Source organism: Corynebacterium sp. HMSC065H09 (assembly GCF_001812845.1).
Lineage (GTDB): Bacteria > Actinomycetota > Actinomycetes > Mycobacteriales > Mycobacteriaceae > Corynebacterium > Corynebacterium jeikeium_D.
In genome coordinates this window covers 1-57,671 of record NZ_KV810577.1, presented here as the reverse complement: position 1 = coordinate 57,671, position 57,671 = coordinate 1, and the positions used below count along the sequence as shown (strand labels likewise).

The window sequence follows — 57,671 nt, the reverse complement described above, 5'->3', positions numbered from 1 at the left end:
CGGTTCCTTGGTCTCAGCAACGGAGTGCAGGTTGCCGTAGCGGTAGTCCTCCTCGCGGGAGTTCACACTTGCAGTCTCACGTGGAGCCTCTTCGCGCAGCTCGTAGCGGTGGCGCTCCGCACGACGCGAGTCGGCATAGGAGTCATCAAAACGCTCCTCGTCACGGCGGTCAAACTCGTCGTAGTGCTCGTCGTAAGCCGCGTCATCAGTCGGGGTAAGACCGAAGAAATTTGAAACCCCACGGAAGAAATCAGCCATCTTCTGCTACGTCCTTCTTAGTGTGCGAATTTAAGTCTGTGCTACCCACAACCTACCGGCTGGGTCAGCAATATCGCATAGACACGCGCAAATTTGGCGCGCCAAAATTACAACTTTGAAACTTAGCCCTGCTCGGGCAGGATTACGATGCCCGCCTGACGGCCAGTCTTCCCCTCCCGCCGGTAGGAAAAGTACTGCTCATTTTCAATAGTGCAGCTGGGCTCGACATTGACATGCCGTACACCGAGGTCATAGAGCTGACGCATCAGGCCGGCGCGCACGTCGACACCGGCAGTCCCCTGCTTCGTTCGCGTCTTCGCTCCGGGTAAATGCTTATCGACGTCATCGGCCATCGACTCAGGCACCTCGTAATTGTGGCCAGAAGCTGCCGCACCGAGAAGCGCATGGATATTCTCGGGCGTGGCACCGAGCTCAATCATCTTCTCGACAGATTTACGAACGATTCCGTTGCGGGCGCCGGTCCGCCCTGCGTGTACCGCAGCGGCGACACCCGCATGATCGTCGGAAAGCAAGACGGGAACGCAATCGGCAACGAGTACTACCAGCGCGAGACCCGGCGTGGTCGTGACGATGGCGTCGGTAGCCGGGACAGGCTCAGTTTGTGGTTCGTTGACGACGGTGACCGTGTTGGTGTGAAGCTGCTCCATATAGACGAAGCGGGCACGGTCGATTCCCAGAGAATCGGCCAAGCGCTGGCGGTTGCGTTCGACTGCGGACGGGTCATCGCCGACATGATCTCCAAGATTGAAGGAATCATATGGTGGCAGCGAAAACCCGCCGCGCCGATTCGTCAGAATTTTTCGGCTGCGGCGGGATTCAGTCATGATTTCTTAGAAGCCCCACTCCGGCAGGTCGCTGGAAGCCTGGTAACCGCCACGACGGTCGTCGCGGTCATCGCGATCCTCGTAACGGTGAGCACCACGGTAGTTGCGGTTTTCCTGCGTACGCGGTGTCGGGTTGTCGGTGAACAGACCACCGCTGTTCGGGTTGGTGCGCGGGACAAAGCGGTCGCGATCCTCACGCTCGCGCGGCTGTGCGACCGGGCGCTCTTCCTCCGCACGCGGGGCCGGAGCGCCGAGGTTGTCACCGCCCGGCAGTGCGCTGCCCTGTCGCGGTGCCTGCTCAGCGGCCGGACGCGCCTCGGCATCCTGTGCAGCCGGACGTGCAGCGGCACCTGCGGCTGGCTTGTCCAGCGGGTTGCCGTTACCCTGCTCAAAACCGGTAGCAATCACAGTGACGCGAACTTCGTCACCGAGGTTGTCGTCGATGATGGTACCGAAGATGATGTTGGCATCCGGATCAGCCTTTTCTTCCACGATGGACGCGGCGGCGTTGACCTCCATCAAGCCGAGGTCGGAGCCACCGGCGACGGAAATAAGCACACCCTGTGCACCATCCATGGTGGACTCCAGCAGCGGGGAGTTAATGGCCTGAGTAGCGGCGTTCATCACACGGTCGTCGCCGCGCGCGGAGCCAACGCCCATCAGAGCCGAGCCAGCCTCAGCCATTACCGAGCGGACGTCGGCGAAGTCGACGTTAATCATGCCCGGAATGGTAATCAGGTCAGTAATACCCTGGACACCGTTGTAAAGAATCTCGTCGGCGAAGCGGAACGCGTCCATCATGGACAGATCCTGCTCACCAATCTGCAGCAGACGCTGGTTCGGAATGGTGATAAGGGTGTCACAGACCTCCTTGAGGGTTTCAATGCCCTCGGCGGCCTGGCGTGCACGGCGCTTGCCCTCGAAGTCGAACGGCTTGGTTACCACGCCGACGGTCAGGGCACCGGACTTCTTGGCGATGCTCGCGACAACCGGAGCTGCACCGGTACCGGTTCCACCTCCCTCACCTGCGGTAACGAAGACCATGTCGGCGCCCTTGAGGGTCTCTTCAATCTCGTCCTTGTGGTCTTCCGCGGAAGTGCGGCCAACCTCGGGGTTAGCGCCAGCTCCCAGACCACGAGTTGCCTCACGCCCAATGTCGAGCTTGACATCAGCGTCGGAGAACATCAGGGCCTGCGAGTCGGTGTTGACTGCGATAAATTCGACACCCTTCAGCCCCTCCTCGATCATGCGGTTGACAGCATTGACGCCACCGCCGCCGACACCGACGACTTTGATAACGGCGAGGTAGTTATTCGGGGAGGTCATTGCGCGTTTCTCGCCCTTTCCTATAGGTCCTAAATAATTTCATCTAGCCACGTTGCACATGGGCCGCACGACAGCATTGGCACCGCCGGGCAGTACAGCTCTCCATGACACCGCACGGAAGAAGTGCATCATGGCCGAAAAGCTGTTGACCCCATTGTGGTCGAAAACTGCAAATAATTCAGCGACCTTTTAGCGCGTGTCGCTACCTTAAACCTGCACTTGAGGGATAGTGTTTAGCCACAGAAATCACTCCAGACACCACCATTCTCTACTCTCCCTTAGCAGCGGGTAGTCGGGGGTTGGAGACATTCCAAATCTTCTCGCCACGGTTCAGCACAATCTCCGTCGCGCGTGCCTTTTCTGCCGCATTATCCGAGGACCCGAAGTACACCTCGTATCCATCGGTCAGAAATAGCTTGATCTCTGCCTCGGAAGGAGCGCTAATCCGCTCCACACGGTGTGCAACGGGCTCTGGCAACGCCTTGACGACGTTCAAAACCGCCTTGATAACGCGCGGTTCGGGGTCAACTTTGCCGTCTGTTGGCTCATCCACACGAGGTGCATCAACAACCTCGATGACACCCGCCGGCGGGGCTGCCGTGACGAACTCCTGACCATTTGCGGAAAACAGATGCTCTCCGTCAGTGGCACGGACAAACACCACCGGGGTGAATTCCCGTACCGAAATAGTCACGCCCTGCGGCCACGAACGACTGACAGTCACGCTATCGACCCACGGCTGCCCCGCCACGGAGCGCGCTGAGGCATCCGTGTCCAAGCGAATGAGCTTTTGATTCTCGGAGATACCACTGGCCTCGACAATCGCGTCTTTATCCCCGTGGACGACGCCTTCAACATCGATGTTTTTCACAACCAGCCACGGCGAAAACCACACCACCGCTGCAACGATGGCGATAATCGCGACCAGGCCACCGCCGATGAGCCAGCCGCGTCGCGGGGCGCGCGCTGAACGCCGACGCCGCGACGCTGTTGTGCCCCGGTCTGCACCGTCGGTCTGCTGAGATTGCTTTCGGCTGGTTTTCACAGTGCTACGACTCCACCTGTTCGTCGTTGTCTCCGCTGAGCTCGCGCACGATTTCGTCGGCAAGCATCGTCACAGAGCCAGCGCCGATGGTCAGAATGACATCGTGCGGTTCGGCGATTTCGCGAACGCGAGCCGGGACGCTGGTGAAATGCGGCTCATACGTCACAGGGATGGTCATTTTGTTGGCAATGAGCGCGCCGTCGACGCCCGGCAGTGGCTCCTCGCGGGCGCCGAAGACATCGAGCAATACGGCCTTGTCCGCCAGAGACAGGGCGGCAGCGAACTCGTCGGCAAAGTTGCGAGTACGCGAGTACAAGTGAGGCTGGAACACAGCGATGACCTTGCCACGACCGGCCTCGGTGACCAACTCCCGAGCTGCGCCCAGAACTGCGGAGACCTCGGTCGGGTGATGCGCGTAGTCGTCGTAGATACGAGCGCCAACAAATGGCCCCTCGCCGATACTGCCGTGGTAGTCAAAGCGGCGACGGACACCGGTGAATTCACCGAGACCGCGCGCCATACGCCCCAAATCTGCCCCGACGCAGTCGCCACCGACCATTGCAGCCAGCGCGTTGAGCGCCATGTGACGGCCGGGCTGATGCAGTTCAAACCTCACCGATGTCGAGCCAACAGTGGCCTCCACGCGGGCGCCACCACCGACGGGAGTCCAGCCGTGCAAAACGGCACCGACCGGCAGCGTCGGGTGTTTAGCCAAGGCTTCTTCCCCACCATAAGCCAGCACGTTAATGCCGCGCTCCACCGCGCGCTCGCCCAATGCGGCCGCATGCGGATCCTCAGCACAGATGACCAGATGACCGCCATCCTTAATGCGCTCTGCAAAAGCGTCAAAGACGGCGTAGTAGGTCTCGTCGTCACCGAAAAAGTCAAGGTGATCGGGCTCGATGTTGGTAATTACGGCCACTTCCGGCTGGTAGGTCAACAGCGAGGCATCCGACTCATCGGCCTCAGCAACAAAAACGTCACCACTGCCCTGGTGAGCATTGACGCCGGCCTTGCTCATCAGACCGCCAACGGCAAAAGACGGATCCAAACCAGCTGCCTGCAAAGCGGCGACGGTCATCGATGTAGTCGAGGTTTTGCCGTGAGTACCGGCGATCAGGAGAGCCTTGGAATCCTGCATCAACAGCGCTAACACATCGGAGCGCTTGAGCACCGGAATGTCCAGCTCATGTGCACCGGCCAGCTCCGGATTCGTCTTCGGGATAGCAGCGAAGGAAATGACCACTGCGTCCGGCAGCTCTCCCTCGCCAGCAAGCTCAAGATTCGTACGGTCATGGCCAATGGCGATGGTGGCTCCCATCGCACGCAGTCCCACCACCGCGCGGGACTCCTTGACATCGGAACCGGTAACACGAATGCCACGAGCCAACAGGATGCGAGCGATACCGGACATACCGGCACCGCCAATGCCAATCATGTGGACACTTGCGGGCAGCTCTCCCGTTACCGGCTGAAAGTCATCGAAATTAACGTTCATGTTTATGCTCGCTTTACTTCTTAGGGTTCACAGCCGCAGAAAGCACCCGACGGGCAATGTTCTCCGCAGCGTTACCATGTCCAATGTTGGCCAGGGCGCGGCGCCCGTCGGCAAGCTTTTCTGGGGACGTGACCAGCGGAATCACGATATCCGAAACTGATGCCGCAGTCAGCGACTCGTCGGCGATGAGAATACCGCCACCAGCATCGATGACATCGGTGGCGTTGAGCGCCTGTTCCCCATTTCCGTGTGGCAGCGGTACATACACCGCAGGCAAGCCGACAGCTGAGACTTCAGCCACCGTCATCGCACCGGAACGGCACAAAATCAGGTCAGCGGCGGAGTACGCCAAATCCATCCGGTCGATGTACGGCACAGCGACATAGGGGGCGTCCTCGCGGATGGACTCGACCTCGACGTGATTCTTCTTGCCGTAGGCATGCAGTACAGATACACCGGCGTTGGCGAGCTCTGCGGCTGCACCGGTAACAGCTTCGTTGATGGAACGTGCCCCCTGCGAACCACCGGTGACAAAGAGCACCGGTCCCTCCTGCGGTAAACCGAAGAACTCGCGGGCTTCGGCACGCTTGGCGTCGCGGTCCAACGCCGCGAGACTGGCACGCACGGGATTGCCAACGACCTCGGCCTTCAGACCAGAGCCAGTCACGGCGGCCAAGCCGACGCCCCCGAGTGCGACACCGAGCTTATTGGCCAGGCCCGCACGGGCGTTGGCCTCGTGAACCAGGAACGGAATCTTCTTCCCCGCACGGCACGCCATGTAGGCCGGTGCCGATACGTAGCCACCAAAGCCGATGACCGCATCAGCGTCAATGCGCTTGAAAACCTTGCGGGTCTCACGCACCGCACGAGCGACGTTGAGAGGCAGCTTGAACAAATCCGCAGTCGGCTTGCGCGGCACCGGCACTGGCGGAATCAGCTCCAGGTCATAGCCTCGCGCCGGTACGAGGGTCGACTCCAACCCCCGATTCGTACCGAGTGCAATGACGCGGGCATCCGGCTGCAGTTTCAAAATCGCATCCGCTACTGCCAGTGCAGGTTCGATATGGCCAGCCGTACCACCGCCGGCCACCACAATGGTCGGAGCAGAGCCATCTTCCTTGAGAAACTGCTCAGACTCCGAAGCGCCTTTCGCCCCAGCGGCTGCGCCCAGATTCTTGTCTGCCATGGTGTTATCGATTCCTCCTCCGCGGTGCTGAACCGCCGTTCCTATTGTTTCGGCCCGGGCGCTGGCGCGAACGCGACTGTCCGCCACGGCCTTCGCCCCGAATCCTACTGCCCCGGCCTGAGCTTGACGACGACCAGGAGCCCTGTGACCGTCCAGCCCGCGGCGACCTCGCTGTAAATCCCCGCGTCCGTCCGTTGTCACTGCGAGGGGAATAATCCACTTCGCGGCCACGAACGCTGCCCGAGTTTCCGGAGCTGCCGGAGGTTCGGGAGCCACGCTGCGGGGCGGCACCTCGACCACTGCGGCTGCCTCCACTACGGCCGGGCCGATTGGGTCGGTCAGCTCGGCCACTGTAGGTTTCCCGCACCTGCGCCCCCTCGCCGCGTGGAGTACGCGCTCCACTGGTCACCACGGGAGGACCGAAGCGTTGCGGATCGCGATGGGCACGCACCTTCGGCGCGTGGCGACGCGATTCGTCATACGGGATTGGCTCCGGTATACCCAGGAACCTGTCCAGCCCCGGACGTCCCGAAGTCTGCATTGCAGAGACTGCTTCCGATTCGTGGCGGGCACATGTGGCCAGCAGCCCCATCGAGAACAACGTCACCATCGCCGATGTACCACCGGCGGAAATCAGCGGCAGCTGCAGACCAGTCACTGGCAACGCACCGACGACGTAGCCGATGTTGATAAAAGCCTGCACCACGGTTGCAGCAGTAATCGTGCCCGCGAGCAAACGGAGAAACGGATCGTTCTGGCGACCGGCGATACGAAGTCCCACCCAGCCGAGCGCTGCGTAGAGCAAAATAACCATCAGCGCGCCGAGGAAACCAGTCTCCTCACCGATAATGGCGAAAATGAAGTCATTCTTCGCCTCCGGTAGGTATCCCCACTTCGCGCTCGACTGACCAAGACCGACACCGGTGAGAGATCCGTCGGCAAGCGAAAGAAAGCCTTGGTAGGACTGATAGGCATCTCCCTGCACATCGTTGAAGCTACCGAGCAGCGAGTCCAAGTAGACCCTGATTCGCGCCGAACGGAAACCCGCGGTGACGGTAAAAATCACCAGGGCGAAAGCCGCAGCGGCAAGCAGCCCGGTGATGAATACTCGCGGCAGGCCAGCAAACCACGCCAACGCCACCACGACGAACGCCATGGAAGCAACCATGCCGAGGTCACGCTGCAGCATCACCAGTGCCAATACCACGAAGCTGACCGCACCGAACAGCCCGAACAAATCGGTATAGGACACAGCAGTGCGGACCTTTTCAGCCAGCAGCTTCGAACCCCACAGTGCCAGCGCGATCTTCGCGATTTCTGATGGCTGCATGGTGATACCACCAATACTCAGCCACGAACGCGCACCGGTTTCCTCCAGGCCGATGCCGATACCAGGGATAATCACCAAAACCAGCAGCACAAAGGACAAAATCAGCGCTGCTGTCGATAGCGAGCGAATCAATTCCACCCGCATTCGCAGCACAATCCACATGGAGATAAGACCCGCCACCACCATGACCAGCTGACGGATGAACACCGACCACACGCTGCCCGAGTCGTTACCCGCGCTGGCCATGGATGCCGACAGCACCATCACCAGTCCGATTGACGTCAGCAGCGCGACGATAATCATCAGCAGGTGGTAGTCGAACAGCGGACGCGACTTCCAGTCGTTAAAACGCTCCACCCACGCCGGCCGCTCTCGAGCACTAGAGCTAGACGACGAGGGCCGCTGTGAACTGGTAGCCTTCGTCCCCTTTTGTGCCGTCGCGGCACTAGCGCTTAAATTACGAGCCTTGCGGGAGTTATCCATCAGTTGACGTCACCTTCTGCGCCCATTGCGCGAACAAGTCGCCACGTTCAGCCATTCCGGAGTACATGTCCAAGCTGGCGGCAGCTGGTGCCAACAGCACCACATCCCCAGGGTTGGCATATTCACTAGCTGCCATACAGACCTTTGCCATGGCATCGACCTTGTCAGTGTCATCAATGACAACGACCGGCACAGCAGGTGCGATGCGGGAGAGCGCATCGCTGACTAGTTGCCTATCGACGCCCAGAACCACGGCGGCCTGCAGGCGATGAGCATGCTTCGCCACTAGCGGCGAGATTTCCGCGCCCTTGAGCTGACCACCGACGATCCAAACGACACGCTCATGACCGGACAGTGCAGCGTCGGCAGCGTGGGGGTTGGTGGCCTTGGAGTCATCAATCCACACGACATCATTTGCCTTATGGACAATCTGACCGCGGTGTGCGCGAACTTCGAAAGTCTCCAATTCCGCTGCAATTTGCTCCGGTGAGGTACCGATACTGCGCGCCATCGCAGTGGCGGCCACCGCGTCGAGAACACCTGCCCGGCCGGGAGGAGAAATTCCCGCTACCGGTGCGATGACAATGCCCGGACCAGAGTCGTCAGCTGCGGCATCGCCGCCGCCAAAAGCACGGTCGACAATCATGCCGTCGCGAACTCCGACCTGGTGTGCCTCCGGGGGACCATCGGTAAAGCCCACGACGGAGTTGCCGAGCTCGTCGTTTTTCAGCATCTTTTCCACGTGCTCGACGACATCTGCGTCATCCGCACCGTAGATTGCGACAGTACCGCGCAGCGCACGGGTCTTGTCCAGACCGTAGTTTTCGTAAGAACCGTGCCAGTCGATGTGGTCTTCCGCCAGGTTCAGCAGTACTCCCGCATCTGGGCGAATGTTTGGAGCCCAGTGCAGCTGGAAGCTGGACAGCTCTGCGGCCAACACCTCGATACGAGGCTCAGCAGTCAGTGCGTCGTACAGGGCCACACCAATGTTGCCCACAGCTGCGCCCTGCTCCCCGAGCATGGCGGCCAGCATGGAGGTGGTTGTGGTCTTGCCGTTAGTGCCGGTGACTACCAGCCAGGTCCGTTTCGGACCCCACAGCTGGGCACAGTCGCCGGCGAAAGCCAGCGCCACATCACCGAATACCGGGACACCGGCCTCAGCGGCGGCGTCGAACAGCGGACTGGTCGGACGCCACCCCGGGGAGGTCACGATCGCAACCGCGTCGGCAAGCTCGTCGCGAGCGTCTGCGGTTGTGACGTGCCGAACCGAAAAGTCGGCGGCAACCAGTGCGCCGAGCGCGGAGTCGTCCACGACGACAACTTCCGGACAGCCGATGTCCTTGAGCATCGCAATGGCACCGCGACCGGAAACTCCGGCTCCTGCCACCAGAACTCGACCAGAGCGCACCGTAGCGACTAAGTCGAGATTTCGGATATCGGTGAGGTTGGTCGGGTCTGGTGAGTTAATCATTGAAATACGCCTACCTGAGAGAGCCAGTCACTGTAGAAGATGGCTGCGCCAATCATGTTGAAAATGCCTGCGAGTAGCCAGAAGCGAACGACAACAGTTGTCTCCGCCCAACCTCCGTTTTCGAAGTGGTGATGGAGAGGAGCCATGCGGAATACGCGCTTGCCAGTCGTCTGGAAAACCGCGATCTGGATTGCCACGGAAGCAACTTCCATCACGAAGATGAAGCCAATGATAACCATCAGCAGCTCAGTCTTGGTGACAAATGACAGACCCGCTACCAAACCGCCAAGAGCCAGCGAACCGGTATCTCCCATGAAGATCTTTGCCGGCGCTGCATTCCACCACAGGAAGCCCAAACAGGCGCCCAGACCCGCGACGGAAATAACGGCGATATCCAGCGGATCGCGGACGTTGTAGCAACCGCTGCCCAGCGAAGCCTCGCAAGAGTTACGGAACTGCCAGAAGGAAATCAGCGTGTAGGTGGCCAGTAGCAGCGCGGTGGCGCCAGCGGCCAGGCCGTCAAGGCCATCAGTGAGATTGACGGCATTCGTCCATGCGGCAATGACGATGAAGACAAATACCAGGAAGACAATCATGCCGAACCACACAGGCCCCGGTGCCAGATTCAGGAACGGAATATCTCGAATCAGCGACAAGCTCGTCGAACCGGGAGTCAAGCCAGACGCATCCGGGAACTGCAGCAGCAGCACGCCGAAAATCAGTGCTGCCGCCAGCTGCCCAACCAGCTTCGCTGTCTTGTTCAGCCCCAGGTTGCGTCCTTTGTAGAGTTTGATGAAGTCATCGGCAAAACCCAATGCGCCCATCGCCAGAACAAGGAACATCACCAACAGACCGGAGGCGGACGGCCCCACGCCAGTCTGGATATACGTAACGAGGTGTGAGAGGAAATAGCCAGCGACGATTGCGGCGATGATGGCGATGCCGCCCATAGTCGGAGTTCCCCGCTTGCGCAGGTGGCTCTTCGGCCCTTCTTCACGAATCTCCTGGCCAAGACCTTCAGCAGAGAATTTGCGAATAAGCACTGGTGTTAAAAAGACACTCACCAGGAATGCAATCGCACCACTGAGAATAAGTTGAATCACTTACTTTTCCTCTCCGCTTTCACCTTCGGGCGTAGTCCCAACCTTGGCAGCCAGCGAGTCCGCGACCCGCCACATACCGTCCGCATAGGAGGCCTTGACTAACACCACATCGTCCGGACGCACCTCGGCCGCCACCAAATCCGCGGCAGTGGATGTATCCGGCACCCTAGAAGTATTTAACCCCAACTCTTCCGCTTTGTCGGCCAGGGCATGCACATTAGAACTCTCTCCGACTGCAATTAGTCGATCGATGCCGCGGCCCACAAGGTACTCGCCAAGCGACGAGTGCTCATCTTCAGCGGAATCACCAAGCTCACCCATCTGTCCCAGCACGGCCCACGATGAGGCGTCCTGGTGCGTTGGGCCAGCTGCTGTACGTGCCAGAGCGTCAATCCCCGCACGCATCGAATCAGGGTTGGCATTATAGGAGTCGTTAATTACGACGATATTGCCAGTGAGCTGCTGGACATCCATGCGCCGCTCTGACGCTGCCACATGCGCAGCCATCGCCTTTGCGACCTGCTCAGCATCAATACCGGACTCCACTGCCACCGCAATCGCCGCCAGGGCATTGGCCACTTGGTGCGCACCATAGACCTGCAGTTGGATCGGGAATGTACGCCCATCCGGTACATGCAGGTCAAAAGATGCACGAGCAAAATCATCGAGATGCACATTCGTGGCGCGGTAATCCGCGGTTGCGTGGCGTTCGGAGTTCTCATCGGCAGAGAAGAACACCACCTTCGCCTGGGTACGCGGAGCCATGCCAGTGACGTAGTCATCGTCGGCATTGAGTACGGCCACACCGCCCTGCTCCGCAGCCGGCAGCGCTTCCACGAGCTCGCCCTTAGCCTGCGCGATTGCCTCGCGCGAGCCAAACTCACCAAGGTGCGCCGTGCCAACATTGAGCACCGCACCGATCGTCGGTGGCGCGATGCGCGCCAGGTGGGCCACATGCCCAATTCCGCGTGCGCTCATCTCCGCAACCAGGTACTTCGTCTCCGGAGTGCACTGCAGCACCGTGTACGGATGCCCAATTTCGTTATTAAACGACCCCTTCGGCGCCACCGTCGGACCGTCGGTACGCAGCAGCGTCGCCATCATGTCCTTCGTCGACGTCTTTCCCGCCGAACCCGTCACACCGACGACATGCAGCTGATCCTTCTTCAGCTCGTCGACGACGTAACGCGCCAACTTACCAAGCGCTTCCAGCACCGCCGCCCCGGAACCATCCGGATCGTGTGCAAATGCGTCGGCATTGGAGTCCTGCTTACCAAGGGGCTTGACGACGACCGCAGGTTGCCCAACATCTCGTGCCGCCAGTGCCATCGGCGCTCCAGCTGCTACAGCCTGATCGATGAAGTCGTGGCCGTCGACACGCGCGCCCGGCAGGGCGAGGAAGAGCGAGCCTTCGCGAATCTTTCGGGAGTCGAATTCTGCGGGCTGAGTCACTGTGGCGTCATCATTGACGTGGGCGAGTTCACCTCCCACGATGTGAGCGATTTCCGCGGCGGTCAGGGCAATCATGATGTCTATAGTCCTTGTTGGTTAGAGTTCCAGGCGCTTAGTAAAGGATGATTTCTTGATTTTATTCGCTTACCGCGAATGGTTCGCGGTAGGCATGTCAGGTGGTGCGCTTCCTCAGCGATTTCAGCAATCTCAATCAGCGGATCCCTCCAGTCGCTGTGTGAGTGCTTCGGCCAGCTGTTCACGGTCATCGAACGGGTGAATCACGCCACCGATATCCTGGCCGGTTTCGTGTCCCTTGCCAGCCACCACGATGCTGTCACCGCTGTGGGCGAGCTCGACGACACGGCGAATTGCCTGGCCGCGATCGCCGATTTCCTCAACAACCGTGTCAGAACTGGCCTTGCCGCTGGCAACGGCTTCCTTCGCACCGGCGACCACGTCCGCACGGATTTCAGAGGGCACCTCGGAGCGTGGGTTGTCATCGGTGATGATGACGACATCGGCACCGCATGCAGCCTCAGCTCCCATAATTGGACGCTTGGCACTATCGCGGTCGCCACCGGCGCCGACGACAACCAGCACGCGACCTTCGGTCTGTGCGCGCAATGTGGCCAACACCTCAGCTACTGCGGCTGGCTTGTGGGCATAGTCCACCACAGCCAGGAAGTCCTGTCCGCGGTCGATGCGCTCCATGCGGCCTGGCACACGCACCTGCGCCAGGCCGCTCTTGGCCGCGTCATTGGCATGCCCAATCGCATCGAGCACAGCCCATGCGACTGCGGCATTGGCAACGTTGAAAGCACCCGGCAGAGGAACTTCCACCTCAACTGTGTCAGTGTTGTTTCGCGTTAGCTCCACATGCTGGACACCGTTAGTGGCGACAGTGGCTGCAGCGGCGTGCCATTCTGCAAAGACCTCGGCAGCTGGCGTCTTGTCGGTTACGCGATGCTGAGTATGGACAGTGGTGACTTGGACATCCGGGTCGCCGGCAGCGATATCTGCCATGCGGACACCCCAGTCGTCGTCGATGCACACGACAGCCTTCGGTGCATGTGTCGGACCTTCAGGATCAAAGAGCTTGGCCTTGGCTTGGAAATACTCTTCCAAGGTCTTGTGGAAGTCCAGGTGATCCTGCGAGAGGTTGAGGAAACAGCCGACGTCGAAACTGACTCCGTCTACACGTCCCAACGACAGTGCGTGGGAAGAAACCTCCATGACAACGTGCGTCACACCCTCGGAGAGCATCTGGTGGAACAGGCGCTGGAGGGCTGGAGCCTCTGGGGTAGTCAGGCTCGACGGAACGGCACGGCCATTGATGCGCGTGCCGGTAGTACCAATGATGCCTGTCGAGCATCCAGCTGCCAGCAGCGCGCCCTCCAGCATGTAGGTCGTGGTGGTCTTGCCAGAGGTGCCGGTAACCCCAATGATGGTCAGTGAATCCGAGGGATGATCGTAGATTTCTGCAGCAACGTGCCCCATGACGGCCCGGACATCGTCGACAACCAGGACTGGTCGAGTCTCCCCTGCTTCCCGCAGGATTTTCAGACCTTCCTCATCAGTCAGGATCGCTGTAGCAGCCGACTGCTGCGCGTAGCGCGCACCATGCGTGCGAGTACCTGGGACGGCAGCAAACATTCCGCCTTCAGGCACTTCGGCAGCGTTGAGTTCGATTGCGGCGATATCCGCTCCTGCCGCCGCGGATTCGGTAATGCCGTCAAGTCGGCCATGCGCGAGGTTACACAATTTCGCAAGGGTGGCGGTCATTGGCTGTTCCCTCTTTCAAGTCAGTCGTTGGTGTACAACAGGTTGGAAAAATTCAAGAGATTCACTTTGCAGAAACCAAAGTAATAAAAGTCTGTGTATTAGTGCTGTCGCGGTAACTTCATTGTGGTGGTGACCTCGTTACGGCTGCAGCAACAACTTGCCCTCGCGGGGTGGCGACGGCGGTACGTTGTAGCGGTTAAGCGCCCAAGCGGCGATGTCCTTAAACAGTGGGGCTGCTGACTGACCGCCGTCACCATGGACACCACGCTGGGGTTCGTCAAGCATAATGCCAATGACAAAACGGGGATCGTCGGCAGGCGCGATGCCTGCAAACGTGATGTGGTACTTGGAATTCGAGTACGCGCCGGTGTCGGGGTCAAACTTCTGCGCCGTACCTGTCTTGCCTGTGAGCGAGTATCCCTCAATACTATTGCCGGCCGCGGTACCCGACTGCTGCCCCGTGGGATCAGACTGCATAACGCCTTCAAACATAGCGCGCACAGTTTGGGCGGTCTCCGGGCTAACCACACGCACTGTTTCCGGGCGCTCTGTTGCCGTCTTCGTGCCGTCCGGGGAAATTGTCGAACGAATCATACGCGGCGGGATGCGCTCGCCATCGTTGGCGATTGCCTGGAAAACTCCTGTCATCTGCAGCAGTGTCATGGCCATACCCTGACCAATGGGCAGGTTCGCAAATGTACCGCCGGACCACTGCGGACGCTGTGGCACAAAGCCGGACGATTCACTGGGCAACTCGATACCCGTGGACTGCCCCAGCCCGAAGAGATGCAGCATCTCAGCGAAGCGGTCCTGACCCAAACGCTCTGCCAGCATTAGGGTGCCGACATTGGAGGACTTGCCGAATACACCGGTCGTCGTGAAAGCTTCCGTGCCGTGCTCCCATGCATCGCGCACGGTGACACCCGCCATATCAATCGTGCCCGGAACCTGCAGAACCTCATCCGGTGTGGTCTTGCCGTCTTCGATAGCGGCCGCTGCGGTAATAATCTTTGCTACAGAGCCCGGCTCAAATGGGTTCGATACAGCGGAGTTTCCGATAGTGCGCCCCTCTTCGAGCTCGGCCCCCATATCCTTATTCGGGTTAGCCGTGTCCGCCTGCGCCATTGCAAGCACTTCGCCGGTCTTCGCGTCGAGCACGACTGCCGACGCATCCTTCGCTCCCGAGTTGGCCTTCGCCTGGTTGACCTGCTGCTGGACAAAGTACTGCATGTCGAGGTCCAGGGTCAGCTCGTAAGTCGTACCGTCCACAGCTGCGTGGACATCGCGCGTGGATCCCGGGATTGCCACACCGTTAGAGGCGATATCAATGGTCTTGCCACCGTTAATACCCTGCAAAGTGGCATCACGAGAGGCTTCAAAGCCGAACTGGCCGACGCCATCCATGCCAATCTTGCCGATGACGTTAGCCGCCGTCGCCCCATTCGGGTACTGGCGAATATCCTGACGCTCCGCCACCAGTTCCGGATACTTTTCCACGATGGCAGCGGCCTTGTCCGGGTCGACATTACGCACGAGCACCTCATAGGTGCTGTCCTCATTGCGCAGCTTCTCCAGAATGTCCTTCGAGCTCACCCGGGACGGCGCGCTCATCACCGAGTTCTCCTCGGTTTCGGGTTCCGCTTGACGACGGCGACTGCTTCCCGACTTCTCCGCGTCGATGTCGGCCACGTCGAGTAGCTTCGGCAAATCCTTGGCGATCTGCTCGAGGCGTTCATCGTAGGTAGCGACATCATCCGGGCGCTGCTTATGGGCGTCCCCAATCCACTTGCGCAAAGTGTTCGGGTGAACGGTAATACTGCGTGCCTCCATAGTGAAGGCAAGCTGAGCTCCGTTACGATCGAGAATCGCACCGCGCCGAGCTGCATCAACAACTTCCACCGTGCGCTGATTCTGCGCCGCCGCCGACAGGTCAGGACCTGCGACGAGCTGCACCCAAGCCAAACGGGAGACCAGCACTACAACTGCGATAGCGCCTATAAACTGCAGCCAGTTGCGACGTCGGATGAAGTCCTTATTACTAATGCGCATTTTTTCGCGCGGGGGCACGCTTCGGTTGGTTTTAGCATCGAGCCCCCGGCTGCGCTGACCATCCCGAACGCGACTTTGGCCTCTGCGCTCACGGGATGTAATTCGGTAAGCACGTTCGCCGAAGTCATACCCCCCTCCACGGTTGGGGTAGTCGTCTTCAGATCGAATCATGCGCTAGTGCTTTCTACTAAGTCGATTCTCCCGCGCGCGATAACGTTAGGCGGTATTCCCTGCCATCGCGAGTACTGAATTAATTAGTCTACAGTCGACTGACCAGAAACAGTGGAACCGCCAGAATATCGGACAGTTGGCCAGTTTGGCCCAGTTTGTTTTCTAAGTTCCTACGGTGCTGGAGCTGGCTCGGGTGCCGGAGCTTCCGGTGCTTCCGGCGCCGCGACTGGCGCTTCTGGGGCTGGCGCTGGCGCTTCAGCCTCAGGCGCGGGTGCCGGAGCCGGCGCAGGTGCTGGTGCGGGCTCATGGTTCTGCGGCGCATACGGAGCGGTTGCCGGCAACCCGTTCGGACGTGGGTGCGCTTCCTCAATGGCCGGTGCCTGCATCCCCGGAACATTCTCGGTGTCCTTCGGGTTCGACGACGGCGCATGCGGAACATTCGGCGACTCACTGTTGAGGTCGATAATCTTCTGCTGCTTCTCATCGCCCGGTCGCACTTCCACGACCTTGCCTTCCGGATCAGTCGTCAAAACGGCAGGCTGCTCCGGATTGACCATGCCCTCTTCCACAGCACGCTGCGCGATAGCACCGGTTGACTTCATGTAAGCAACATCCCGCTCGAGCACCTCCAGCTGGTTACGCAGCTCCTTTTCCTTGGTCTGCGCAGCATCCAGCTGCAAGGATGTCGAGGTCGAAATACCCGACAGCCACATCGCCGCCACGATTCCGGCAACGACGAGAATAATCATCACGGCCGCACCGGCAAACTTGTGGTTATCCCTCGAGGACGTCGTAACGCGACGCCCACGCACCGAGATGACCTGCTGAGAACCTGTGCGCCCAAACCGCCTGCGCTGATAAAGATCCTGTTTCGTGCGGGCGCTGCGGCCGCGCTGACGAGTCTTCGTCTTGGCACCGGCGACGGTTGCAGATGCGCCGCGGGAGGTGCGCCGGGTGGGGGCGTGCTCCGTGATTGTCGTTGCCATGCTCGAAAGTTCTCCCAGTACTTAGATTGTGAAGGGTGCGTTTGGTGCGGTTGAAAGGTTTGGGTCAATCGGCTCGAATTCGCTCGATACAGCGAACTCTCACCGGTGCGGCTCGGGGGTTGTCTTCGATCTCGCTTGCCGACGCCTTTTCCGCACCTCTCGTGATGAGAGCAAAGTGCGGTTCATGCCCCGGAAGCTCCATCGGGAGCCCCGGTGGGGTTGTCGACTTCACGCGCTCCGCAAAGTCCTTCTTGACGATGCGGTCTTCCAGGCTCTGGTAGCTCATGAACACTGCACGCCCATCGACTGCGAGTGCATCGCAGACCTGTGGCAGTACATTTTCCAGAGCTTCAAGCTCACGATTTACCTCGATACGAAGAGCCTGAAACGTACGCTTGGCCGGGTGTCCGCCCTTGCGGCGAGATGCCGCCGGAATGGTTTCGTAGAGCAGCTCAACCAGACGGCCGGAGGTCGTAAACGGTTCCTTCTCCCGCTCACGCAGGATTGCCGAGGCGATCTTGCCGGCGAAGCGCTCGTCGCCGTAGGTCGATAGGATGCGCGCGATATCACCGTGCGAATAGGTATTGAGCACATCCGCTGCGGTAATCCCCTGGCTTGCATCCATGCGCATGTCCAGCGGGGCGTCGACTCGGTAGGCGAATCCACGATTGACCTGGTCAAGCTGCATCGAGGAAACACCGAGATCGAAAAGCGCACCTGCAATGCCCTTCTCAGCGGCGCGGGCGAGAATATCCTCCGCGCCACTTCCACCAGCGGCTGCAGGAATCTCACCACTGAGCACCTCGGCGAGCGAATCGAAACGCACACGGAAGGCTACAAAGCGATCACCGAAGCGCGCGAGACGCTCTTCTGCCCCTCGCAGTGCATTGTCATCGCGATCGAGTCCAATGACGCAGAGATTCGGGAACTGCTCCAGCAGATATTCCGTGTGCCCACCGGCACCAAGAGTGCCGTCGACAACTACTGCGTCGTCACCCAGTGCCTCGATGCCCGGGCGCAACAAATCAGTTACTCGATGAAGCAAAACGGGGACATGACCAAACTCGCCGGACTTGCGATCATCCGCAGGTGCCGATCCGTTCATTTCCCCCTCCTCACCGGGTATGTTTGCACTGGTCAGAGAATCTATCGAGTGTATTCCCGGTTTGCTTAACGACGAGTGCCGCGCCAGCAACCAGACCGCACCTCATGAGCACTACTGGGAATGCTGCTATCGGTGCTTAAAACAAAAAGCGGGGATGTTCACAGGGCCCCGCCTGACAGAACCTGGTATCGGGGAAGTACACCAGGGGCTATCAGGCAGAGTCCATGCGGACATTCCCTCTTTTCGGTTATTCCATGCGGTTTATAAAACGCCGAACAGCGAGTCATCCTCACCTTCGGAGAAATCAGCTTCATGCTCCGCCTGGTAGGCCTCCCAGGACTCTTTGTCCCAGATCTCCAGAAAGTCAATAGAGCCGATAACCACGCACTCCTTGGAGAGATTCGCGTACCGACGGTGATCCATCGATAACGTGATTCGCCCCGAACCATCGGGCCGCTGCTCATCGGTGCTCGCCGCAAGATTTCGGATGAAAGCTCGCGCCTTGGCATTCGTACGAGAGGCCTTAGTAGCCCGCTGAGCTAATTTGACGAACTCCTCTTTCGGATACACCGCCAGAGAATGATCCTGTCCCTTAGTGACCATCAGGCCACCTGCGAGATCCTCGCGGAACTTCGCCGGCAACGTCAGGCGCCCTTTGTCATCAAGCTTCGGCGTATAGGTGCCCAGAAACATGCGTCACTGGCCTCCTATCCCCGTGTCAACCTCAATGTCAACGCACAAACGCTTACCGAATTCAGGGATTTAGGCGTTGCCTTCAAGCAGAGCCGGAGGGCTGTGCTTTCCCGCTGTGCCAAAATCTCGCCAAACTTTAAGCGCAAATCGGATATTCACTTCTGCAATGTTGACCAACCTCAATCAACATCATGCCCCACTTTACCCCACTATCTGCCACTATCAACACAAGAAGGAGAAAAATAGCCACAGCATCAGCGCAACCCCACCGCTAGGACATCTGCTTTAACCCAATTGACCTGGACTTTTAAAGAATCACCTCGACAATTAAAGCGCGAATAAAAAGTGGGGCACCCACCCGCGACCACGCCGATAACGACGCCACACCAACCACATTGTTAACAGAAAGCAGTTTACGCCCCACTACCCACCACTTACCTGCTAAAAACCATCCAGATTCAACCTGGTCGCCAGACTTAGTGCGTTGACCTGCAATTTTGTGTCGCCAGAGCCAAACTTTCGGAGATACCAACAACGACCGCAGATAAGAATTCCTCCATCCCAATAGCTAAGTGGGGGAAAGTGGGGACTCGGGGTGGGGCAAAGTGGGTGAGATCTTGTGGAGACGATTCACGTCTAGAAAAACAAAAAAGTGAGGGCAAGCCATCGCTGGCTTGCCCTCACTTGTTAATTCTTGAGGCTTATCCCCTAACGCCCCTCGAAGCGGCCACGGAAACGCGATTCCAACGTGGAATCACCAGAGGAGCCACGGCTACCCGAGGTCCCTCGACGACTCTTTGCCGCCCCGGACTTAGACTTTCCAAAGCTCAGCCCCGAAGCAGAACTAGCCTTCTCCTGCTTACCGGCGCCGGTCAGAGCCCAAACGCCGGAACCGAACATAAGGCCAAAGCCGGCAACCGATAACACAATGAACCAATTGCTCACAGAGAAAAGAGCGACGCCGCCAATCAACATCAGCAGACCGAGGAGCATGAGCGCAAAAACCTGGATGGAAAACCCACGAGGTGCGCTGTTTTCCTCCGGAAAGCTGAACGCATTTCCGGCCATCGTCGAACTAAATTTAGGATCCTCAGCGTAGAGTGCAGACTCGATTTCGTCGAGCATCCGCTGTTCGTGCTCAGATAGTCCCACAATTCCTCCATCGCCTACTTGAGCATTGCCCACCGCGATACTGGCGAGCCTTGACCCCTCAACTAACAATGCCGATACAACAAAGTTAATTACAGGCCACGTGCTGCTAACGCGGCGTCCGTTAGCTTCATTCTTACCCCTTCAACGGGCGACTCACCTCTATTGTTCCATGAATCCGAACAATCCCCCATTTATTTAGGAAAGCAACGCTCTAACACGCCCCCACCGGCTTACGCAGCCGCGGACAGAACACCCAGCTCAGCCCGGACAGCCCCCAAGAATGCACAACTTAAATCCCACAACTCCTGCGCCCGCCGAGAGTCAATGCGACGCGAAATACCCAACCGGACTTCCTCACGCAGCGCGGTGAACTGCTCAAACTTGGTGACCCAGCTATCAAATTCGGGCTGCTCTTTCTTTAAACGCAACCAGGCACTCTGTGTTGCCGAACGACGACGCTTAACTACCGAGCCCGAACGAGCGCCCGAGCCAGAACCCCCAGCCACCGACACATCGTCGCGATTCAACAGCGCGCCTGCGCAACGCAGCGCCGCACAGTAGGAAAGCTCCAACATCTCATCAGAGCTGGCATTCCAAGCATTCGCTAGCAGAGCCTCTGCCCGCCCCAGCAGCTCCAGCGATTGCCTTGAGACACCGACCGGGGCGACCAAACCCGACTGCGAAATCGCCCTAAACTCCACCACGTTCGACCTTGCCACCACCCTGCTTCTCCTTTCACACAGCATTCACATGAGCACGGATTTTCCGCTTCCCCTTAGCGGGATTGACTGCAATCTATCCCCAACCCCGGACTACGCCAGGCATACTTTCGCACAACTGTTCGACTCGATGTTATTGCAGTAATCTCACAACTAAGTTCGTCTAAGTCGCTAATCTGGTCACTGTGAAATACAGCGTGGTTCCGATGACAGCAGGAGACTTCAATCTCCGCCTGCAAGAAGCAGTGGCTCTCTACATCACCGCGATGCAGTACAACCCCGCGATCTTGCCCGGTCGTCTCCACGAATGGCAGAAGCAAACCACTCAACCCGGCTTCATGGCTGCTGCAGCCATAGCTCACCCCGAAGAGCTCTCCCCTGCCCACGCTCTCCGCGACCCGCGCTGCAGGTTGGTCGGCATCGGCTACTGCCGTACAGGATTGGACACGCACTGGTGGTATCGCCAGGTAAGAGATGGACTGCTCATGGACGGGCGCTCGCTACCGGACGTCGTCAAGCTCTTGGGCAACTACGCCGAACTGTCTGAGATTCACATTCACCCCAGCTTTCAGGGGCGGGGACTCGGTAAACGGTTGCTCCACGAGTTGGTCGATTCCCGCCCGGAGACGCGAGTTCTGTTGTCAACCCCGGAATACCCGAATGAGGCCAATAGGGCATGGCAGCTCTACCGCCAATTTGGTTTCAAAGATGTTTTAAGGAACTTTTATTTCACAGGGGACTCTCGTCCCTTCGCAGTTCTAGGAGTAGATCTTCCCCGTGACATCATCACCGAGTGAACCTTCCACACCACGTCAACGACTTTCGCCTCTGCGCATTGCCACAGCAATGGCCGGAATTGCCGCCATCTTGCCGCTCAGCGGCTGCTTTGACGCACAGGCTGGCATTACCATTTCCGGCGACGACAGAGTCTCGGGCACAATTCACGTAACACCCACGGAGGAAGTCCGTTCCCAATTTGAGCAGTGGCAAGTACCGGAAGATCTCTCCGACCGCGTCTCGCAGGGAGTAATCGACTCCTCCACAGGAAAGATGGAAGTCTCGTTCAACGAGCTGCACTTCATTGAACTCACCGATACGCTCCGACAGCTTTCCGACGATCGCGTAGACATCGACCTAGACCGTACCGGTGGCGGCAAGATTTCGATGAACGGCCACATGGATTTGACTCACCTGCCCGGCGCGAAGGTTGATTTCGTCGTCGCGTTCCCGGAGCAGGTTACTGACTCCAATGGCCGCCAGACCGAACCGAACAAGGTGGAATGGCAGCTCGCCAGTGGCGAGAACCATAATGTATGGGCTTCGTCGCCGGCTGGATCCACCAAGCGGAATCAATTCCTATTATTTGCCGGTGTGACCACAGCCGCCGGTGTCCTAGCCTCAGTGCTAGGTGTCCTGTGGGCGCGAAGAGTTCGCGACATGCAGGACTTTTAGCAATTAAAAACCGCCGCGCAGCATATCCTGGCCGGTGCCCCATTCGGGCGCCATGCCGAGGTTGTGCAAAACTTCCTGGGAGGCGCGAGCGAAGTTCATAGTCATAAAGTGCAGCCCCGGCACGCCTTCGGCGATGAGCCGCTCTGCCATGTTGGTCGAAAACTCGATACCAATCTTGCGAATCTCATCTTTATTGGCCTGCTCGTCACCATCTGCTGCCTTAATCAGGCGTTCCTCCAAATCGGATGGCAACTGTGCCCCGGAGAGCTCAACCTGCCTGCGCACTGAGCGCAGCGATGTAATCGGCATCAGCCCCGGAATGATGGGCTTGGCACCGTGCACTGGGTCGGCTTCCACCAGGCGGTCTCGAAGGCGCAAGTAGTGCTCAATATCGAAGAACATCTGCGTAATCGAGTATTCGGCTCCCGCGCGCAGCTTGGCCAGCGTGTACTGCGTGTCATGGTCCAAATCCGGCGAGCGGTAATGTCCCTCCGGGAACGACGCAATGCCGATTTCAAATTTCTCGAACTCCGGCTCGGCCTTAATTAGCTCAATCAGTTCGCTGGCGTAGTGCAGACCGCCCTCGGTCTCCACCCAAGGGCCAAGCGGGTCTCCCGGCGGGTCACCACGCAGAACGAGCAGATTCGTCAGCCCCGCGCTGAGATAAGAGCGCAGGATTTCCCGCAGCTCGTCGACAGTGTGCTCTACCAATGTCAGGTGCACAAGCGTTGTAAGCGGCTGCCTCGAAACGCGCTGGGCGATTCGCAGGGTGCGGTCGCGGCTAGAACCACCGGCGCCGTAGGTCACGGATGCAAAGGAGGCACCAAGATCATGGAAAGCCTCAGCTGCTCGGAGAAGACGTTCCTCGGCCGCGTCGTCACGCGGGGGCATGAACTCGACCGAGAAGGGAATACTGCCCGCGCTCGGCATTGAAAGCGCCTGGCGGATTGTCACTTGGCGGCCTGGCGACAGTGGCATTGTTGAGGACATAGTCACTCATACTAAGCGGTGTCCTATTCTTGAGTCAGCATTACCCGTCATCGACGAGAGGCTCACATGAGCGAAGAACTGGATTTGGCCGCGCTACAGCCCCGCGAAGTACCAGCTACTGTTACCAAAACGCTGGAGAATTACCTCAAAAGCCGTGGCGACGATGTCGCGTCGGTCGATGCGGTGTACACCGAGGCCATAGATTCGCTCCACTCCTTCGTCCTCAATGGGGGCAAGCGCGTGCGTCCAGCCTTCGCCTGGCAGGGGTGGTTGGGGGCAGGCGGCCTCGAAGGCCGTTTCTCCCCAGCCGAGGATTCCCTGGCTGTGATGAACGCGGTGAGTGCCTTGGAACTCATTCAAGCCTGCGCACTCATTCATGACGACATCATCGATGACGCTGATACGCGCCGTGGCGCACCGACTATCCACAAGGTATTCGAGGCCAAGCACGAGGCCAATAGCTGGAATGGAGCCGCCGACCGCTTCGGTATTTCCGCCGCGATTCTCATTGGCGATGTCGCCCTGACCTGGGCTGATGACATGATGCACTCTTCAGGCCTCAGCTCGGAGGCGCTAACCCGCGCACTTGTCCCCTGGCGGGCGATGCGCACTGAAGTACTTGGCGGCCAACTGCTCGATATCACGGCCGAAGCCAGCCGGGACAGTCGCGTCGAGACCGCTGAGAAAATCAATCTGTTCAAGACCGCCGCCTACACCATCGAGCGGCCGCTCCACATTGGTGCTGCGATTGCCGGCGCCCCAGCGGAATTGGTTGAGGCCTACCGCAGCTTCGGCCGCGATATCGGTGTGGCATTCCAGCTCCGCGACGATCAGCTGGGTGTTTTCGGCGATCCCGAAGTCACGGGCAAGCCTGCCGGCGATGACCTCCGCGAGGGCAAGCGAACCGTACTGGTCGGCCAGGCTTTAAGCCTCTACCTCGATTCCGCACCTGAAAAGGCCCGCTTTATCGATGAACGCCTGGGAGCGGTCTCGTCTGCTGCAGATATTGATGAGCTACGAAATCTCATCGCTGATTCCGGCGCTGCCGATGCCGTCGAACGTGAAATTGACCGCCTGACCAGCCGCGCTTTCTCCACTATCGAGAATGCCGACCTGCCTGCAACGTCGCGCGAGAACCTCATTGCTATGGGCGTTCGCGCCACCGCTCGTCAGCATTAGACCAGGTGTTGCGTAGTCATGCCCGCTGCTTCCCCCACTCGTGCCCCCATTAATTCCCCGCGTCTGCGACGTGCGGTCACTCGTCCTCATAAGGGCTCCAAACCACGACTGACCATCATCGGCGCAGGCCTGTCCGGACTTACCGCCGCGCTCTACGCCATCGCCGATGGCTACGATGTCACCGTTGTCGAGCGGGGAAGTTTCGTCGGCGGACGCTGCGCCAGTGAACCCATCACAGTCGATATCGACGAGCAATCGCTCACCGCAGTCTTCGACACTGGCGCAACTGTATGGACCATGCCCTCGCTTGTCGACGATGCCCTCGCCGCCGTCGGCCTCTACGCGCGCGATATCGACCCGGGTTTTTCGGCCTCCCCAATCACGCCCACCTACCGTGCGGAATTTGCCACCCGCGGCGGACTCGACGTGTTTTCCAACGAAGACATGATGGCCGATGAACTCGCGCGCTTCGGTGCCTCTGACTCCACCGTCGCCGGTTACCGCAAACTTCGCACGTGGCTGCAAACTCTCTTCAATGCCTGCTTCGACAACTTCATGTCCCGCAGCTTTGACCGCGTTACGGACCTATTCACCGGGCCCGGCGCGCTTCGCGACCTCACTACGCTCCTCCGACTCGGTGCCTTCGGCGCCCTCGAACCTAAGATTCGTGCCTTCCTCGGAGATAATGATCTCGCTCGCGTTTTCAGCTTCCAGGCGCTTTACGCAGGTGTGCCTCCCGCTAAGGCCCGTGCGGTCTACGGCTGCATTTCCCACATGGATACCTCGATGGGGGTTTACTATCCGCACTCCCCCGCATTTGGTTCGGGTATAGGCGCCGTCAGCGAGTTGCTCGCCGAGGCCGTCCGTCGAGCTGGCGGAACCATCGACTTCGGCGTTGATGTCACTGGGCTGAAAGTTGACGAAGCAGGCTTTGTCTCCGCCATCACCACGGCAACTGGCGAGCGTCTCACCGATGCCGTCATCGCTACGACCGATTTACCTGTGGTGCAGAGCTGGCTTCACGACGCGGCTACCTCTGCCGCCGGTAGCTCATCGAAGCGGCGAGGCCTTCGGAGCGTCGTAAAGCGGACGGGAGCGCGACGGTTGTTCCCAGTTCGATTTTCTCCATCGGCGGTGGTGGCGCACGGGCTGATTCCGGTTTCGGAGACTGCGACGTGGCCGAAGCGGCATCACCTGATTTCGTTTGGCGAAAAGTGGAACGAAACCTTTGAGGAGATCTCGTCACCGCGTCATGGAAAGCTAATGTCGGACCCATCATTGCTGGTCACCCGGCCTGCGGTGAGCGCGCCGGAGCGTATTGTCACAGATGCGAACGGCGTGCAGTGGGAGCCCGTCAGTGTGCTCGCGCCGTGCCCCAACTTGCAGTCGGCCAATCTGATCTGGTCACGAATCGGTGGGGACTACGTTGCGAAAATAACCGCTGAGCTGGAGCGGCGCGGACTGACCGGGATTTCTACGAAGTGGCGAGTCGGTCGGATCGATACCCCTCAGCAGTGGCAAGAACGCGACATGGGCGTTGGCTCGCCGTTTGGGCTGGCGCATCTGTTCCGACAGACGGGGCCGTTCCGTCCCCGCAACTTCTCTCCGAAGATGCCAAAGAATCTGACGCTGGCGGGATCGACGACGGTGCCGGGGGTTGGCGTGCCGACGGTCATGATTTCGGGACGACTTGCGGCACAGCGGTTTGAAACGCCTTAGCTCATGAATGTCTCCCGGATGTCTGCCGGTGGTCACTGACCAATTAGGATTAATGCATCAGCAATGTATCGATTGTTTAGGTTGACATGAATTTATCGCGGAGTGCTCAGCTGGGTGTCTACGGTGGCATCCTCATTGCTCTGGGCTCCTACGGTTCCGGTGCGAATCGCTACCGTGGCGGCCTTGTCCACGCTCTGGGACTCGACTGGATCACCTACGGTCACGGTCAGATTTTCTGTGAGATTGTGATTTGGGTAGGTATCGCCCTGCTGCTTATCTCGTGGCTGCGCATCGGGCGGGAACTGCTGTTCTCGAAGGGGACCATCCGGGACATTGTGGCCGGTTCTGCCCATGATGGCGACGCAGCAGACGCTGCGGTTCCAGCGAACGCTGGCGGCGATGAGTCCACGTTGCGTCGGTTCAATTCAATCCTGATGGCCTGGGCAATTCCCCTCGCGCTGGCCGCACCGCTGTTCTCTCGCGATGTCTATTCGTATCTCATGCAGGGCGCGATGGTCCGCGATGGGTTTGATCCCTACACTGAGGGAGCTGCAGCCAATCCAGGGCCGATGCTGCTGGAGGTATCCGCAGATTGGCGGAATACCACCACCCCGTATGGCCCGCTGCATCTGGGAATTGGCGAGGTCATCACGCGGATTGTCGGCGACAACATCACCGTCGGCGTGATTCTCTACCGCATTGTGTGTCTGCTGGGCTTCGCCGCCATTGTCTGGTCGATCCCGCGAATCGCCCGGGAGCTTGGAGCAAATCCGGCTTTCGCACAGTGGCTCGGTGTGCTCAATCCACTGGTGCTACTGCATCTGATTGCGGGTATGCACAACGAGGCACTGATGGTCGGATTGGTCAGCCTGGCACTAGTCGCCGCACTGCACATGGAGCGCATGCGGGGTGGCCTGGTCGCTGCTGTCCTCATCGGAATTGGCGTCGCGCTGAAAGCCACCGCTGTCCTGGCGCTGCCCTTCGTCGTGTGGATTGTGTTGACCAGGCGCGAGCCCATCGCCACGGTTCAAGAGATGCTGCGCAAGATTCCGGCGATTGCCGGTGTGGGCATCGTGTTGGTCGCAGTTTGCGTCGGCACGCTTGCAGTGGTGACGTGGCTGACCGGCTCGAGCTGGGGCTGGATTTCCGAGATCAGTGGCAATACCAAGGTGATTAACCCCCTGGCAGCACCGTCAGCGGTCGCTGGTGTGATCTCGGGCGTCACGGCGTGGTTCAACGACGACATCGGTTTCAATGTCATCGTCAGCCACACACGCGTGGTCTCCTCCATCATCATGCTGGTGGGACTCGTGATCTCCTGGTTCTACTTCCGAGCCACCCCTCGTAACAATGTCGCTGGCATGATTGCCGCCTACGTGGTGGCCTGCGTATTTAATGCCGTGGCACTTCCCTGGTACTACGCCAGCTTATTGACTCCCATGGGAACGATTCGCCCGCCACGATGGGTGATTCAAGGCACCGTGTTGTTCACATTCATCCTGTCGCTGTCCTTCGCCGGCGGCGGCAATCACCGCTTCTACGACGTGCCCTGGATGGTTATCATTACCGTTCTCGGCTGGCTGGCCGTCGGCTGGCTGACCACTGGAAAATTCAGCTGGAAGTACCCGTGGCGCGACGATAAAACCGCCGCAGACACGGATTCCACGGTGGCGCCCCTGTCGCGGTCGACCGAGGTCGCATAGTTGTCCATGCCCACCCCACAGTCTCTCTCGACCATCGCGCTGCCACAGTCCTACGAGCTCTGCCGCGATATTATGGCCTCCCATGGTCGCACGTATTCCCTGGCCACGCGACTATTGGCACCCCGCCAACAGCGTGCGGTGTGGTCTCTCTACGCCTGGGCACGCATCGTCGATGACTACGTCGACTGCCCCGCCGACGCCGACCGCTCCCCCACACACATCGAAGCCACGGTCACACGTTTAAGCGAGCTTTTCCACTCAGCTGTCGTCATCGGTTCGCTTGACGACGTCCACCGCGACCGCGACCGTGCCGTCATCTCGGCGGCCGCACAGACTTTTCGCGACTACGACATCGATCCACAGCTCTCTGCGGACTTTGTTCACTCCATGTTGATGGACGTGCCCGACACATCGTGCCACATTGCGCATTTTGAAACATGGGAGCAACTCGACTCGTATATGTGGGGCTCCGCAGCAGTCATCGGCCTTGAGATGATGCCCATCCTAGGCACCCGCACAGGGGTCTCCCGTGAGGAAGCCACTCCCTACGCAGAGCTCCTGGGAAAAGCCTTTCAGGTGACAAATTTCCTCCGCGACATCGCCGAGGATTTTCGCCGTGGCCGTATTTACCTACCACTGAATGAGTGGGAGGCCTTCGGAGTGGGTACCGAGGAGATCGGCTACTGTGCCGCCACGGGACAGACGACCCCGGCGGTACGTCAGGCATTGGCCTTCTTCATCGCTCGCAACCGCGCCCTCTATGCCGAAGCCAGCAGCGGCGTGGACATGTTAGAGGTGCCAGGGCGTCAGGCTATCCGTGCCGCGGAGATTCTCTACTCAGACATTCTCGGCGAAATTGAGCGCATGAACTACAACGTCTTTGCGCAACGCGCTCAAGTGGGACGCGCTCGAAAAGCAAAAATCGCCCTCCCGCTGCTTTTCACAGCAGTGGCCGGGCGATTACGACAGGAGCTATCGCGGGCGTAGGACGGCGGGCGTAGGACGCCGTCCGGGTCTTTACAACGCCATAGCCTGTGCGCGGCGCATTACTTCGCGTGCAAGGTGACCGTGCAGGGCGTCCACCGGACGTCCAGGCAGAGATTCATCTTCGGTGAATAGCCACTCCAGCGTTTCTTCTCGCGTGTAGCCGCCGTCGGCAAGCAATGCGAGTGCGCCAGGTACAAAACGCGCGACCTCATCATCTTCAAAGAAGCGGGCGGGAATTTGTGCAATGCCGTCGCGGTGGACTGCAATAAGGCGACCCTCCTGCAGCAACGCGTGAATTCGGGTGACGGTGACGCCAATGAGGTCAGCGGCATCGGGCAGCGCAAGAGTGGGTTCGTCGGCGCTCAGGACATCGTGGCAAGTTGGAATCTTTCTCACACTGGTCACTTTAGCGCGTTGGCCTTGCAGTAGGTACGTCCCCATATACTTATTAGAAGCAACTGATTGGAACAGGGAAGGCTGGTTTATGTCGCAGCTTGTCGAGGGGCAGATTCTCGATGGTCGCTACCGCATCGGAGCCACCATCGCACACGGTGGCATGAGCACCGTGTACTGCGCCACCGATTTGCGGCTCGATCGCAGGGTGGCCGCAAAGGTCATGGATCCGCGTTTTGTCGACGACGAGTCTTTCCGCATCCGCTTCGAACGTGAGGCCCGCGCGGTCGCGCACCTCAATGACGAGTCGCTTGTCAACGTCTACGACCAGGGCACGGACCCGGCGGGGCATGTTTTCCTCATTATGGAATTCGTCGACGGTGGGACCCTCCGCGAACTGCTCCGTCAGCGCGGTCCGATGCCTCCGCATGCAGCTGCCGTCGTGATGCGCTCAGTTCTGCGCGCCCTATCGGTGGCGCATTCCCGCGGCATGGTGCACCGAGATATCAAGCCGGAAAATGTGCTGATTGCCTCGGACGGGCGAGTGAAGCTGGCGGACTTCGGTCTAGTGCGCGCGGCCGCTGATGCCAAGGTGACCTCTAACTCGGTCATCGTCGGCACCGTCGCTTATCTGGCTCCGGAGCAGGTCACGGGTGAATCCATCTCCCCTGCATCCGATGTGTATGCGGCGGGTATTTTGCTCTTTGAGCTGCTTACCGGCACCACGCCATTCATCGCCGATTCTTCGCTCGGCGTTGCCATGAAGCGATTGAACGAAGATGTCCCGCCACCCTCGGAGTTCATCGACGGCGTTCCCGAGGAGTTCGACGAGTTGGTCGCCCGCGCTTGTTCCCGCAGGCCGGAGGATCGGTTTGAGACGGCCGAGGAATTCGGTGACGCACTCGAAGACATTGCGGACAAACTCGCGCTGCCACCATTCCGCGTGCCGTCGCCCGTCAATTCAGCAGCCGCCAACGCTGCCGCCATGGAGGGGCTCACAGAGGACTTCCACCGACCGGGCAACGACCATTTCGATGACAGACACGGCACCGCAGAGACGGCACCCGAGCGCTTCGGTCACGACGGCTATGGCTTCTCGACGGACGCACCCGGTAGCCCCGTTTCTTCCCGACCACCGGGACCACCAAACGTTTTCGATGATTTCGACGACCCGGATGCGGGGCGGACACGCACTTTCGATCGCTATGACGAGTACAACCCCCCTGGCTGGGAATCCCCGGAGCCGTCTGGTGGAGCTCTCGTACCAGCCGACGTTCCAGGCGCTCCGGAATATCCGCTGCCGCCGGACACTCAGGGCCCACAGCACCCACAGCATCCGCAGCCGCGATCTGCTCAGACTCAGACGCCTAAGAGCCGTCGAGCTACCCGACAGCGGACGCGCCGTGGATGTGCATTGTGGCTGATTATCGCCCTGGTTGCCACGTTGGGCATGGGGCTTGGCGCATGGTGGCTGGGCTCTGGCCGTTACGGCGAAGTGCCCTCTATCACTGGGCTGTCGCAACCACAGGCGATGACCGCAATCAGTGAGGCGGGCTTTGAACCGGTGGTTGATGAGCGCTACGACAACGATGTCGCAGTGTCCCAGATTATTGGCTCGGACCCCCTGGCTGGAGCGCGGGTTGTCCGCGGTGATGATGTTCGCGTGCTGGTCAGCCTCGGCCGCCCGACAGTGCCCGCATATCCCGCGAACCACTCAAAGGAAGTATTCAGCGCTGCCCTAGCTAAGCGGACGTTGAAAGAAGAGGTCGGAGACCCCGTCTTTTCCGATGATGTCTCCACCGGCGGCTTGGTCTTTGCGGTTCCTGCTCCAGGACAGACCGTCGAAGTTGGCTCGGTTGTGACTGTGCATTACTCCAAGGGGCCAGCACCGGTGAAGGTGCCAAAAATCGTGGGCCTTCAAGAGGATGAAGCTCGTGAGCTGTTGAGTAAGGCCGGACTGGAAGTCCGGGAGGTATCGGCGGAGTTCTCCTCCTCTGCTGAGCCGGAAGAGGTTCTTTCCGTGTCTCCTGAGGAAGGCACTGGCCTCGAACGCGGTAGTTCTGTGACGTTGACCATTAACAACGGCATCGAAGTGCCCAATGTAGTGGGCAAGTCGGAAGATACTGCTCGCCAAATACTGCAGCGCGAGGGCATTGAGGTAAGCGAAGTAAAGGACGCGTCCTCCTCCTCGCGCGACTACGGCCGTGTCGACGCAGTCTCACCGAGTGCAGGTCGTCTGGTTAACCCCAATGATGCGACTGTCACGCTGACCGTATCCAGAGCAGTGAAGGTTCCGCAGCTGCTGGGTAAAACTGTTGCGCAGGCACGTCGTGAAGCGGAGAAACAGCATCTTCAGCTCGACATCGACGGCTCTGCGAACGAGAACGATCGCATCGTATTGCAGTCACCCCGACCGGGCGCTAAGGCCACGGCGGGTGACAGCATTTCGGTCAGCACTCTGTAAAAAGTGCGGCGCGCTAATGAGTGCGGCGCTGCACTAGCTGGGCTAGTTGTACCTAGCTGAGCTGGTTGCAACTAGTTGCGCAGCATCTCGGCAACCAGGAAGGCCAGCTCCAGCGACTGCTGAGTGTTCAAACGCGGGTCACAAGCGGATGCGTAACGGCCTGGCAGGTCGACATCGGAAATGTCCTGCGCGCCACCGAGGCACTCAGTGACATCTTCGCCGGTCAGCTCCACGTGGATACCGCCCGGGTGCGAACCGATCGAGCGGTGCACCTCGAAGAAGCCCTGAACCTCGTCGACAATGCGGTCGAAATGGCGGGTCTTGTAACCATTGGAGGCCGAGTAAGTGTTGCCGTGCATCGGGTCGCACTGCCAAATGACCTTGTGACCAGAAGCTTCCACAGCCTCAACGATGGGAGGCAGCACGGAGCGAACCTTGTCATTGCCCAGACGCGAAGTCAGGGTCAGGCGACCAGGCTGGAAGAACGGGTCGAGCTTGTCGGCGTAAGCGACAGCCTCCTCCGGCGTGGTGGTCGGGCCAATCTTCACACCGACGGGGTTGCCAATCATGGCAGCCAGGTTGATGTGGAAGTCCTCAATGCCACGGGTGCGCTCACCAATCCACAGCTGATGCGCGGAGAGATTGAACAGCTCCTGGTTGCCATCGTTTTCAGAAAGGCGCAGCATAGCGCGCTCGTAGTCAACAACCAGCGCCTCATGCGAGCAGTAAATCTGCGCGGTCTGCAGGTTCGAGTCCGCAACACCACAGGCAGCCATGAACTGCAGTGCGTGATCAATCTCGCGTGCCAGGTCCTCGTAGCGGGCGCCAGCCGGCGAGTTGCTGACGAACTCACGGTTCCACTCGTGCAGACGGTGCAGGTCAGCGGTGCCCGAACCTGTCAGTGCACGTACCAGGTTCATCGCCGCAGAGGCATTGGCGTAAGCACGCACCATTCGAGCTGGGTCGTGAACTCGAGCTTCTTCGGTCGGCTCAACGCCGTTGACCATGTCACCGCGGTAGCTAAGCAAACCGTCGCCGTCGATATCCTTCGAGCGCGGCTTGGCGTACTGACCAGCGATACGAGCCATCTTCACGACCGGAGTGGATGCGCCGTAGGTCAGCACAACGGCCATCTGCAGCAAGGTCTTCACATTGGCGCGGATGTGCGGCTCAGTATTGGACTCAAAGGTCTCCGCACAATCACCGCCCTGCAACAGGAAGGCCTTACCATTAGCGACGTCGGCAAGCTCCTGACGAAGCTTGCGAACCTCAGGCGCGACCACAATTGGCGGCACCGATTCGAGAATGCGACGCACGTTTGCAGCGGCGCGGGCATCCCAGCTTGGCTGCTGTAGGGCTTGGCGGGATACGACATCAGCAAAGCGCTCAGCCATGTCTCCGGGAAGCGGTGGCAGATCGGGCAGGTCATCTACAGGGAGATCAATAGTCCAACTCACAGAAGTTCATTGTAGTGCCCCTGCCAGAAGGGTGTTAGTCAGGTCACCAAATATTCGAATTCCGTTGCTTAATCAAGCGGCAACTTCTGTGCAATCTTTTGAAACTTCAGCAGATTGTGCTGGGCATCTGCCAGCGCGTCGTGCTTACCTGCAGTCTGTTTCGGCAACCGTGGCTTGCCCGCCATCTCCCAGTACTGCTTGAGTTCACGGGTATAACGTGGCATGAACTGCGGCAGCTTGGTCATATCACCCCAAAGCTGCACCAACGCAATGTGATCGTAGGCGCCTACCCAAGCCCACAGCTCTGGGCTGCCCGTACCGGGTTCGGTGAAAAATGCCAGCAGTTCCTCGCGGATCGTGTCCCGGTTCTTCCACAGCGGAGATGAGGGGTTGGGCAGCTGATTGAGCACGTTGGCCCGCACCCACGGGCCGGCCTTGCTCTCATTGAACTCGGTAGACACCGCGTAGTATTCGCGGCCGTCCTCAGCTACGACACCGATGGAGACAAGATCAATAGTCTTGCCGTCTTCAATAAACTCGGTGTCATAAAAATAACGCACGGTGTGGAATCCTCTCCAGCCTCGGCCTCGCGTCGGCTACCTCGCGACCAAAAGACCGTGGAGCCCTACCGAGCAAATCTTACCCATGCACCGAATCGCCATAGGAAGTGTGCAGCCCCACTGTCGCGAAAACTATCTGCGCCTAATTATTCTAGCGAGCGCGTCGGAACCAGCGACGAGGGGTCGGCTTCGGCCCCGGAGCCGGAGTAGTGAGCTCTCCACCCGGTTCGGTTCCCGCTGGATAGCCGGTGCCGGCCTCCAAGGACTTCTTCACATCAGTCGCGTAAGCATCGACATATTCCTGACCAGAAAGCTTCTGAATTTCCTTAATCAGGTCATCCGTCAGTGCCCTGGCCGCTTCATACTCATCGCTGTACTTGGCTTTGTACTCCGACGGATCAATCGGATCGCCGATAATCGTGCCGACCTTCACCGGACGAGGAATCCACGAACCAATCGGGTTGGCTTTCTCCGTATCAATCATCGCCATTGGGAACACCGGCACACCGGCCTCCAGCGCGACACGTGCCGCACCGGTTTTACCGCGGTACAGTCGACCATCGGGACTACGGGTGCCTTCCAAGGAAATGCCCAGCAGGTCACCGCGTGACAGCACCTTCAAGCCGGCGTTCAGCGCATCGCGAGCTGCATCACCAGAGGTACGGTCAATCGGCACCTGCCCCACCGAGGAGAAGAAGAACTTCTGGATACCGCCGACAAAGCCCGGCGTGGTGAAGTACTCCGCCTTCGCCAGGAACGTCAGCTGACGACGGCAGACCAGTGGGAAGAAAAAGTGATCCATCACAGCAAGGTGGTTCGACGCCATCAGCGCTGGACCTTCCTGAGGAATCTTCTCACCACCGATGTAGTACGGGCGATTATAGATCCGCAGCCAAGGGCCAATGAGGATGTACTTAAAGAACTTGTACCAGCGATTATTCACAGTTTAAAACTATACAGGTTCAGGTGGTCCGACGATCCATCTCCGCAGCCATTCCCCCACCTTTTCGCGGGCGAATTCCCCTGCAATCCCCCCAATTGACGCTTTACGACGATGCCGCGCCCTCGGCAGCCACAACGCTGCGCGCAATATCCGCCGCACCGATCAACCCAGCATCCGCACCTAGTTCAGCGACCCGCACATCCGCTACCGGACGATAGCCAGCGCCGGTGAGATTGCGGGCAAACTCGGCCTTGGCCTTGTCCAGGTATAGATCAGACGCCGAGGCAACACCGCCACCGATGACAATCAATTCCGGATCAAAGACATCGCCCACCATCGACAGGCCACGCCCCAGCCAGGTAGCAAAGTCATCAATCGCAGCTAGAGCCAATTCATCCCCCTGGCGAGCAGCCGAGACGACATCGGTACCAGTTACCGAGCCGGCCACGAGCCCGTCGGTAAGCCGCGAGAAGTAGCGACCGGATTCAGAGAGTTCCTGAGCGGTGGTAACCAACGCCGTACCCGAGCAGTAACGCTCCAAGCAACCACGCTTTCCGCAGGAGCAGGGACGACCATCCGGCACAACGGTGAGGTGGCCGAATTCCGGCGCCGTGCCGTACGCGCCACGGTAAATCTCACCCCCCTGCATCATCGCGCCGCCGATTCCCGTACCCAGCGCAAACAGCACCCAATTATCCGCACCGCGAGCCGCACCAAAGCGATACTCACCCCAGGCGGCCGAGTTAGCATCGTGCTCAAGCTGCAGCGGACATGGGAGAAGCAAGGATAAACGCTTGACGACGTTCGCATCGCGCCACGGCAGATGCGGGGCAAAACGAACCGTCTGGCGGTCAGAATCCAAAAAACCAGCTACAGCTAAACCGATGGCGCTGACATCTGGAAAGCGTTCAACCAAGCGCTCGGATGTCTGGACAATGCCACGTTCAATGGCATCCACACTGCCGTCAGAACTAGTCTGAACTCGATACAGCACCTGCCCATCAGCGCTGACCACTGCAGCGCGCAGGTTTGTTCCACCAATATCAAAACCGATAGCCGGGCGATCAGCGGCGTCGGACTCGTCTGAGCTCGGATGAATCGGAATATCGGTGGACATAACAGTTGATTATAAAGGGATTGCGCAGGTTCGGAGAATTCGGCGAGCCCGAGCAGCCATGACCTCCCAGGTCCACGACTGCACAACATGCTCCCGACCACAGGCTCCCATCGCCGCCGCGCGCTCCGGATTATCCAAAATCTCAACCAGCCCGGTGGCGACGCTGCGCTTCGAGGCCCCGTCGACAACGATGCCAGTTTCGCCATCGATAACTGTCTCCGGGGCGCCACCAGACTTGCCAGCTATGACAGGGACACCGCAGGCCTGTGCTTCCAAGTAGACAATGCCGAGGCCTTCTACATCGAGGCCACGTCCGCGGGTTCGGGCGGGCATGGCGAAGACGCTGGCCGCATTGTAATAAGCGGGGAGGTCATCATAAGAGACCTTTCCGGCAAAAATAACCTGCTCGGAGACCCCGAGCTTTACTGCCAGCTTTTTCAATTCTCGGTTCAACGGACCAACACCCACGATCAGCAATCTGGCATCCGGGTGCTGCTCAAGAACCTTAGGCATGCTGCGAATCAGCATATCCTGCCCTTTTCGGCGCACTAGCCGAGAAATACAGACGATAAGCGGCTGGGATTCACCAATTCCGTGGTGCTGCCGGATCTTCTGTCCCGCCTCGGGGTCCGGGGAGAATCGCTCGATATCGACACCGGAAGGCAGGCGTTCAAATGCTGTTTGCGGACCAAAGGCTGCCGCAAATCGACCACGGGTGTAGCGGGAAATATAGGTCACAACATCGGAGCTCTTACCAATGCGCCTCAGCATCTGGCGGGCCAATGGCAGCATCGACCAGCCCACTTCATGTCCGTGAGTGGTAGCAACGATGCGGGTGGCACCTGCGCGACGGCATGCGTCGGCAAGCAAACCAAGTGGCGCGGCGGCACCAAACCATACGGTGTCAATGCGTTCGGTGCGAATAATCTGAGCGGCGCGACGAGCTACGTGCGGCAGTGGCAGCAGCACGGAATCACGCATGCGGTAAACACGGTACGGTAGCGACTCGTCGTAGGCGCGGAGCTTTTCCTTCGGAGCTCGCGAGGACGCGAGGACTACGAGGTTCTCCGGATCCAAACGAGCACAGAAATCACGCAGGTAGGACTCGATTCCACCATCGCGAGGCGGGAAGTCATTCGTAATGAGCAGTACGCGCGCAGACATGGAGCCGAGTTTATCTACCTTGACTAAAAGGACGCGAGGTCACCTGCCGCTAGTTAGAAGCGGACAGCGCCTTGGTACGGGCCCCCCTGGTCGATGGAAACGACCTGGACTGGAATACCGTAGTCGGAAGCATGGACAATCTGACCATTGCCGATGTACATGCCCACGTGCGTGATTCCCGGGTAGTAACCGATGATGTCGCCCGGCTGCAGCTGGTCGCGGCTCACCGGAGTACCACCGGCGAGCTGCGCCTGCGAGGTCCGCGGGATGGACTTACCAATCTGCTGGTACGCCCAGTACATCAGACCCGAGCAATCGAACTCAGAGGGACCAGCAGCTCCCCACGAGTACGGGGAGCCCAGCTTCGACAGAGCGGCATCAACTGCGGCGGAAGATCCGAGCAGTTTGTCCAACCCTTCGGTAATTGGGTTGTTCTTGGAAATCCAAATTTCCCGCTGTTCGGGGCTCAGCGATTCAACCATGGACTTGACATGCTCGGCGCGCTCATCAAATTCGGCGCTGCGCTTGTCCAAATCATCGCGGCGCTTGGCCAGGTCATCGAGCTGCTTGCGGATATCATCCTGCAGACGCAGCGCATTGGCCTTACCATCCTCGGCATCCTTGCGGGCTTGCACCGCACGGCTGACAACTTCATCGTTGTCGCGGAACATCTTGTTGATGTAACCGGCACGGTCGATAGCGTCCTGAGCACTGGCAGATCCCAGGGCGGCCGACAATGGGTCGACGATTTCACCACGCATCCGCTTCTTCGCGAAGTAAGAAATCTCACCAGAGAGCGCCTTGAGGTCATCCTGTGCTCGGAGAACCTGATCCTCAGAGTGCTTCAGCTCCCCCTCGGCGTGCCGGAGTTCCTCTTCCTTGGCCTGAACCTGGGAATCCAGCTCGGTAACTTCCTCAGAAACCGCTTCGGTATCCCGAGAAATCTTCTCCAGCTCTGCAATAATGCCGTCTGCAGTAGCCAGATCCGGGGCTGGCTGTTCATCCTGTGCAGAGGCAATCGGCGCCAAACCTACGGCGCCAAAGGTTAGCCCAGTCACGACCGTAAGCCCGACTACACCGCGACGAGAGTTGTGGCGACGACGAGAGACACGGTGACGCGACAAATCCAAACCCTTTTCAAGTTGTGTATTCAAATTTCTTCCCCGAAAAACAAAACATCAAACCACTTGACGCATTCGAGCAAATTGTAGCAGCCTTGCCGCGGAACAACACACCGACAAACCGCCAGCGCAAAGGGGTATCCAAAGGGAGTAACCAGGATAGCCCTTCGACTCCACGCATTGCGTAACCGCAGTAGAAAAACAAAAAATGAGGCGAGCGCCCCTATAGTGCTTTACGACGCGCATAGCGTCAGCACCCGGGCGCTCGCCTCAGTGCCCCCTCGGTAAAAAGAGAGCCAAGGCTCTGCGGGGTATCAAGGCCCCGCAGGTTGTCATCCGTTCAAACAGATTAGAAGCGGACGAAGTTGTGAACCGGCATGTAGTTCATCGGAGCTTCCTTGACGACATCGCCGGACTGCGGAGCGTGAATCACGTTGCCGTTGCCGGAGAAGATGCCGACGTGGGTAGCGCCAGAGTAGAAGGAAACGATGTCACCCAGTGCCGGGCTGGAGACCGCGGTACCCTGGGAAGCCTGCGCCTGGGAGGTACGCGGGATCGACTTACCGACCTGCTGGTATGCCCAGGAGGTCAGACCGGAGCAGTCGAAAGAGTTCGGACCGGTAGCGCCCCACACATACGGGGAACCGATCTTGGAACGTGCAGCGGAGACGATAGCCGAACCAGTGGACGGTGCTGCAACGTTTGCAACGCTGCCGGAGGTAACCTCACCTGCGATGTCGTTGAACTTGCCAACAACATCCTGCATACCTGCAACCTGCGGGGTATCGAAGCCGTTCAGTGCGCCCTGGATGTCGTTCAGCGGGTTAGCGTTAGCGGTCGGAACTGCGAGAGCGGTAACGCCGGCGACAGTTGCGCCAAATGCGACTGCGTTGCGTGCAAAGTTAGAACGGCGGTGGTGCTTGCCCATTGTTTTGAAACTCCAAAATCTTCCTGTTTAGCCGACCGGGTTAGCTGACGGGTTCGGAAGAATGGAAGACTTCCTACCCTCCGGGATTTCCCTTTGGGATTCACCCCATGGTTCGAGGTGGGTCCCCGGCTCGAATCCCCTGAGGCTCTCACTACTTAGACCCTCAGGACCTTCGATAAGGCTCTGTGTTTTCTTATCAATGACCGGCACCAACTCAGTGGCCCCGTTTCAATGTCTCGATAAGGTTACGAAATGGCATCAAGTTTTGTCTAGCCGTTTGCCCAGAAAACCGCTCGAGGCCCGGTTGTTACCATCGATAGAACTAAACCGTTACCAAGCTGTTACAACTAGACACTCCCCCTATAGCGGAATAATAACAGTTTGATAAACGTGTCACTACCTGGCATTTTGAAGTCCGCCGAGAACTTTACACTTAATGCCTTAAAGTCGACACATTTTTATCGCGGGCTCAAAACGTGTTTTATGTCACACTCCAGCTTGCAACAGCTCAATTTGCTCAAGTTTCACAGTTTTAACACCACTAGGAGCGCTCAGCATAGGATTATTGACGTGGATTCAGGACAACAGCACTTCCCTCTCGAAGGCACCGTCGATGATTCTCTTTTCAACACCACCTTTGTCGTCGTAGACCTGGAAACGACCGGATTGAAGGCCAAAAACGACCACATCATTGAAATTGGGGCCATCAAAACCCGTGGCGGTAAGACAATTGGCACCTTTTCCAGCTTCATCGACCCCGGTATGGAGATCCCCGACCACATCACATCTCTGACCGGCATCACTACCGCCGATGTTGAAACCGCCCCACAGCTCGGCACAGTTATTACTCAGTTCCTCGAATTTGCCCGGGGAAGCGTCTGGGTTGCGCATAATGCCAAGTTCGATATTGGATTCCTCCGCCAGGCTTGCACAGATTTGGGCCTAGATTGGCCGAGCCCCAGTGTCGTAGACACCCTCACGTTGGCGCGTCGCGTCCTCGACCGCTCACAAGTTGGCAGTTTCAAGCTCTCACAGCTCGCACGGTACGTCGGTTCTCCGAATCGCCCCACCCACCGGGCGCTTGACGACGCAATCGCAACCGTCGACGTCCTTCACTACCTCGTGGAGAGACTAGCTGGCGATGAAGTACAAACAGCGTCCGAGCTAGTGCACTACTCGCCCACCGTCGCTCCAGAGGTTCGTGCTAAACGGCACCTTGCCGATGGAGCTCCGCACACCCCTGGTGTCTATGTTTTTCGGTCAAGAAATGACGACCCCTTATATATAGGTACAGCTCTCGATTTGCGACGTAGACTTCTGCAGTATTTCAACGGTACTGATTCTCGTCGCAAGATTACGGAAATGGTCTCTCTAGCCGAACGCGTCGAGATCATCGAGTGCCCGCACGGCTTCGCTGCAGAAATTCGCGAGGCTCGTCTGATCTCTGCACTCCGTCCGCCCTACAACCGACAACGCACCGAACCAACCCGCGGCTGGTACATCGTCCCCACTAGCCCCGGTCGGCCTGCCAAGATTAGCCGGGCAGTCACCGACGCCCGCAGCCTAGGTCCTTTCCGCACGCGCGACACCGCTACTGCCATCCGCGACAGGTTCTCCGCGCTTAACGACGACTTTGCGATAACAACCGCTCAGATCTCCACCACCGGCGCAGACGAGATCGCAGACATGATTGCAGAGATATCAGCACTTGCCGAAGCACACCGCTTCCAACGCGCGGCAGTGCAACGTGACCGCGCCGCGGAGTTCATTATCAGCTTGGACAAGCAGCAGCGCCTGAGCATGCTTGCAGCCATCCCATCTCTGCAAGCCGCTTTCCCCGATGGCAATGGCGGCTGGCATCTAGCGGAAATTCGCTACGGCAGGTTGGCCGGCGCCAGCACCGCACCACGTGGCGCGGAAATGAACTACATCATCGAGCTCATGGAGAGTTCAGCCCAAACAGTCACTCCAGATGATTCCTTATATAAAGGAGCATCGATTGATGAACTCAGTATTATCTGGAAATGGCTGCAGCGCCCGGAGGTACGAATAAAGCCCACCGGAGGCGAGTATTCCTACCCTAGGTTAGGCGCAGGAAAATACCTTCAGTGGGCAATTGACGCGCAGCAAGCACGTCGTGAAGCGCGACGCGAACCTTAACCCTTCATCGCCGCGGTAAGGATGTCCAGGCACAGCCCCGACTGGAGCGTTTCCTTGACCTCTTCAATGGAGTCGGCCATAGCTTCCTTTAGCGGACGGCCACTCAGACCACGCGAAATGGCGATTGCGGCGGCGGAGTTAAGGATGACTGCATCGCGAATCGGGCCTTCGAGCTCGCCAGCCCAAATGCGACGTGCAACATCAGCGTTGTAAGCAGGGTCACCGCCACGCAGCGCGTCAATTTCGGAGTACTCCATGCCATAGTCATGTGGATCGATGGCATCTTCGGCAACTCCACCGTTTTCCACAATAAAGACCTTGGTGGGGCCAGTAACGGTAATCTCGTCGAGGCCATCGCTTCCGCGAACCACCAGCGCGCGCTGACCACGGCGGGCGAAGGTGTCCGCCATCGTCTCCATCTGATCTTCGAAGGCACAGCCAATCAAGCTCGCCTGCGGGCGTGCTGGATTCGTCAGCGGCCCCAACAGGTTGAAGACTGTCGGAACCGCTAGCTCCTTACGCACCGGTCCAGCGAAGCGCATGGCCGGATGAAAGCGAGCGGCAAAGAGGAAGCGCACGTAGAAATCCGGATGTTCCGGAGAAGTAACGAGACCGTTCTCAATGTCGATGCCAAAGGCCTCCAGCATGTCAGCTCCGCCCGACTTCGAGGAAGCCGCGCGGTTACCGTGCTTGAGCACCGGCACACCGCTGGCCGCGATAACAATCATGGACATCGTGGAGATGTTGACGGTATTTGCGCCATCACCACCGGTGCCGACGATATCGACTGCACCGCGCTCAATAACACCGGCGAGCTGTGGATCATGAACTGGGCGGGCAAATGAAAGCATGCCCTCAGCCGCAGCATCGAGCTCGGCAGCCGTAATCCCCTTGGCGAGGAGACCGAAAGCAAACGTTGCGGTCTGCACGTCTCCGGAAGCACCGGACATGATTTGATCCATGGCGAATCGAATGCCCTCACCGGAAACTTCGCGGCCAGCGCCAATCGTGGAGAGAACATGGCGCCAGTTCTCGACCGCCCTCTTATCGCCGATCTCGCTCATCGCCACTCCCTTCCACTAGATAGTCAAGTCTGTACCCGTACAGTATTAATACAACTGCACCTAGGTACTACTGGTTATCCGGTCCACCAGGTGCACCACATCACAGGGCTTTTGAAAAATCCCACCGTGATGTACGTAATAAGACAAGATACCTCCCCCATATATCCAGCGCATCACCAGGTCCACCTTTTGCGTTCGCCGAAAATCTCACCCCCATTGGGGCAACTGGAAAAATACGATATTAAATAGAGCCGAACCTGCGATAAACTAACCGACAGCTGATGCCGCAGTATCGCAAACCCAGGTTCACCGGAAGTGAACCTGGCAGTCCAGGGGGGGATGGACACCGCGCACCTCGGCACAACAAAGCCCTCGAATTCACCCGCGTCGGATAAGGACACTGGAAAGTTCCCAACAGGGGAAAAATTAGTGAAATTCTCAGAAACCTTTTCTCGCGACCTGGGATTTTAGGAATTTTTATACAAAAACGGGGGTTGCAACGTGACTACTCCTTAAGAACAGTACATACTGTTAGTTGTGACGAGCGCAGTTGAAAATCAAGGTATGACAGCACCACGTCGTGCTGCGACACTGAACCGACCGAATATGGTCAGTGTCGGCACGATTGTGTTCCTGTCTCAGGAATTAATGTTCTTCGCCGGTCTGTTCGCGATGTACTTCGTGTCACGCGCGAACGGCCAGGGCGATTCGTGGGATTGGGGTACCGGCCACCTCAATGTCCCGTACGCACTATTGATCACCGTGATCCTAGTGTCGTCTTCGTTCACTGCCCAGTGGGGCGTGTTCGCGGCCGAGCGTGGCGACGTTTTCGCACTCCGTAAGTGGTACGCACTGTCTACCGCCCTGGGTGCAATCTTCCTCGTCGGCCAGGCTTACGAGTACTTCACCCTGGTTAGCCACGGTCTGACCATTCAGAACTCCATTTACGGTTCGGTCTTCTTCATCACCACCGGATTCCACGCAGCCCACGTCCTCGCGGGTGTGCTGGCTTTCGTTGTGGTGCTTATCCGTACCTCCAAGGCGAAGTTCACCCCGGCACAGGCCACTGCTGCCATCGTGGTCTCGTACTACTGGCACTTCGTCGACGTCGTGTGGATTGGCCTGTTCATCACCATCTACTTCATCCAGTAGGCCGTATTGGCCGTCCTTTGTTTAGTACGGCCTACAGCCCATCCACTTTCCACGAACAGTCTTAAAGGGAAAAAGATGGAAAACACTACCTCCGAAACCAAGGACACCACGTCCTTGGCTGCGGCCCCGAAGTCAAAGGGCCGCCGCAAGATGCGCCGTACTGCCTCCGGCATTATGGCTATGGCTCTCGCCCTCACCGGCGCGGGCTTCCTCGCTAATGCTCTGACCCCTGATGCACAGACGGCTACTGCTCAGCAGGATGAAGCCGCAATGATTCAGCAGGGCAAGGAGCTTTACGACGTTGCTTGTATTACTTGTCACGGCGCCAACCTTCAGGGCGTTAAGGACCGCGGCAAGTCGCTGATTGGCGTCGGCGAAGGCTCGGTTTACTTCCAGGTTCACTCCGGTCGTATGCCGATGCTCCGCAACGAGGCTCAGGCAGCACGTAAGACCCCGCGTTACTCCGAAGAGCAGACGCTGGCTATCGCAGCCTACGTCCAGGCTAATGGTGGCGGCGCCGGCATCGTCCGCGACGAGGACGGCTCCATCGCTATGGAGTCGCTGCGCGGTAAGAACGCCGGCCCGAACGGTGAGCTTGACAAGGCTGACGTTGCTCGCGGTTCCGAGCTGTTCCGCCTGAACTGTGCATCCTGCCACAACTTCACCGGTCGTGGCGGCGCACTGTCCAGCGGTAAGTACGCACCGGTCCTGGATCCTGCAAATGAGCAGGAAATCTACCAGGCAATGCTGACCGGCCCGCAGAATATGCCGAAGTTCTCTGACCGCCAGCTGTCTGCTGACGAGAAGAAGGACATCATCGCCTACATCAAGAACGCCAAGGAAACTCCGACCCCGGGTGGTTGGGGCATTGGTGGCATCGGCCCAGTTGCTGAGGGCCTTGTCATGTGGATTGTAGGCATTGTCGCTCTCGTAGCGGCCGCTCTTTGGATTGGATCCCGCCGATGAGTAATAACGAAAACAAGAAGTACAGCTCCGAAGAGCTGTCGAAGATGAGCAATGCGGATCTCGCTCGTCTGGGTGCTGAACTCGATGACGTGACCATTGCTTACCGCAAGGAACGCTTCCCGATTGCCAACGACCCGGCTGAAAAGCGCGCGGCTCGTGGTGTCACCATCTGGCTGGCACTGTCGGTCATTCTTGGCCTGGCATTCATCGCCATCTACCTGTTCTACCCGTGGCACTACAAGGGTCACGGCGAAGAGGGTCTGTGGTTGTACACCATGTACACCCCGCTGCTGGGTATCACCATCGGTGGCTGCATCGTCACCCTGGGTATTGGTGCAGTTAAGTTCACCAAGCGCTTCATTCCGGAAGAAATTTCGGTTCAGCGCCGCCACGATGGTCCGTCCGAAGAGGTCGACCAGAAGACCATCGTTGCCCTGCTGAACGATTCTTGGCAGACCTCCACCCTGGGTCGTCGCTCCGCTATCAAGGGCCTCCTTGGTACCGGCGCCGTCCTGGCTGGTATCGGCATGATCCTTCCGCTTGGCGGCATGATTAAGAACCCGTGGAAGCCACGCCACGACGTTGACGTCACTGGTGACGGCACCCTGTGGACCACCGGCTGGACTCTCGTCGAGAAGGGCCACAAGGTTTACCTGGGTCGCGACACCGGCGCTATCGCTGAAGAGGGCGTACACGGCTACACCACTAAGGGCGTTTCCCGCCTGGTTCGCCTCCGCCCAGAGGACCTGTCCGCAGGTTCCATGGAGACCGTCTTCCCTCTTCCGGAGGAGGACGTCAACGACGGCGACAAGTACTCCAAGGATGCTGATGTCTACGAGGCACACATGCACTCGATTCACGGCTCCCGCAACTCGGTCATGCTGATCCGTCTGCGTTCCCAGGACGCTGAAAAGGCAATCCTGCGCAAGGGTCAGGAAGACTTCCACTACGGCGACTACTTCGCCTACTCGAAGATTTGTACACACATCGGTTGCCCGACTTCTCTGTACGAACAGCAGACGAACCGTATTCTCTGCCCATGCCACCAGTCGCAGTTCGATGCACTGCACTACGGCAAGCCAGTCTTCGGTCCAGCTGCTCGCGCTCTTCCAGAGCTGCCGATCAGCGTTGACGAAGAAGGCTACATGTACGCAGAGGGCAACTTCATTGAGCCCGTCGGTCCGGCATTCTGGGAGCGTCAGTCATGAGTAATCCAACGAAACTAGCAACCGCTGCTAAGAATATGGATGACCGCTACACCCTGTCTGGCGGCATGCGTAAGCAGCTCAATAAGGTATTCCCTACCCACTGGTCCTTCCTGCTGGGCGAGATTGCACTCTACTCCTTCGTAGTCCTGCTTTTCTCGGGTGTTTACCTGACTCTGTTCTTCGACCCGTCGATGTCGAAGGTCATTTACGACGGTGCCTACGCGCCGCTCAACGGTGTCGAGATGTCTCGCGCCTACGAGACCGCCCTGCAGATCTCCTTCGAGGTTCGCGGTGGCCTGTTCATTCGCCAGATTCACCACTGGGGTGCTCTGCTGTTCGCCGTGTCCATCATGGCGCACATGTTCCGCATCTTCTTCACCGGCGCATTCCGCAAGCCGCGTGAGGCTAACTGGGTCATCGGTTCCATCCTCCTGCTGCTGTCCGTGGCAGAGGGCTTCATGGGTTACTCCCTGCCGGACGACCTGCTATCCGGTGTTGGTCTGCGTATTATGTCCGCAATCATCATCGGTCTGCCGATTATCGGCACCTGGCTGCACTGGATGATGTTCAACGGCGACTTCCCGGGTGACATGATTATCCCGCGCCTGTACATTGCACACGTGCTGATTCTCCCGGCCCTGCTGCTGGGTCTGATTGCCGCTCACCTGGCTCTGGTCTGGTACCAGAAGCACACCCAGTTCCCTGGCGCAGGTCGTACCGAGAACAACGTCGTCGGCGTTCGTATTCTCCCGATCTTCGCAGTCAAGTCCGTTTCCTTCGGCCTGATTACGTTCGGCTTCCTGGCGCTATTCGCTGGTATCTTCCAGATCAACGCAATTTGGAACCTTGGCCCGTACAACCCGGCGCAGGTTTCCGCTGGTTCCCAGCCGGATATCTACATGCTGTGGACTGACGGTGCTGCCCGTGTCATGCCGCCGTGGGAGCTCTACTTGGGCTCTTACACGATCCCGGCAGTCTTCTGGGTCGCCCTGCTCTGTGGTGTTCTGGTTGTCCTGCTCTTCGCTTACCCGTTCATCGAGGCGAAGATCACCGGCGACAACGCCCACCACAACCTGCTGCAGCGTCCGCGCGACGTGCCGGTTCGCTCCGGCCTGGGTGCCATGGCTTTGGTCTTCTACACCCTGCTGACTCTGTCCGGTGGTAACGACCTGATCGCATACCACTTCCAGATCTCGCTGAACGTGATGACCTGGGTTGGCCGTATCGGTCTGATTATCCTGCCTCCGATCGCTTACTTCGTCACTTACCGAATCTGCATCGGCCTGCAGCGCTCTGACCGCGCTGTCCTGGAGCACGGCATCGAGACGGGCATCATCAACCAGCTGCCTGATGGTTCCTTCATCGAGGTCCATCAGCCACTGGGTCCGGTCGACGAGCACGGCCACGCCGTTCCGCTCGAGTACCAGGGTGCTTACGTCCCGAAGACCATGAACGAACTGGGTGCCGCTGGTAGCCCGGGTCGCGGTAGCTTCTTCAGCCCGGACTCCCCGGAGATCGCCGAAGAGGCAGCTCGTATCGAGCACGAGAACCACGAGCAGCAGGCTCAGATGTTCCGTGACCTCGAAGCTCAGAACGCTGAAGAGCGTCGCCAGCTCGAGCAGTAAAATTCCGCGGTAGGTTTTCTACTGCGCTCAAATAAGACCACCCCGGTCCGCATCCACTTCGGATGTCGACCGGGGTGGTTTTTGTTACCCAGATTCTTCCGATTTCGCCTTGACCCCACATATGTCGGATACCAAATCTGCTGTTTACCAGTACTAAAATGGACATATGTCTACCAGTCCCTCCCCCACCACCGATCTTTCGAGCAACGCCACACAGCTTGTCGCCAACGGTGTCAACTTCGACTACGAGGCCACGCCTGTTTTGCGCGATGTCTCGCTCACGCTTTCCGACGGCGATGTCCTCGGTCTGGTTGGAGACAACGGAGCCGGCAAGTCCACTCTTCTTTGGCTGCTGTCGGGTCGTCGTCGGCCCACGAGCGGTACGGTGACTCATATTGGCACGCGTGTACTCGGCTCTCAGGAACTGGAAGCTCCTTTCGACTCCACGGTGCAAATGCTTATCGATGAAGCCCTCGGCCCCTCGAAACGTCGTTTAGCGGAGTTAGAAGAGGCAGCTGAGGCGATGGCCTTAGCAAAGACCCCAGATGAGTCTGAGGCGGCAGAGAAGGCGTATTCGAAGGCCTTCTCGGACGTCATGGCTCACGATGACTGGAACGCCGAACATAGTGCGGAGATTGTGCTCGATCATCTCGGCCTGACCGGTACTGCTCCGGACGGCGCTCCCCTGACAGAGCAACTAACCACGGAGATTTCCGGCGGGCAGCGGGCGCGGCTGGGGCTCGCGATTACGCTCATTCGAAAGCCAGAGATTTTGCTTCTCGACGAGCCCACCAACCATCTCGATGAACGCGGTCGCCAGCTCGTGATTGACACCATCCAGAACCACCCTGGAGTGGTTGTGGTGGCAACACATGACCGCGACTTCCTGGATGCCGTTTGTACTGTAATTGGAGACTTGGTGCCGGGGCGCCCTGGTATTGGGCTGTTCCGTGGTAATTACTCCGACTACGCGAAGCACCGTCGCCACCAGCGTGAGCTATGGGAGCACCAGTGGCGCTCGGAGGAGCATGAACGCAATCGGTTGGAAGACACCATCGAGAATGGCGCTCGTGAGGTCTCACCGGGTCGGGAAATGACGGACAATAACAAGATGGCTTATGACCGCCGTGGCGGTCGTGTAGAGCGGCAAATCGCCCGCCGCGTGCGTTCGGCTAAGCAACGGCTGGAGGAACTCATTGAGGAAGGTGTGGAGCGTCCACCGGCACTACTGGGCTTTGATGCCCCGTTGACCGCACCCTTACCGACCAAGCGCGCTGCTTCGGGCAGCGATGAAGATTTTCACATCAAGATGCGCGGTGTGATCGTCCCAGATCGAATTCGGGTTGGTTCACTGACTATTCGTCCCGGAGACAAGGTCGTGATCACCGGCCCTAATGGGGCCGGCAAATCTACTTTGTTTAAGACGATCATGGGGCAAGTTGAGACGCAGGCTGGCGAGGTGCGTATCGGCGAGAACTGTCGAGTAGCCATGCTGGCTCAGGAACAAGACTGGGAAAACCCAAAGAAGTCCGCCCGTGAGTTGTACGACCTTGCGCCCTATGCCCGCGTGCCTCTCGACGACTTTGGATTGCTTAGCCCTGAGGATGCCAATCGACCGGTAGGAAGCCTCTCCATCGGCCAGCAGCGCCGGGTGGCGTTAGCGTTGGTCGTAGCCAACCCGCCGGAGATCTTGCTGCTCGACGAGCCTACGAACCACCTGAGTGTGGATCTGATCGAGCAGGTCCAAGACGCGATCGCATCTGCAGAGGGCACAATTATTGTGATTACCCACGATCACCGCATGATCAACTCGCTCGAAGCGCGTCATCTGCAGGTGACTGACGGTGAGGTCATCGAACTACCTAAGGGGCAGAAACCCATCGAATTCGCCTGATGCGGAATCATATATTGACTACAGATCCTAACCGGCGAGGTAACACCAGTTAGGATCCCCAACTCGTCCAAACAAAAAAGTCTCTCCCACTAACACCGTTGTTAGTGGGAGAGACTTTTCGGTTATCTACGACTGTGGTTCAGTCTGATTGCACTCGGACTAGTGCTTCTCCGGCGGAGTGATGTACTGAGTGTTGAGCTTGGTGCTGGAGACGATCAGGATTACCGCGCCAAGGACAATCAGCCAGTAGGCCATGAATGCGATGCCGTAGCCCAGGAGCAGGATGCCCATGGTCATCACGAACGGCCAGATCGAGCTAGCGGAGAAGAAACCGAGGGTACCTGCACCGTCGGCAATCTCTGCCTCTTCGAAGTCAGCCGGGGTGATGTCGGAGCGGCGCTCAGTGAAGTGGAAGTATCCACCGAGCATCAGAGTCATCAGAGCTGCGAGGACCAGGCCGGTTGCGCCAGCCCACTCGAGGCGACCATGGCTTTCGTTGATGACGTTACCGGTGTCCTGAAGGTACTGAGTGCCGAAGATGTAGACGACAGCCATGACCCCCAGGAACACGGTAAGTCCGTAGAAGAGCTTTGCTGCAGACTTCATTTGAGAACTTCCTTTAGGTAAGAATCTTGCTGGGTTTACTTGGCGGTCGCGTTCAGGTCAATGGTGTTAGCACCACGGTCACCCATGTCGCGGGTGTCGACACGACCGGAGTTGAACGGCGAAGTGGAGACTGCGAATGCCGGCTCACCGATGTGCTTCAGAGCATCAGCGTTAGTAGCTTCTGGGTTCTCCTGGCGGAACTTGATGTACTCGGTGAATGCCTCGCGGGAGACAGCACGAATCTCGAAGTTCATCATTGCGTGGTAAGTACCACACATCTCAGCACAACGGCCGACGAATGCGTTCTTGACCTTGTCGCTCGGGTTGTCCTCCGGGCGGTTAGCCATCTTCTCCGAGTCGATCTTCTCAATCTGGAAGATACGGTTGGACTTGTTGGCCTCCGGGTGCGGGAACACGTCACGCTTGAAGAGGAACTCCGGAACCCAGAAGGAGTGAATCACGTCAGCGGACGCGAGGTCGAACTGGATTGCAGTGTCTTCCGGAACAACGAGGACCGGAACCTCTTCGGTGGTACCGAGGGTCTCAATCTCGTCATAGTGGAGGTAGTCGAGGCTCTCCTTGGAGCGACCGTGAACCGGGTACTCCTTCTGCTTTGCGCGATCCTCAGCGGACGGAACCTCGTGGCCGCCCTCGGTGAAGAACTGCTCATCAGCCGGCTTCTCAATACGACCGTTGTATTCCTCGCCGCCCATCAGGTCAGCGGAAATGTTGGCGTAACCGAACTTCCAGTTCCACTGGAAACCGGTGACGTCGACAGTGACCTCCGGATCCTTATCCAGGGCAGTCACCTTGTCCTGCGTCTGAACGGTGAAGAAGAACAGAGCCATCACGATCAGAATCGGCAGAATAGTCAGAGACAACTCAACCGGAACGTTGTATGCAGTCTGGCGCGGGAACTCGCCCTTGCCCTTCTTCTCAGCCTTCTTGGCTGTGAAGTTTGCCATCGAGTAAAAGGTGAAACCCCAAACAATGATGCCGATAATCCAAGCTGCAACCCAGGTCCAAACCCAGAAGTTACCCATGGACTGCGCTTCCGGGGTAACACCTTCCGGCCAACCAAAGCGGAGCAGCTTGAAGAAGCCGTTCTCCGGAGGATTAACATCACAGCCGGCAAGCAAGGCTGCGCTACCGGCGGCAACGCCGAGGACGCCGAGCTTACGGGCGACTCCGAACTTTCTACGCTGATTCACGTGTGTCTGCCTTCCTGATCCACACAATTTTCGATAACCGATTAAGGTTTCGTCCTACCCAAGCAGAGTAGTCGATTCTTAAGCTTTCTCCACAATAAATATGGCTGTGGGGTGCCTTTGAGTATATCTGCCCTAATAAAATACTGAGAAAGACCCGCCTATCGGGGGTGGCATTCTCACCAGTTACACCCTGTTGCCGCTCCCAAGTCTATGAATTTTTTAGTGTTTGCGCCACGAGCTGACGCCCACACCGTTCCGCATAACCCCGCGCCGAGGCCAGACACGGCGAGCTAAGACATTCTCCCTTTTCCCCAAAAGGCATTAAAGTAGGTGCAGCATTTCTATGTGGCGCCAATCTGGGGTTCAACCCAACTACTCAGCCACGCGGCGGTTCTTCATGGCCACCGGTTCAGACGACAGTCAGTCGCGCTGAGCCTCTAGCTACGAAGCCGTCAAAATCCACTAAGTGACACTAACTGAAAGGTGCGCGCACGAAGCATGTGTGGTCTTCTCGGAATCCTGACTGCAAATTCTGACGCAGCGGAGCTCGTTCCCGTTGTCGAAAGGGCTCTGCCCTGCATGCGGCACCGCGGTCCTGACGATGCAGGCACGTGGCACGATGAGGACGCAGTTTTCGGCTTCAACCGCCTATCCATTATTGATATTGCTCACAGCCACCAGCCGCTGCAGTGGGGACCAGAAAATCAGCCGAATCGGTACTCCATGACCTTCAACGGCGAAATCTACAATTTCGTCGAACTTCGCGAGCAGCTGGAGAAGGAAGGTTACGCCTTTAATACCTCCGGCGATGGCGAACCTATCGTCGTTGGGTTCCACCACTGGGGAGCCGACGTCGTAAAGCACTTGCGCGGCATGTTCGGCATTGCTATTTGGGACAGCGTCGAGCGCAAGCTTTTCCTGGCGCGCGATCCGTTCGGCATTAAGCCTCTCTACTACGCCACCACCGAGCGCGGCACGATTTTCGGTTCTGAGAAGAAGTCCCTGCTGGAGGCCGCGCCGGAGATGGGCATCGATGCGAAAAAGCTGAATAAGCGTGCACTGGAGCACTACGTCGACCTGCAGTACGTGCCGGAACCGGAGTCTCTGCACACTGACATCGTCCGCCTGGAGTCGGGCTGCACTGCCATCGTTACGCCTGGTGGCGAAGTTAAGCAGACCCGCTACTTCAAGCCTAGTTTCCCGATTCAGCCAGTCACTAAGGGCGCTGAGCAGGACGTTTTTGACCGCATTGCCCGTGCGCTGGAGGACAGCGTCGAGAAGCATATGCGTGCCGACGTCACGGTGGGCTCGTTCCTGTCGGGCGGTATCGACTCCACTGCGATTGCAACTTTGGCCAAACGCCACAACCCGAACCTGCTGACGTTTACCACTGGCTTCGAGCGCGAGGGCTTCTCAGAGGTCGATGTGGCTGCCGAGTCCGCCGCCGCCATTGGCGTCGAGCACATTGTGAAGGTCGTCTCGCCGGAGGAGTTCGCCGGGGCGATTCCGAAGATTATGTGGTACCTCGATGACCCGGTAGCTGACCCTGCACTGGTGCCGCTGTACTTCGTGGCCGCAGAGGCTCGTAAGCACGTTAAGGTCGTACTGTCCGGTGAGGGCGCAGACGAGCTCTTTGGTGGTTACACCATTTATAAGGAGCCGCTGTCGCTGAAACCGTTCGACAAGGTTCCATCTCCCCTGCTGCGCGGTCTGGCTAAGGTCGGCGAAGCTCTGCCAGAAGGCATGCGCGGCAAGTCGCTCCTGCAGCGAGGCACTACTCCGCTGGAACAGCGCTACTACGGCAATGCTCGTTCCTTTAACTTTGAGCAGCTGCAGGAAGTGCTGCCGTGGGCCAAGAAGGAATGGGACCACAGCGATGTCACTGCGCCGATTTACGCGCAGTCTGAAGGCTGGGACCCGGTGACTCGGATGCAGCACTTGGATCTGTTCACCTGGTTGCGTGGCGACATTCTGGTCAAGGCCGACAAGATTACCATGGCCAACTCCCTGGAGCTGCGCGTGCCGTTCCTCGACCGTGTGGTCTTCGACGTTGCACAGACGCTGCCGGTGGACATGCGTGTTTCTCACGGCACCACCAAGTACGCACTGCGTCGCGCCATGGAGCAGATTGTTCCGGAGCACGTCCTCAACCGCCGCAAACTGGGCTTCCCGGTGCCGATTCGCCACTGGCTGGCAGGCGACGAACTGCACGGCTGGGCCGAGGACATCATCCGCGAGTCCCAGACCGATGAGTTCATTAATAAGGACGCCGTGCTCAAGATGCTCGCCGAGCACCACCCAACCGAGCGCGACCACTCCCGCCGCCTCTGGACCATCCTGGCCTTCATGGTCTGGCACGGCATCTTCATCGAAGACCGCATCACTCCGGACATCGAGCAGCGCGACTACCCCGTCGAGCTCTAGCTCGCTTTACGACGGTCCCCGCGATTCAGCCCCATCCTGCCCCGGCAGGCTGTCACCATCGCTGGGGCAACCAAAAGAAAAGGCTCGGACCTCACTCAGTTAACAAGAGTGAGGTCCGAGCCTTTTTACTATCCGACGCTTTTCACAGCGTCTGCTGACAGCTCTGCTCAGCTAATGACTTAGTTGAAGGAGTCACCGCAAGCGCAGGAGCCAGTGGCATTCGGGTTATCGATTGTGAAGCCCTGCTGCTCAATAGTGTCCGCGAAGTCGATAGTGGCGCCGGACAGGTACGGAACCGACTGGCGATCAACGACCAGCTTGACGCCACCGAAAACCTCGGCGACATCGCCGTCGAGGCTGCGGTCATCGAAGTAGAGCTGGTAGCGCAGGCCGGCACAGCCGCCCGGAGCCACGGAAATACGCAGTGCCAGGTCGGTGGCACCTTCTTGGTCCAGAAGTGCCTTTGCCTTGGCAGCCGCAGCTTCGGTCAGGGTAACGCCAGTGCTCTGAGCAGTAGTCATAGCGCGTGTCCTCCTTGTTGAAGTGTTTAAGAATGCGAGTCGACCCCAAGGTCGGCTACGTCATTATTTATCACAACCATACCGACCAGTCTTTAATTCCCAATTCTGGGTACTCTTTTTCTGAAGTCTCTTCTTGCCGCCACATCGCAACCACACCACGGCTTCCCACGCCACAAGCGCACTCTTCCCGCCTGCCCCTGCGGCGGTCATCCCCAAAACCTCGCCCTTGCCCCGCCCCTGACCCTCAACCTGCAACCTAATTAGGGAAGCACCTTGAAGACCTTATAATCTGGGGTCGTGAATCTACCGTGGAAAAAGAATGACAAAAAGTCCAAGGCAGCTGAGGCAGCTAACGCTGACGCAACCAACGCCGGAGAAGTAGCCACCGACGCGACCGCATCCAGCGGGGCCAAGGGCACCGCTTCGGAGTCTCAGCAGCCCGAGAAGAAGCACAGCGGTGCTTTTACTCCCAAGAAGGGACGCCCCACTCCGAAGCGCAACGAGGTTGAGCGCGAACGCGGCATCCGCCGTGGCCCGGTCGAGGCGCCGCTGACCGCTAAGGAAGCTCGCCAGCGCCGCAAGGAGCTCAAGGCCTCCATGTCCAAGGAAGAGCTCAAGGCCGCCAAGGCACGCGAGCGAGCAGAGCGACGTGAGCAGCGTCGCATTGCCGACGAGCGCATGGCCGCCGGCGATCCGCGCTACATGCTGCCACGCGACCAGGGCGCTGAGCGCAAGTTTGTCCGCGACTGGGTTGATTCCCGTCGCTTCCTCGCTAACGTGTTCCTCCCGTTCGCGCTGATTCTGCTGCTGATTATGATGATTGGCACTTCCCTGCCGAAGCTGGCCAACATCGCATCTCTCATCGCTATGGTTCTCATCATTGCCCTGATCATCGAGGGCATCTACATCGGCCGCCGTGCCATCAAGCTGACGCGCGAGCGCTTCCCGAAGACCACCGAAGGAGCCTGGGGACTGGGCTTCTACGCTTACTCCCGCGCTTCTCAGCCGCGTCGTCTGCGTACTCCGCGTCCGCAGGTCAACATCGGCGACGAGATCAAGTAGCCTCATCTGCCATGCGCACTCTGGTTCTCGGTGGCGCCCGCTCAGGCAAGTCCTCATGGGCTGAGCACGAGCTGCTGGCCACCGCCGCAGCCTCAACCGGCGATGCCTCAGATGCTGCAGCCTCAACGGTGTTGCACTACATCGCAACAGCACGGCCCTGGCCCGGTGATAGCGATTTTCACTCCAGGGTCGAGGAGCACCGCATTCGTCGTCAAGCACAGGCAAAAGAGCACGGAGTGGCCTGGCACACGGTTGATGACGTCGATGCGGTGGAAGCTCTCGCGTCGCCGGAGCGGCGCATGCTGCTGGACGATGTCGGCACCTGGCTGACGCACATCATCGATGCGCAGGGGCTGTGGGAGGCGCCGAGGGGTAGCGTCGCGCCGTGGACGCACTCGCTTGTCGACGCCGTGCGCAACTTCCCCGCAGATTCCGACCTGTTCATTGTGTCGCCCGAAGTGGGCTTCGGTGTCATTCCCGAACACCGCTCAGGGCGGCTTTTCCGTGATGAGATTGGCCTTCTCAACCAGCAGCTTGCAGCTATCTGTGATCGTGTTGTCCTAGTTGTGGCTGGCTGCCCCATGGAAGTCAAGGCGGCGAGCTAGATTCACTCCACGCCGCTTCCCCTATGACGGTCTGCCTAGCAATGCGAATAGCTGTGCACCAATGGTCGGTAGACAAATCGTTTTCGGGTAGCGTTTGAGAGTATGAACGCGGATTATTTTGGACCGGTAGCACGCCCTGACGAAGAGACTGAACAGGCCGCCCGCGCGCGCCATGAGCAGTTGACTAAGCCCGCAGGCTCACTTGGCCGGTTGGAAGAACTCGGCATTTGGATTTCGGCGTGTCAGGGAGAATGCCCTCCGCGTGACCTGGACGATTGTCGTGTTTATGTCTTCGCTGGTGACCACGGTGTTGCCCAGGGCGGGGTGTCCGCGTACCCGTCCGAGGTGTCTATCCAGATGCTTGCCAATATCGAGGCAAAGGGTGCCGGCGTGAACGCTATCGCTGACATCGCGGGAGCCACTGTTACCGGCGTGGACATTTCCCTCGACCACGATGCCGAAGGGCCATACCGTATCCGTCGCAGCTGTGGTTCTATCGACCGCGAGGATGCGATGAGCGAGGAGGAGGTCGATAAGGCCATCCGCACGGGCATCGCGATTGCCGACGCCGCCGTTGATGAAGGCGCTGACCTGCTCATTGCCGGCGACCTGGGCATCGGAAACACCACTCCAGCCGCGGCGCTGATTGGTGCCGTGACCAACTCCGAACCGGTGGTCGTCGTCGGCCGAGGCACTGGCATTGATGACGAGGGGTGGAAGCTCAAGGTCGCTGCCGTACGCGATGCCATGTTCCGCGTGCGTCGCCTGCGCAATGACCCGGTTGAGGTGCTCCGTCGTATTTCCTCGCCGGATATGACCGTGATGGCCGCGTTCTTGGCGCAAGCAGCGGTTCGTCGCACTCCTGTGATTTTGGACGGAGTGGTTGTCACATCCGCTGCTCTGCTGGCTGACCAGCTCGCTCCGGGCGCCCGCGATTGGTGGGTCGCCGGCCACAAGTCGGCAGAGCCCGCGCACGCGCTTGCCCTTCGACACCTGGATAAGGAACCACTTCTCGAATACGGGATGCGTCTTGGCGAAGGCTCCGGCGCCGTCGCTGCCCTACCGCTGGTCAAGTCCGGCGTATCGGTCCTGCGCAACATGGCTACTTTCGCCGACGCAGGCGTAAGCACCAAGGACTAATCGACTTGTCCGACAAAGCCGGCCCGTCTCGCCAGGACAACCTCGACGGCGATCCCTCTGCTCACGGCAATGCCGTCGCTGAGGCCATCACCACTGCCCTGTCCTGGCTCACCATCCTGCCTTTCAAAGGCGCGAGCGTGTTCGACCGCATCACCGGCCGTCGCGCCATCGCCGCACTGCCAGTAGCTGGGCTCGTTCCTGCCGCGGGTGCAGTTCTCATCACGGCGGCGCTGTTCGCAACGTCGTCGTCACGCACGCCCACGCTTTACGACGTCACCCCGATCCTCGGCGGCGCCCTGATTATGGTGGCGGCACAGATGTTGACCCGCGCGATGCACCTGGATGGGCTGGCGGATGTGGCGGATGCCCTCGGCTCGTATAAGCCGCCGGAGGGGGCGCGGGAGGTGCTGCGCGATCCGAGCACCGGCCCAATGGGCGTGGGCTCCATCGTGCTGACGATGTTGACGACGACGACTGCTTTTGCCGTGATTGTGGCTAGTGTGCTGTCGCAGTGGTCTGCCGGTCAGATGTGGCCTGGCGTGGTTGCGCTGTGCTTGCCTTTTGTAGCCTCTCGCGCGGCAGCAACGACTGCCTGCTGGCGCGGCTTTCCGCCTTTTTCGAACAGCGGCTTCGGCTCTCTGACTGCCGGTACTCAGTCCACAGTCACGGTGACCTGCTGGTGGATACTGCTGCTCGCTGTGTCGGGCTGGGTGGTTGGGCTCGTGGGCGTAGTCGCTTGTGCACTGAGCTTTGGCGTTACACTGCTGCTGACGCGGCATTGCGTGAAGAGGTTTGGCGGAGTCAACGGCGACGTGTTTGGTGCAGTCATTGAGATAACGTGCGCTGTCTGTGCCGTGGCACTTGCCATAGGGTTCTAGCAGGGAAAATGCGCGCATTGCCCCCGTTGGGGTTTTCTTTAAAAAGAACTATTGACGGTCGCTTTGACGCGGACGTATTCTGAGGGCACACCGCCGGGAAGGCGGAGTACAGGAGGCTCGTTTCGGGGCTCGCCCAAATTATTTTGCGCCGACCGTTTGCCGGGGCGCCAAGAACGAGCACACCTTCTAGCCTCCCAGCTAATTAAAAAAGCGCGTCCCGCCGCAGCGATGCACGGGACGCGCTTTTCTTTGTTGGGGTGACACTCCCGGGGTTTAGGTTCAGTGGGGTTTGGGGTTAAGTAAAGAAAAGTGTGTCTTTTCCGG

Annotated in this window: 48 protein-coding genes and 1 riboswitch (1 of these 49 running past the window's edge); of the genes, 18 read left to right on the top strand and 30 right to left on the bottom strand. The window is 58.8% G+C overall.

Annotated features, from left to right (window positions below):
- The 17 genes from sepF to HMPREF2878_RS02130 form a co-directional block, all read right to left on the bottom strand.
- A protein-coding gene (sepF, locus tag HMPREF2878_RS02210; RefSeq protein ID WP_048731168.1) for a cell division protein SepF crosses the window boundary here: on the bottom strand, positions 1-258 show its 5' end (the start). It extends 264 nt beyond the left edge of the window; the window shows 258 of its 522 coding nt (coding positions 1-258); the start codon lies at positions 256-258; its stop codon lies off the left edge, out of view.
- A gap of 122 nt (positions 259-380) precedes the next feature.
- Complete coding sequence (gene pgeF, locus HMPREF2878_RS02205) at positions 381-1,103, bottom strand: peptidoglycan editing factor PgeF (protein WP_070652765.1); 723 nt, start codon at positions 1,101-1,103, stop codon at positions 381-383.
- A 6-nt stretch (positions 1,104-1,109) separates the two neighbouring features.
- Positions 1,110-2,429 (bottom strand): cell division protein FtsZ, encoded by a 1,320-nt coding sequence (gene ftsZ / locus HMPREF2878_RS02200; RefSeq protein ID WP_070429551.1) that lies wholly within the window; start codon positions 2,427-2,429, stop codon positions 1,110-1,112.
- Between the two features lie 268 nt (positions 2,430-2,697).
- The gene (locus HMPREF2878_RS02195; protein WP_049192950.1) at positions 2,698-3,474 is read right to left on the bottom strand and encodes a cell division protein FtsQ/DivIB; all 777 of its coding nucleotides are present in this window, start codon (positions 3,472-3,474) and stop codon (positions 2,698-2,700) included.
- 4 nt (positions 3,475-3,478) lie between these two features.
- Complete coding sequence (murC, locus tag HMPREF2878_RS02190; RefSeq protein ID WP_069359187.1) at positions 3,479-4,972, bottom strand: UDP-N-acetylmuramate--L-alanine ligase; 1,494 nt, start codon at positions 4,970-4,972, stop codon at positions 3,479-3,481.
- Between the two features lie 13 nt (positions 4,973-4,985).
- Positions 4,986-6,158, bottom strand: a complete 1,173-nt coding sequence (murG, locus tag HMPREF2878_RS02185; protein ID WP_070652764.1) for an undecaprenyldiphospho-muramoylpentapeptide beta-N-acetylglucosaminyltransferase — start codon at positions 6,156-6,158, stop codon at positions 4,986-4,988.
- Positions 6,159-6,162: 4 nt separating this feature from the next.
- Complete coding sequence (locus HMPREF2878_RS02180; protein ID WP_070652763.1) at positions 6,163-7,971, bottom strand: peptidoglycan glycosyltransferase FtsW; 1,809 nt, start codon at positions 7,969-7,971, stop codon at positions 6,163-6,165.
- Positions 7,964-9,442: a UDP-N-acetylmuramoyl-L-alanine--D-glutamate ligase gene (gene murD / locus HMPREF2878_RS02175; protein ID WP_070652762.1), complete on the bottom strand. Its 1,479-nt coding sequence runs from the start codon at positions 9,440-9,442 to the stop codon at positions 7,964-7,966. Before murD ends, HMPREF2878_RS02180 begins: the two co-directional genes overlap by 8 nt.
- Positions 9,439-10,545 (bottom strand): phospho-N-acetylmuramoyl-pentapeptide-transferase, encoded by a 1,107-nt coding sequence (gene mraY, locus HMPREF2878_RS02170; protein ID WP_016423002.1) that lies wholly within the window; start codon positions 10,543-10,545, stop codon positions 9,439-9,441. Before mraY ends, murD begins: the two co-directional genes overlap by 4 nt.
- Positions 10,546-12,072: a UDP-N-acetylmuramoyl-tripeptide--D-alanyl-D-alanine ligase gene (murF, locus tag HMPREF2878_RS02165; RefSeq protein WP_070652761.1), complete on the bottom strand. Its 1,527-nt coding sequence runs from the start codon at positions 12,070-12,072 to the stop codon at positions 10,546-10,548.
- A 132-nt stretch (positions 12,073-12,204) separates the two neighbouring features.
- Positions 12,205-13,779, bottom strand: a complete 1,575-nt coding sequence (locus HMPREF2878_RS02160; protein WP_070652760.1) for a UDP-N-acetylmuramoyl-L-alanyl-D-glutamate--2,6-diaminopimelate ligase — start codon at positions 13,777-13,779, stop codon at positions 12,205-12,207.
- 138 nt (positions 13,780-13,917) lie between these two features.
- On the bottom strand, positions 13,918-15,828 hold the full coding sequence (locus HMPREF2878_RS02155; protein WP_048731186.1) for a peptidoglycan D,D-transpeptidase FtsI family protein: 1,911 nt from the start codon (positions 15,826-15,828) through the stop codon (positions 13,918-13,920).
- A gap of 341 nt (positions 15,829-16,169) precedes the next feature.
- On the bottom strand, positions 16,170-16,985 hold the full coding sequence (locus HMPREF2878_RS02150; RefSeq protein WP_049190478.1) for a cell division protein FtsL: 816 nt from the start codon (positions 16,983-16,985) through the stop codon (positions 16,170-16,172).
- 64 nt (positions 16,986-17,049) lie between these two features.
- Positions 17,050-18,090: a 16S rRNA (cytosine(1402)-N(4))-methyltransferase RsmH gene (gene rsmH / locus HMPREF2878_RS02145; RefSeq protein ID WP_049170260.1), complete on the bottom strand. Its 1,041-nt coding sequence runs from the start codon at positions 18,088-18,090 to the stop codon at positions 17,050-17,052.
- A 261-nt stretch (positions 18,091-18,351) separates the two neighbouring features.
- Positions 18,352-18,783, bottom strand: coding sequence for a division/cell wall cluster transcriptional repressor MraZ (mraZ, locus tag HMPREF2878_RS02140; protein ID WP_005510286.1), 432 nt, complete (start codon positions 18,781-18,783; stop codon positions 18,352-18,354).
- A gap of 708 nt (positions 18,784-19,491) precedes the next feature.
- Entirely contained in the window at positions 19,492-19,935 is a 444-nt protein-coding gene (locus HMPREF2878_RS02135; RefSeq protein WP_016423008.1) for a DUF3040 domain-containing protein, read from the bottom strand.
- A 230-nt stretch (positions 19,936-20,165) separates the two neighbouring features.
- Positions 20,166-20,654, bottom strand: coding sequence for an SAV_6107 family HEPN domain-containing protein (locus HMPREF2878_RS02130; protein ID WP_049170259.1), 489 nt, complete (start codon positions 20,652-20,654; stop codon positions 20,166-20,168).
- Positions 20,655-20,860: 206 nt separating this feature from the next.
- Here HMPREF2878_RS02130 and HMPREF2878_RS02125 point away from each other — a divergent pair, with 206 nt between their 5' ends.
- Together HMPREF2878_RS02125 and HMPREF2878_RS02120 are read left to right on the top strand one after the other, a co-directional pair.
- On the top strand, positions 20,861-21,451 hold the full coding sequence (locus HMPREF2878_RS02125) for a GNAT family N-acetyltransferase (protein WP_049170258.1): 591 nt from the start codon (positions 20,861-20,863) through the stop codon (positions 21,449-21,451).
- The gene (locus tag HMPREF2878_RS02120; protein ID WP_049170257.1) at positions 21,432-22,106 is read left to right on the top strand and encodes an LppM family (lipo)protein; all 675 of its coding nucleotides are present in this window, start codon (positions 21,432-21,434) and stop codon (positions 22,104-22,106) included. The genes HMPREF2878_RS02125 and HMPREF2878_RS02120 overlap by 20 nt, the downstream gene beginning before the upstream one ends.
- A gap of 3 nt (positions 22,107-22,109) precedes the next feature.
- Here HMPREF2878_RS02120 and metF read toward each other — a convergent pair whose 3' ends face one another.
- On the bottom strand, positions 22,110-23,096 hold the full coding sequence (gene metF / locus HMPREF2878_RS02115) for a methylenetetrahydrofolate reductase [NAD(P)H] (protein ID WP_016423012.1): 987 nt from the start codon (positions 23,094-23,096) through the stop codon (positions 22,110-22,112).
- A 66-nt stretch (positions 23,097-23,162) separates the two neighbouring features.
- On the opposite strand from metF, the gene HMPREF2878_RS02110 reads away from it, so the two are divergent.
- From HMPREF2878_RS02110 to HMPREF2878_RS02095, 4 genes are all read left to right on the top strand, one after another.
- Positions 23,163-24,275, top strand: coding sequence for a polyprenyl synthetase family protein (locus HMPREF2878_RS02110; protein WP_049170256.1), 1,113 nt, complete (start codon positions 23,163-23,165; stop codon positions 24,273-24,275).
- Positions 24,276-24,293: 18 nt separating this feature from the next.
- Complete coding sequence (crtI, locus tag HMPREF2878_RS02105) at positions 24,294-25,994, top strand: phytoene desaturase family protein (protein ID WP_083310799.1); 1,701 nt, start codon at positions 24,294-24,296, stop codon at positions 25,992-25,994.
- Positions 25,995-26,080: 86 nt separating this feature from the next.
- On the top strand, positions 26,081-27,697 hold the full coding sequence (locus HMPREF2878_RS02100) for an alpha-(1->6)-mannopyranosyltransferase A (RefSeq protein WP_070652759.1): 1,617 nt from the start codon (positions 26,081-26,083) through the stop codon (positions 27,695-27,697).
- A gap of 6 nt (positions 27,698-27,703) precedes the next feature.
- Positions 27,704-28,684 (top strand): phytoene/squalene synthase family protein, encoded by a 981-nt coding sequence (locus tag HMPREF2878_RS02095; protein WP_070652758.1) that lies wholly within the window; start codon positions 27,704-27,706, stop codon positions 28,682-28,684.
- 30 nt (positions 28,685-28,714) lie between these two features.
- Here HMPREF2878_RS02095 and HMPREF2878_RS02090 read toward each other — a convergent pair whose 3' ends face one another.
- Positions 28,715-29,089: an Rv2175c family DNA-binding protein gene (locus HMPREF2878_RS02090; protein WP_005510311.1), complete on the bottom strand. Its 375-nt coding sequence runs from the start codon at positions 29,087-29,089 to the stop codon at positions 28,715-28,717.
- Positions 29,090-29,168: 79 nt separating this feature from the next.
- Here HMPREF2878_RS02090 and HMPREF2878_RS02085 point away from each other — a divergent pair, with 79 nt between their 5' ends.
- Entirely contained in the window at positions 29,169-31,541 is a 2,373-nt protein-coding gene (locus HMPREF2878_RS02085) for a Stk1 family PASTA domain-containing Ser/Thr kinase (RefSeq protein ID WP_016423017.1), read from the top strand.
- Between the two features lie 71 nt (positions 31,542-31,612).
- Here the strand turns inward: HMPREF2878_RS02085 and HMPREF2878_RS02080 are convergent, their stop codons facing one another.
- The 7 genes from HMPREF2878_RS02080 to HMPREF2878_RS02050 form a co-directional block, all read right to left on the bottom strand.
- Positions 31,613-32,998, bottom strand: coding sequence for a class II 3-deoxy-7-phosphoheptulonate synthase (locus tag HMPREF2878_RS02080; protein WP_005510339.1), 1,386 nt, complete (start codon positions 32,996-32,998; stop codon positions 31,613-31,615).
- Between the two features lie 68 nt (positions 32,999-33,066).
- Positions 33,067-33,558: a polyadenylate-specific 3'-exoribonuclease AS gene (locus tag HMPREF2878_RS02075; protein WP_016423018.1), complete on the bottom strand. Its 492-nt coding sequence runs from the start codon at positions 33,556-33,558 to the stop codon at positions 33,067-33,069.
- Positions 33,559-33,709: 151 nt separating this feature from the next.
- Positions 33,710-34,501: a lysophospholipid acyltransferase family protein gene (locus HMPREF2878_RS02070; protein ID WP_049170252.1), complete on the bottom strand. Its 792-nt coding sequence runs from the start codon at positions 34,499-34,501 to the stop codon at positions 33,710-33,712.
- A gap of 103 nt (positions 34,502-34,604) precedes the next feature.
- On the bottom strand, positions 34,605-35,618 hold the full coding sequence (locus HMPREF2878_RS02065) for an ROK family glucokinase (protein WP_070595622.1): 1,014 nt from the start codon (positions 35,616-35,618) through the stop codon (positions 34,605-34,607).
- Positions 35,619-35,627: 9 nt separating this feature from the next.
- Entirely contained in the window at positions 35,628-36,782 is a 1,155-nt protein-coding gene (locus HMPREF2878_RS02060) for a glycosyltransferase family 4 protein (protein ID WP_070652757.1), read from the bottom strand.
- 53 nt (positions 36,783-36,835) lie between these two features.
- A complete protein-coding gene (locus tag HMPREF2878_RS02055; protein WP_350309571.1) occupies positions 36,836-37,906 on the bottom strand; it encodes an NlpC/P60 family protein in 1,071 nt (356 codons plus the stop codon).
- A 346-nt stretch (positions 37,907-38,252) separates the two neighbouring features.
- Entirely contained in the window at positions 38,253-38,831 is a 579-nt protein-coding gene (locus HMPREF2878_RS02050) for a C40 family peptidase (protein WP_048731217.1), read from the bottom strand.
- Between the two features lie 14 nt (positions 38,832-38,845).
- A riboswitch (cyclic di-AMP (ydaO/yuaA leader) is annotated at positions 38,846-38,988 on the bottom strand.
- Between the two features lie 413 nt (positions 38,989-39,401).
- On the opposite strand from HMPREF2878_RS02050, the gene HMPREF2878_RS02045 reads away from it, so the two are divergent.
- Positions 39,402-40,991, top strand: a complete 1,590-nt coding sequence (locus HMPREF2878_RS02045; RefSeq protein ID WP_049170245.1) for a DEDD exonuclease domain-containing protein — start codon at positions 39,402-39,404, stop codon at positions 40,989-40,991.
- On the opposite strand, the gene trpD is transcribed toward HMPREF2878_RS02045, so the two are convergent.
- A complete protein-coding gene (gene trpD / locus HMPREF2878_RS02040) occupies positions 40,988-42,055 on the bottom strand; it encodes an anthranilate phosphoribosyltransferase (RefSeq protein WP_049190496.1) in 1,068 nt (355 codons plus the stop codon). The genes HMPREF2878_RS02045 and trpD overlap by 4 nt on opposite strands.
- A gap of 537 nt (positions 42,056-42,592) precedes the next feature.
- Here trpD and HMPREF2878_RS02035 point away from each other — a divergent pair.
- The 5 genes from HMPREF2878_RS02035 to HMPREF2878_RS02015 all read left to right on the top strand — a co-directional run bounded on the left by HMPREF2878_RS02035 (position 42,593) and on the right by HMPREF2878_RS02015 (position 48,900).
- Positions 42,593-43,207: an aa3-type cytochrome oxidase subunit III gene (locus tag HMPREF2878_RS02035; protein WP_088611596.1), complete on the top strand. Its 615-nt coding sequence runs from the start codon at positions 42,593-42,595 to the stop codon at positions 43,205-43,207.
- A 75-nt stretch (positions 43,208-43,282) separates the two neighbouring features.
- The gene (locus HMPREF2878_RS02030) at positions 43,283-44,173 is read left to right on the top strand and encodes a cytochrome bc1 complex diheme cytochrome c subunit (protein ID WP_016423027.1); all 891 of its coding nucleotides are present in this window, start codon (positions 43,283-43,285) and stop codon (positions 44,171-44,173) included.
- Positions 44,170-45,381, top strand: coding sequence for a cytochrome bc1 complex Rieske iron-sulfur subunit (locus tag HMPREF2878_RS02025; protein ID WP_049170241.1), 1,212 nt, complete (start codon positions 44,170-44,172; stop codon positions 45,379-45,381). Before HMPREF2878_RS02030 ends, HMPREF2878_RS02025 begins: the two co-directional genes overlap by 4 nt.
- Entirely contained in the window at positions 45,378-47,006 is a 1,629-nt protein-coding gene (locus tag HMPREF2878_RS02020; RefSeq protein WP_016423029.1) for a cytochrome bc1 complex cytochrome b subunit, read from the top strand. Before HMPREF2878_RS02025 ends, HMPREF2878_RS02020 begins: the two co-directional genes overlap by 4 nt.
- Before the next feature lie 166 nt (positions 47,007-47,172).
- The gene (locus HMPREF2878_RS02015; protein WP_070652756.1) at positions 47,173-48,900 is read left to right on the top strand and encodes an ABC-F family ATP-binding cassette domain-containing protein; all 1,728 of its coding nucleotides are present in this window, start codon (positions 47,173-47,175) and stop codon (positions 48,898-48,900) included.
- A 159-nt stretch (positions 48,901-49,059) separates the two neighbouring features.
- Here HMPREF2878_RS02015 and HMPREF2878_RS02010 read toward each other — a convergent pair whose 3' ends face one another.
- Entirely contained in the window at positions 49,060-49,506 is a 447-nt protein-coding gene (locus tag HMPREF2878_RS02010) for an aa3-type cytochrome oxidase subunit IV (RefSeq protein ID WP_070652755.1), read from the bottom strand.
- Between the two features lie 35 nt (positions 49,507-49,541).
- A complete protein-coding gene (locus tag HMPREF2878_RS02005) occupies positions 49,542-50,717 on the bottom strand; it encodes an aa3-type cytochrome oxidase subunit II (protein ID WP_049170235.1) in 1,176 nt (391 codons plus the stop codon).
- 498 nt (positions 50,718-51,215) lie between these two features.
- Between HMPREF2878_RS02005 and asnB the strand changes: the two genes are divergently transcribed.
- On the top strand, positions 51,216-53,141 hold the full coding sequence (asnB, locus tag HMPREF2878_RS02000; protein ID WP_070652754.1) for an asparagine synthase (glutamine-hydrolyzing): 1,926 nt from the start codon (positions 51,216-51,218) through the stop codon (positions 53,139-53,141).
- A 179-nt stretch (positions 53,142-53,320) separates the two neighbouring features.
- Here asnB and HMPREF2878_RS01995 read toward each other — a convergent pair whose 3' ends face one another.
- Positions 53,321-53,662 carry a HesB/IscA family protein gene (locus HMPREF2878_RS01995; RefSeq protein ID WP_005512007.1) on the bottom strand — a complete coding sequence of 114 codons (342 nt, stop codon included), beginning with the start codon at positions 53,660-53,662 and terminating at the stop codon, positions 53,321-53,323.
- Positions 53,663-53,959: 297 nt separating this feature from the next.
- On the opposite strand from HMPREF2878_RS01995, the gene HMPREF2878_RS01990 reads away from it, so the two are divergent.
- The 4 genes from HMPREF2878_RS01990 (at position 53,960) to HMPREF2878_RS01975 (ending at position 57,347) form a co-directional block, all read left to right on the top strand.
- A complete protein-coding gene (locus tag HMPREF2878_RS01990) occupies positions 53,960-54,724 on the top strand; it encodes a DUF3043 domain-containing protein (protein WP_070438575.1) in 765 nt (254 codons plus the stop codon).
- Between the two features lie 11 nt (positions 54,725-54,735).
- Entirely contained in the window at positions 54,736-55,329 is a 594-nt protein-coding gene (locus HMPREF2878_RS01985) for a bifunctional adenosylcobinamide kinase/adenosylcobinamide-phosphate guanylyltransferase (RefSeq protein WP_070438579.1), read from the top strand.
- A gap of 102 nt (positions 55,330-55,431) precedes the next feature.
- Complete coding sequence (cobT, locus tag HMPREF2878_RS01980; RefSeq protein ID WP_049190512.1) at positions 55,432-56,469, top strand: nicotinate-nucleotide--dimethylbenzimidazole phosphoribosyltransferase; 1,038 nt, start codon at positions 55,432-55,434, stop codon at positions 56,467-56,469.
- Between the two features lie 5 nt (positions 56,470-56,474).
- A complete protein-coding gene (locus tag HMPREF2878_RS01975) occupies positions 56,475-57,347 on the top strand; it encodes an adenosylcobinamide-GDP ribazoletransferase (RefSeq protein ID WP_070438582.1) in 873 nt (290 codons plus the stop codon).
- The last annotated feature ends 324 nt before the right edge of the window (positions 57,348-57,671 follow it).

Excerpts from the sequence above, each read along its gene's own strand:
- murG (WP_070652764.1), bottom strand. The coding sequence starts at position 6,158 with ATGGCAGACAAGAATCTGGGCGCAGCCGCTGGGGCGAAAGGCGCTTCG.
- HMPREF2878_RS02100 (WP_070652759.1), top strand. The coding sequence starts at position 26,081 with ATGAATTTATCGCGGAGTGCTCAGCTGGGTGTCTACGGTGGCATCCTC.
- HMPREF2878_RS02085 (WP_016423017.1), top strand. The coding sequence starts at position 29,169 with ATGTCGCAGCTTGTCGAGGGGCAGATTCTCGATGGTCGCTACCGCATC.
- HMPREF2878_RS02095 (WP_070652758.1), top strand. The coding sequence starts at position 27,704 with ATGCCCACCCCACAGTCTCTCTCGACCATCGCGCTGCCACAGTCCTAC.
- murF (WP_070652761.1), bottom strand. The coding sequence starts at position 12,072 with ATGATTGCCCTGACCGCCGCGGAAATCGCTCACATCGTGGGAGGTGAA.
- murD (WP_070652762.1), bottom strand. The coding sequence starts at position 9,442 with ATGATTAACTCACCAGACCCGACCAACCTCACCGATATCCGAAATCTC.
- HMPREF2878_RS02160 (WP_070652760.1), bottom strand. The coding sequence starts at position 13,779 with ATGACCGCCACCCTTGCGAAATTGTGTAACCTCGCGCATGGCCGACTT.
- HMPREF2878_RS02010 (WP_070652755.1), bottom strand. The coding sequence starts at position 49,506 with ATGAAGTCTGCAGCAAAGCTCTTCTACGGACTTACCGTGTTCCTGGGG.
- HMPREF2878_RS02155 (WP_048731186.1), bottom strand. The coding sequence starts at position 15,828 with ATGCGCATTAGTAATAAGGACTTCATCCGACGTCGCAACTGGCTGCAG.
- mraZ (WP_005510286.1), bottom strand. The coding sequence starts at position 18,783 with ATGTTTCTGGGCACCTATACGCCGAAGCTTGATGACAAAGGGCGCCTG.
- HMPREF2878_RS02050 (WP_048731217.1), bottom strand. The coding sequence starts at position 38,831 with ATGGGCAAGCACCACCGCCGTTCTAACTTTGCACGCAACGCAGTCGCA.
- ftsZ (WP_070429551.1), bottom strand. The coding sequence starts at position 2,429 with ATGACCTCCCCGAATAACTACCTCGCCGTTATCAAAGTCGTCGGTGTC.
- HMPREF2878_RS02015 (WP_070652756.1), top strand. The coding sequence starts at position 47,173 with ATGTCTACCAGTCCCTCCCCCACCACCGATCTTTCGAGCAACGCCACA.
- HMPREF2878_RS01985 (WP_070438579.1), top strand. The coding sequence starts at position 54,736 with ATGCGCACTCTGGTTCTCGGTGGCGCCCGCTCAGGCAAGTCCTCATGG.
- crtI (WP_083310799.1), top strand. The coding sequence starts at position 24,294 with ATGCCCGCTGCTTCCCCCACTCGTGCCCCCATTAATTCCCCGCGTCTG.
- HMPREF2878_RS02110 (WP_049170256.1), top strand. The coding sequence starts at position 23,163 with ATGAGCGAAGAACTGGATTTGGCCGCGCTACAGCCCCGCGAAGTACCA.
- rsmH (WP_049170260.1), bottom strand. The coding sequence starts at position 18,090 with ATGAACGGATCGGCACCTGCGGATGATCGCAAGTCCGGCGAGTTTGGT.
- HMPREF2878_RS02030 (WP_016423027.1), top strand. The coding sequence starts at position 43,283 with ATGGAAAACACTACCTCCGAAACCAAGGACACCACGTCCTTGGCTGCG.
- HMPREF2878_RS01995 (WP_005512007.1), bottom strand. The coding sequence starts at position 53,662 with ATGACTACTGCTCAGAGCACTGGCGTTACCCTGACCGAAGCTGCGGCT.
- HMPREF2878_RS02180 (WP_070652763.1), bottom strand. The coding sequence starts at position 7,971 with ATGGATAACTCCCGCAAGGCTCGTAATTTAAGCGCTAGTGCCGCGACG.
- trpD (WP_049190496.1), bottom strand. The coding sequence starts at position 42,055 with ATGAGCGAGATCGGCGATAAGAGGGCGGTCGAGAACTGGCGCCATGTT.
- HMPREF2878_RS02150 (WP_049190478.1), bottom strand. The coding sequence starts at position 16,985 with ATGGCAACGACAATCACGGAGCACGCCCCCACCCGGCGCACCTCCCGC.
- pgeF (WP_070652765.1), bottom strand. The coding sequence starts at position 1,103 with ATGACTGAATCCCGCCGCAGCCGAAAAATTCTGACGAATCGGCGCGGC.
- HMPREF2878_RS02020 (WP_016423029.1), top strand. The coding sequence starts at position 45,378 with ATGAGTAATCCAACGAAACTAGCAACCGCTGCTAAGAATATGGATGAC.
- metF (WP_016423012.1), bottom strand. The coding sequence starts at position 23,096 with ATGTCCTCAACAATGCCACTGTCGCCAGGCCGCCAAGTGACAATCCGC.
- murC (WP_069359187.1), bottom strand. The coding sequence starts at position 4,972 with ATGAACGTTAATTTCGATGACTTTCAGCCGGTAACGGGAGAGCTGCCC.
- HMPREF2878_RS02060 (WP_070652757.1), bottom strand. The coding sequence starts at position 36,782 with ATGTCTGCGCGCGTACTGCTCATTACGAATGACTTCCCGCCTCGCGAT.
- HMPREF2878_RS02065 (WP_070595622.1), bottom strand. The coding sequence starts at position 35,618 with ATGTCCACCGATATTCCGATTCATCCGAGCTCAGACGAGTCCGACGCC.
- asnB (WP_070652754.1), top strand. The coding sequence starts at position 51,216 with ATGTGTGGTCTTCTCGGAATCCTGACTGCAAATTCTGACGCAGCGGAG.
- HMPREF2878_RS02125 (WP_049170258.1), top strand. The coding sequence starts at position 20,861 with ATGACAGCAGGAGACTTCAATCTCCGCCTGCAAGAAGCAGTGGCTCTC.
- cobT (WP_049190512.1), top strand. The coding sequence starts at position 55,432 with ATGAACGCGGATTATTTTGGACCGGTAGCACGCCCTGACGAAGAGACT.
- HMPREF2878_RS02025 (WP_049170241.1), top strand. The coding sequence starts at position 44,170 with ATGAGTAATAACGAAAACAAGAAGTACAGCTCCGAAGAGCTGTCGAAG.